This is a genomic window from Shewanella sp. BJSY2023SW001 (assembly GCF_047314685.1).
Lineage (GTDB): Bacteria > Pseudomonadota > Gammaproteobacteria > Enterobacterales > Shewanellaceae > Shewanella > Shewanella indica.
In genome coordinates, this window is record NZ_JBKORF010000066.1 from 484 (window position 1) to 58,154 (window position 57,671).

At 53.1% G+C, this 57,671-nt stretch carries 48 protein-coding genes and 2 tRNA genes (1 of these 50 running past the window's edge); 17 read left to right on the plus strand and 33 right to left on the minus strand.

All coding sequences use genetic code 11. The annotated features are described in order from the left end of the window. Window positions 1–112: 112 nt before the first annotated feature. The 8 genes from ACMHXH_RS14885 to dnaQ form a co-directional block, all read right to left on the minus strand. Window positions 113–379 carry a hypothetical protein gene (locus ACMHXH_RS14885; RefSeq protein WP_335924715.1) on the minus strand — a complete coding sequence of 89 codons (267 nt, stop codon included), beginning with the start codon at window positions 377–379 and terminating at the stop codon, window positions 113–115. A 104-nt stretch (window positions 380–483) separates the two neighbouring features. After that, window positions 484–1,524 (minus strand): helix-turn-helix transcriptional regulator, encoded by a 1,041-nt coding sequence (locus tag ACMHXH_RS14890; RefSeq protein ID WP_082014229.1) that lies wholly within the window; start codon window positions 1,522–1,524, stop codon window positions 484–486. Beyond that, window positions 1,511–2,515: a hypothetical protein gene (locus tag ACMHXH_RS14895; protein ID WP_039033207.1), complete on the minus strand. Its 1,005-nt coding sequence runs from the start codon at window positions 2,513–2,515 to the stop codon at window positions 1,511–1,513. The genes ACMHXH_RS14890 and ACMHXH_RS14895 overlap by 14 nt, the downstream gene beginning before the upstream one ends. 79 nt (window positions 2,516–2,594) lie before the next feature. Then, complete coding sequence (locus ACMHXH_RS14900) at window positions 2,595–3,509, minus strand: hypothetical protein (RefSeq protein ID WP_039033208.1); 915 nt, start codon at window positions 3,507–3,509, stop codon at window positions 2,595–2,597. Between the two features lie 317 nt (window positions 3,510–3,826). Further along, window positions 3,827–3,903: transfer RNA gene (locus tag ACMHXH_RS14905), tRNA-Asp, on the minus strand. A 51-nt stretch (window positions 3,904–3,954) separates the two neighbouring features. After that, window positions 3,955–4,031 (minus strand) — tRNA-Asp (locus ACMHXH_RS14910). Window positions 4,032–4,132: 101 nt separating this feature from the next. Further along, window positions 4,133–5,425: a TIGR03503 family protein gene (locus tag ACMHXH_RS14915; RefSeq protein WP_413738249.1), complete on the minus strand. Its 1,293-nt coding sequence runs from the start codon at window positions 5,423–5,425 to the stop codon at window positions 4,133–4,135. 35 nt (window positions 5,426–5,460) lie between these two features. Further along, complete coding sequence (gene dnaQ / locus ACMHXH_RS14920; protein ID WP_039033209.1) at window positions 5,461–6,207, minus strand: DNA polymerase III subunit epsilon; 747 nt, start codon at window positions 6,205–6,207, stop codon at window positions 5,461–5,463. 72 nt (window positions 6,208–6,279) lie between these two features. Between dnaQ and rnhA the strand changes: the two genes are divergently transcribed. Further along, entirely contained in the window at window positions 6,280–6,756 is a 477-nt protein-coding gene (rnhA, locus tag ACMHXH_RS14925; protein WP_039033210.1) for a ribonuclease HI, read from the plus strand. Here rnhA and ACMHXH_RS14930 read toward each other — a convergent pair. Both ACMHXH_RS14930 and ACMHXH_RS14935 read right to left on the minus strand, forming a co-directional pair. Continuing rightward, entirely contained in the window at window positions 6,753–7,667 is a 915-nt protein-coding gene (locus ACMHXH_RS14930; protein WP_039033211.1) for a LysR substrate-binding domain-containing protein, read from the minus strand. The two genes, rnhA and ACMHXH_RS14930, sit on opposite strands and share 4 nt — an antisense overlap. A gap of 5 nt (window positions 7,668–7,672) precedes the next feature. Next, on the minus strand, window positions 7,673–8,416 hold the full coding sequence (locus ACMHXH_RS14935; RefSeq protein WP_039033212.1) for a class I SAM-dependent methyltransferase: 744 nt from the start codon (window positions 8,414–8,416) through the stop codon (window positions 7,673–7,675). A 116-nt stretch (window positions 8,417–8,532) separates the two neighbouring features. Here ACMHXH_RS14935 and gloB point away from each other — a divergent pair, with 116 nt between their 5' ends. From gloB to ACMHXH_RS14950, 3 genes are all read left to right on the plus strand, one after another. Then, window positions 8,533–9,345, plus strand: coding sequence for a hydroxyacylglutathione hydrolase (gene gloB / locus ACMHXH_RS14940; protein WP_039033213.1), 813 nt, complete (start codon window positions 8,533–8,535; stop codon window positions 9,343–9,345). A 253-nt stretch (window positions 9,346–9,598) separates the two neighbouring features. Beyond that, the gene (locus ACMHXH_RS14945) at window positions 9,599–11,152 is read left to right on the plus strand and encodes a LysM peptidoglycan-binding domain-containing protein (RefSeq protein WP_234501033.1); all 1,554 of its coding nucleotides are present in this window, start codon (window positions 9,599–9,601) and stop codon (window positions 11,150–11,152) included. A gap of 164 nt (window positions 11,153–11,316) precedes the next feature. Next, entirely contained in the window at window positions 11,317–12,867 is a 1,551-nt protein-coding gene (locus tag ACMHXH_RS14950; RefSeq protein ID WP_144361355.1) for a methyl-accepting chemotaxis protein, read from the plus strand. A 191-nt stretch (window positions 12,868–13,058) separates the two neighbouring features. Here ACMHXH_RS14950 and rnd read toward each other — a convergent pair whose 3' ends face one another. The 7 genes from rnd to tsaB all read right to left on the minus strand — a co-directional run bounded on the left by rnd (window position 13,059) and on the right by tsaB (window position 19,774). Further along, on the minus strand, window positions 13,059–14,168 hold the full coding sequence (rnd, locus tag ACMHXH_RS14955) for a ribonuclease D (RefSeq protein ID WP_071476600.1): 1,110 nt from the start codon (window positions 14,166–14,168) through the stop codon (window positions 13,059–13,061). A 71-nt stretch (window positions 14,169–14,239) separates the two neighbouring features. Continuing rightward, on the minus strand, window positions 14,240–15,913 hold the full coding sequence (gene fadD, locus ACMHXH_RS14960; protein WP_039033214.1) for a long-chain-fatty-acid--CoA ligase FadD: 1,674 nt from the start codon (window positions 15,911–15,913) through the stop codon (window positions 14,240–14,242). Window positions 15,914–16,117: 204 nt separating this feature from the next. After that, entirely contained in the window at window positions 16,118–17,011 is an 894-nt protein-coding gene (locus tag ACMHXH_RS14965; protein ID WP_039033215.1) for an alpha/beta fold hydrolase, read from the minus strand. A gap of 21 nt (window positions 17,012–17,032) precedes the next feature. Next, window positions 17,033–17,878: a class I SAM-dependent methyltransferase gene (locus tag ACMHXH_RS14970; protein ID WP_052247949.1), complete on the minus strand. Its 846-nt coding sequence runs from the start codon at window positions 17,876–17,878 to the stop codon at window positions 17,033–17,035. Window positions 17,879–18,004: 126 nt separating this feature from the next. Then, entirely contained in the window at window positions 18,005–18,709 is a 705-nt protein-coding gene (locus tag ACMHXH_RS14975) for a M50 family metallopeptidase (protein WP_039033216.1), read from the minus strand. Beyond that, window positions 18,696–18,998, minus strand: coding sequence for a hypothetical protein (locus tag ACMHXH_RS14980; RefSeq protein ID WP_143078407.1), 303 nt, complete (start codon window positions 18,996–18,998; stop codon window positions 18,696–18,698). The genes ACMHXH_RS14975 and ACMHXH_RS14980 overlap by 14 nt, the downstream gene beginning before the upstream one ends. Before the next feature lie 59 nt (window positions 18,999–19,057). Then, complete coding sequence (gene tsaB / locus ACMHXH_RS14985) at window positions 19,058–19,774, minus strand: tRNA (adenosine(37)-N6)-threonylcarbamoyltransferase complex dimerization subunit type 1 TsaB (RefSeq protein ID WP_071476593.1); 717 nt, start codon at window positions 19,772–19,774, stop codon at window positions 19,058–19,060. 169 nt (window positions 19,775–19,943) lie between these two features. On the opposite strand from tsaB, the gene ACMHXH_RS14990 reads away from it, so the two are divergent. The 4 genes from ACMHXH_RS14990 to hemB all read left to right on the plus strand — a co-directional run bounded on the left by ACMHXH_RS14990 (window position 19,944) and on the right by hemB (window position 23,976). Beyond that, entirely contained in the window at window positions 19,944–21,239 is a 1,296-nt protein-coding gene (locus tag ACMHXH_RS14990; RefSeq protein ID WP_335912198.1) for a hypothetical protein, read from the plus strand. Window positions 21,240–21,399: 160 nt separating this feature from the next. Then, window positions 21,400–22,335, plus strand: a complete 936-nt coding sequence (locus ACMHXH_RS14995; RefSeq protein WP_071476592.1) for a zinc dependent phospholipase C family protein — start codon at window positions 21,400–21,402, stop codon at window positions 22,333–22,335. Window positions 22,336–22,379: 44 nt separating this feature from the next. Further along, complete coding sequence (locus ACMHXH_RS15000; protein WP_144361349.1) at window positions 22,380–22,814, plus strand: hypothetical protein; 435 nt, start codon at window positions 22,380–22,382, stop codon at window positions 22,812–22,814. 151 nt (window positions 22,815–22,965) lie between these two features. Next, window positions 22,966–23,976 carry a porphobilinogen synthase gene (gene hemB, locus ACMHXH_RS15005; protein WP_101056902.1) on the plus strand — a complete coding sequence of 337 codons (1,011 nt, stop codon included), beginning with the start codon at window positions 22,966–22,968 and terminating at the stop codon, window positions 23,974–23,976. 111 nt (window positions 23,977–24,087) lie between these two features. On the opposite strand, the gene ACMHXH_RS15010 is transcribed toward hemB, so the two are convergent. Beyond that, on the minus strand, window positions 24,088–26,028 hold the full coding sequence (locus ACMHXH_RS15010) for an ATP-dependent DNA helicase (RefSeq protein ID WP_039033222.1): 1,941 nt from the start codon (window positions 26,026–26,028) through the stop codon (window positions 24,088–24,090). Between the two features lie 572 nt (window positions 26,029–26,600). Between ACMHXH_RS15010 and hisG the strand changes: the two genes are divergently transcribed. The 8 genes from hisG to hisIE all read left to right on the plus strand — a co-directional run bounded on the left by hisG (window position 26,601) and on the right by hisIE (window position 34,048). Next, window positions 26,601–27,497 carry an ATP phosphoribosyltransferase gene (hisG, locus tag ACMHXH_RS15015; RefSeq protein WP_025011635.1) on the plus strand — a complete coding sequence of 299 codons (897 nt, stop codon included), beginning with the start codon at window positions 26,601–26,603 and terminating at the stop codon, window positions 27,495–27,497. A gap of 3 nt (window positions 27,498–27,500) precedes the next feature. Further along, window positions 27,501–28,889 (plus strand): histidinol dehydrogenase, encoded by a 1,389-nt coding sequence (gene hisD, locus ACMHXH_RS15020; RefSeq protein ID WP_144361347.1) that lies wholly within the window; start codon window positions 27,501–27,503, stop codon window positions 28,887–28,889. Between the two features lie 5 nt (window positions 28,890–28,894). After that, on the plus strand, window positions 28,895–29,998 hold the full coding sequence (gene hisC / locus ACMHXH_RS15025; protein ID WP_052247952.1) for a histidinol-phosphate transaminase: 1,104 nt from the start codon (window positions 28,895–28,897) through the stop codon (window positions 29,996–29,998). 43 nt (window positions 29,999–30,041) lie between these two features. Further along, entirely contained in the window at window positions 30,042–31,109 is a 1,068-nt protein-coding gene (gene hisB / locus ACMHXH_RS15030; protein ID WP_335912197.1) for a bifunctional histidinol-phosphatase/imidazoleglycerol-phosphate dehydratase HisB, read from the plus strand. Beyond that, window positions 31,109–31,771, plus strand: coding sequence for an imidazole glycerol phosphate synthase subunit HisH (hisH, locus tag ACMHXH_RS15035; RefSeq protein ID WP_101096414.1), 663 nt, complete (start codon window positions 31,109–31,111; stop codon window positions 31,769–31,771). The genes hisB and hisH overlap by 1 nt, the downstream gene beginning before the upstream one ends. Continuing rightward, window positions 31,768–32,505 (plus strand): 1-(5-phosphoribosyl)-5-[(5-phosphoribosylamino)methylideneamino]imidazole-4-carboxamide isomerase, encoded by a 738-nt coding sequence (gene hisA, locus ACMHXH_RS15040; protein WP_039033226.1) that lies wholly within the window; start codon window positions 31,768–31,770, stop codon window positions 32,503–32,505. The genes hisH and hisA overlap by 4 nt, the downstream gene beginning before the upstream one ends. After that, complete coding sequence (hisF, locus tag ACMHXH_RS15045; protein WP_144361345.1) at window positions 32,487–33,260, plus strand: imidazole glycerol phosphate synthase subunit HisF; 774 nt, start codon at window positions 32,487–32,489, stop codon at window positions 33,258–33,260. Before hisA ends, hisF begins: the two co-directional genes overlap by 19 nt. Window positions 33,261–33,397: 137 nt before the next feature. Further along, window positions 33,398–34,048 carry a bifunctional phosphoribosyl-AMP cyclohydrolase/phosphoribosyl-ATP diphosphatase HisIE gene (gene hisIE, locus ACMHXH_RS15050; RefSeq protein ID WP_144361344.1) on the plus strand — a complete coding sequence of 217 codons (651 nt, stop codon included), beginning with the start codon at window positions 33,398–33,400 and terminating at the stop codon, window positions 34,046–34,048. A gap of 199 nt (window positions 34,049–34,247) precedes the next feature. Here the strand turns inward: hisIE and ACMHXH_RS15055 are convergent, their stop codons facing one another. Both ACMHXH_RS15055 and ACMHXH_RS15060 read right to left on the minus strand, forming a co-directional pair. Beyond that, window positions 34,248–34,994 carry a DsbA family protein gene (locus ACMHXH_RS15055; RefSeq protein WP_144361343.1) on the minus strand — a complete coding sequence of 249 codons (747 nt, stop codon included), beginning with the start codon at window positions 34,992–34,994 and terminating at the stop codon, window positions 34,248–34,250. After that, complete coding sequence (locus ACMHXH_RS15060; protein WP_101096411.1) at window positions 34,988–35,851, minus strand: MBL fold metallo-hydrolase; 864 nt, start codon at window positions 35,849–35,851, stop codon at window positions 34,988–34,990. Before ACMHXH_RS15060 ends, ACMHXH_RS15055 begins: the two co-directional genes overlap by 7 nt. Window positions 35,852–35,960: 109 nt before the next feature. On the opposite strand from ACMHXH_RS15060, the gene ACMHXH_RS15065 reads away from it, so the two are divergent. Beyond that, a complete protein-coding gene (locus tag ACMHXH_RS15065) occupies window positions 35,961–36,839 on the plus strand; it encodes a LysR family transcriptional regulator (RefSeq protein WP_335912195.1) in 879 nt (292 codons plus the stop codon). 50 nt (window positions 36,840–36,889) lie between these two features. On the opposite strand, the gene ACMHXH_RS15070 is transcribed toward ACMHXH_RS15065, so the two are convergent. The 13 genes from ACMHXH_RS15070 to ACMHXH_RS15130 form a co-directional block, all read right to left on the minus strand. Further along, the gene (locus tag ACMHXH_RS15070; RefSeq protein WP_039033231.1) at window positions 36,890–37,423 is read right to left on the minus strand and encodes a cell division protein ZapC; all 534 of its coding nucleotides are present in this window, start codon (window positions 37,421–37,423) and stop codon (window positions 36,890–36,892) included. 186 nt (window positions 37,424–37,609) lie between these two features. Further along, on the minus strand, window positions 37,610–38,629 hold the full coding sequence (gene pyrD, locus ACMHXH_RS15075; RefSeq protein ID WP_039033232.1) for a quinone-dependent dihydroorotate dehydrogenase: 1,020 nt from the start codon (window positions 38,627–38,629) through the stop codon (window positions 37,610–37,612). Between the two features lie 61 nt (window positions 38,630–38,690). After that, window positions 38,691–43,538, minus strand: a complete 4,848-nt coding sequence (locus tag ACMHXH_RS15080; RefSeq protein WP_101096409.1) for an NAD-glutamate dehydrogenase — start codon at window positions 43,536–43,538, stop codon at window positions 38,691–38,693. A gap of 264 nt (window positions 43,539–43,802) precedes the next feature. Next, complete coding sequence (locus tag ACMHXH_RS15085) at window positions 43,803–46,112, minus strand: efflux RND transporter permease subunit (protein ID WP_413738234.1); 2,310 nt, start codon at window positions 46,110–46,112, stop codon at window positions 43,803–43,805. A gap of 12 nt (window positions 46,113–46,124) precedes the next feature. Next, window positions 46,125–47,165, minus strand: coding sequence for a WD40/YVTN/BNR-like repeat-containing protein (locus ACMHXH_RS15090; protein ID WP_144361341.1), 1,041 nt, complete (start codon window positions 47,163–47,165; stop codon window positions 46,125–46,127). 87 nt (window positions 47,166–47,252) lie between these two features. After that, the gene (locus ACMHXH_RS15095; RefSeq protein WP_039033236.1) at window positions 47,253–48,620 is read right to left on the minus strand and encodes a DUF1329 domain-containing protein; all 1,368 of its coding nucleotides are present in this window, start codon (window positions 48,618–48,620) and stop codon (window positions 47,253–47,255) included. 13 nt (window positions 48,621–48,633) lie between these two features. Then, the gene (locus ACMHXH_RS15100; RefSeq protein ID WP_071476581.1) at window positions 48,634–50,688 is read right to left on the minus strand and encodes a DUF1302 domain-containing protein; all 2,055 of its coding nucleotides are present in this window, start codon (window positions 50,686–50,688) and stop codon (window positions 48,634–48,636) included. Between the two features lie 315 nt (window positions 50,689–51,003). Further along, window positions 51,004–51,219: a DUF2835 domain-containing protein gene (locus ACMHXH_RS15105; protein WP_039033238.1), complete on the minus strand. Its 216-nt coding sequence runs from the start codon at window positions 51,217–51,219 to the stop codon at window positions 51,004–51,006. Between the two features lie 8 nt (window positions 51,220–51,227). Next, window positions 51,228–53,813 carry an aminopeptidase N gene (pepN, locus tag ACMHXH_RS15110; protein ID WP_335912193.1) on the minus strand — a complete coding sequence of 862 codons (2,586 nt, stop codon included), beginning with the start codon at window positions 53,811–53,813 and terminating at the stop codon, window positions 51,228–51,230. A gap of 125 nt (window positions 53,814–53,938) precedes the next feature. Continuing rightward, window positions 53,939–56,002 (minus strand): carboxy terminal-processing peptidase, encoded by a 2,064-nt coding sequence (gene prc / locus ACMHXH_RS15115; RefSeq protein ID WP_039033240.1) that lies wholly within the window; start codon window positions 56,000–56,002, stop codon window positions 53,939–53,941. Window positions 56,003–56,032: 30 nt separating this feature from the next. Further along, window positions 56,033–56,689: an RNA chaperone ProQ gene (proQ, locus tag ACMHXH_RS15120; RefSeq protein WP_039033241.1), complete on the minus strand. Its 657-nt coding sequence runs from the start codon at window positions 56,687–56,689 to the stop codon at window positions 56,033–56,035. Window positions 56,690–56,952: 263 nt separating this feature from the next. Continuing rightward, complete coding sequence (locus ACMHXH_RS15125; RefSeq protein WP_039033242.1) at window positions 56,953–57,411, minus strand: GAF domain-containing protein; 459 nt, start codon at window positions 57,409–57,411, stop codon at window positions 56,953–56,955. 13 nt (window positions 57,412–57,424) lie between these two features. Further along, window positions 57,425–57,671: the 3' portion of a YebG family protein gene (locus ACMHXH_RS15130; protein ID WP_039033243.1), read on the minus strand. Its footprint extends 41 nt past the window's final position; the window shows 247 of its 288 coding nt (coding positions 42–288); the start codon falls outside the window, past its right edge; it ends in the stop codon at window positions 57,425–57,427.

Sequence of the window (57,671 nt, forward strand, 5' to 3'; positions counted from 1 at the left end):
CATCCCTGCACAGGTCGGCAAAACTGGACCGAGGCCTATCGACGCCACCTGGCTGATATCAACTTTCCGCAAAGTGCTACTAAAATCACCTTTCAGCATTACATTCATATCGTTACCGAGCGCTATGAGCGCTTGCAACGGCTGGAATTGGAACTGCAAAGCCTAGCAGAAAGCTGGCGTTGGTACTCAGCAGGCTTGGCTTGCGACTGACCAGCAGCCCACCCACTCCCGCCTGATGTTGTTTGACCAGATGCGCGCCTATGTAACAACCCAGATCGCCCACCCCTATCACCAGGATCTGCGGCGCATTAATTGTGGTGGCGAGATTATCCGCGGATAAAAATACCGGCTCGGTATCCGTTAAAGTCGATTGAGGCATAAGGTGCTCCACACAATGAACAAGGACGAAAAGCGACTTCCGCCTGTTGTTGTGCAAAGCTTTGCGTCAACTTGTGTCGCAGAAAAACGGCCATCAAACATTTTTTACAGCGTTGTCATTTTGTAGGCCATCAGCGCCTTCTCAAGGGACGCAATCATACTTGCTCTCAGTGGCTCGGGGGATATCACTTCGATATTGGCCCCCTGCCCTTTAAGCCACCATTTAAGCTGCCAGCCATCAAATACCGTGGCGGAGAGGCGCCAGCGACCATCCTCAAGGGGCGTGAGAGTTTGATCGTCACTGAGCGGCGTTTCGTTGAGATAGAATTGCAACTGCGGTTGAATATTGGCTTCGAGGTGAATACGGCCACCATCAGAAAACTGCATGGCACCGGAATCGAGGTATTCACTCAACGAAAAATTCGCTGGCCGCGGGTAGCGCTCAAAACTGCGTTCAACCTGCTTAAATCTGTGTATGGCAAAGAGTTTTGGCGCACTGGGTTGAGCGCGGCGTTCACTGCCTAACGCCCTTTTTGTATCGCTGCGGTCCTGGTCTGCTTCACTAGCCACCAGATACAGTACCCGACCGCGCAGCACCAGCGCCAAAGGGACAAGCAGGTAGGTTTTGGCTTCCGCCTTTTGGGTTGCCTGATAACTGGCCTCAATGCAGTGGTCAGCAAGCAGTGCTTCCTGAATAACCGTAAGCAGCGAATCGTCAACTTCCGGCGATTGATATACGTTGTCCCCCGAGTAGCAGGCTATTTTATTGCTGTACGGGACTTTTGCCTTGGCAAGCAGCGCCTTCGCCTCGGCGGATTTATCCAAAAGCCCTTGCTTCATCTGCTTGGGCATCACGGCCAGCATGGGCTCAAACAGCATCAGAGTCAGGGCTTCCGCCTGTGTCATCGGCTTTGGAGGCTCACGGCGATGCCAAAGAAACTTACGGCCATCTTGTGTTGAGAGTGCCAAATTGCGCTGCGCCAACGCATTCAGATCCCGCTGCACTGTGCGCGTTTGCGCTTCAATACCCATGGCGCCAAGCTTGGCAATCAAGCCGGCAACATCCACACCGTTGCCCTTTTCGGGCAACAATTGCCACAAGCAAAGCATTCTGTTCGCCGTATCGCCGGCTTTATTCGATGACATGACTCACCTCATCCCTGTGCTGAAATGCCGCTGGAAACAAGCGCTGAAAGTACTCAAGATATTCTGATTTATCAAGATATTCATCCCAATGTAGGTCGGGATCGTGCATTGCATCAAACAGCGTCACAATCTGCTTAAGCTCATCGTCAGCGAGCTTGGCAACATCGCACAGATACAAGAGTTCTTCGCCGCTAAAGGCCAGCAGATGCCGTTTGATAAAGCCCGCACCATCCCGTGTGACCTGATGTTTGAGCAGCAAGCGCCTTAAGTACAACTCATACTCCTCGTTGGTTTTAGGCTGATACTGACTTTGCAGCGCAAGCCCTTGCAGCAAGCCGCTTTGCGGAAAAAAGTGCATCACCAGCCTTGCCGCCAGCATCAGCGGCAAAAAGTCTTTTGCAAATGCCTTATTCGGCATCTGCGAGCGTGATGGCTTTTTAGGAAGTGTTAAGCTGCTTTGATGTTGCTTGGTCAAAAACCACGGCGTTGCTAATAAGAGCCGCGGATCGCCTGAGTACCTTTTGCAACGCTTTTCGGTGCGTCGCCAATGCTTGTCGAGCAGCGCTTCGGCATGAAAGAGCAGTTCAGCCGGATTAAAATCTGCCCCTTTATCTTCGCAAAGCCAGCTCAGCAGACTTTGGCGCCCTTCAACAAAGCGTTTCCACCATGGATAAAAAGGCGAGTCTTTGCTGATACTCTCTTTACCTCTTCGAGTGCTGCAAAGCATCAGAATTTCTCGCGCCCCCTGGCAAGGCGGATTGTCCCAGCACTCAAATACCATCCGGCCAAGCGCAGTGACATCCCAAAAGTCACCCCAGGGATTGTAGTCTTCATCCCTAAGCCAGTCGGCGAGTTCAGCCAAATCGACGCACTCCTGCACCCACAGGCTTTCGTGATTGCGATAGGCAGTTTCAAGCCTGCCAACCCTGTGCTTAGCCAGCAGATAGTCGCGCAATGCCGTAGCATACTGTGATGAGGTTTTTGACCGCATTTTCTCTTCCTTCTGAAAGTTTGCCATAGCGAATTCGCCAAGCTGCTTATGGGGGCTGCTTATGGGGAATGAATTGTGATTACCGGCTCAAGGCACGTTGTGAAAGCATCTCAAATGCCTCCCTTAAGGCCTGCTCACCATAGTGCGGAGGATGCAAAACCATTTGCCCTTCTAACGCAGTGAGGTAAGCCTGACTGACCGCACTGATTTCGCTCACATTGGCTAAGGCAGTTTGCAGTAAATAAAGCAGATGCTCCGGCAACAAGGACGCCGCATTGTCGGCTAAAAAGGCCGCGCCCTTTACGCGATAGCAAAGCTGCAGCAGCCAACGCTGCAGTCGGTATTCCAGCGCGAGAAAATCCACCACATAGTGAGGCGAGGCAACGGCAAAACGTTGGAGAGTGCTGCTTTCTGGCGCCCAGGTAAGCAGCAGAGCGCAGGCAAACAGCCGGTGACGAAACTCATGCCAGCAAGAATCCAGGAATATATCTCGATTTTTGCCATACTCCTTATCGCCAAGTTCCCAACCACTGTTGACACCCAGGCAATTAAGCATGGTGACACAGAAATGGGCACGCAGAAGATGGCGCTCCAGCAGAGCGGTCGCCTCGGCAAGCAAGGCCGTATGATTAAGCCCTTGCTGACCGATGTAAGCCGCGATCCCGAGCGGGAATTGACTCGCCTCATCAAGCTGAAACGACAGTGTGGGATATTCGGGTAAATCTCCTGCAAGATCTTCTGAAAGATGGTGCCAAAGGGCCCGTTGTCTTTCACTCAGCGGTTTTTCAAAACAAGTGATAAAGAGCCTGGCCCACAGCACTCGATTATCCAGAGCGGAGTCAGGTTGCTTCTTGAATCGTTCGATAATGGCAACCCAATCATTGCTGAACTCAAACCAGTAATGCGGAAACTCTGGGTCTGCCTTCTCAACCGCATCGAACCCTTCGGTGACGAAGCGATAGACAAACCCCTGCTCCAAACATAAACCGCACATAGCCTGCTCCTTATTCATTTTACGGATTAAGTATACATGCCTATGCGTCAATATGTGTCGCAATAAACTAGCTTGATGACAAGGTACTCGAAATATCTTGTTCACATTTCAAAGGAAGGCAATGCGACCGGCGCAAAACTGGCAAAATCGCTGATGTTGAAAGAGGCAAGCGCTAAGGAAATGACACTCGGCCAAAACTGGGATTGGGTCACCGAATGGTCACGAATTGGTCACGGTCACAAACCGCGACATGAGGAAGTGGAAAGCGTAAAAATCAAAAATCCCAAGCTATTTAAAAGCTTAGGCTTGATGAATGTTGGCGGAGCGGACGGGACTCGAACCCGCGACCCCCGGCGTGACAGGCCGGTATTCTAACCAACTGAACTACCGCTCCAAAATTCTGCTTTATCGCCTGGGCAATAAAACTCAAATTCGTTAACTTGACTGGCGGAGCGGACGGGACTCGAACCCGCGACCCCCGGCGTGACAGGCCGGTATTCTAACCAACTGAACTACCGCTCCACTCAAGTTGCCGGGAATAATACGTAGAGCCTATGCCAGCGTCAACAACTTTTTCTTTAATCGGCTCTCAAGCAGCCAAAAAAACAGCAAACTACTCATAATCAAAGTGTTCTGTTTGATTTTTGTTCATCTTCATCCGGCAAGGTCAAATCGATCTCCGGTAAAGTATCAACCTCAGGCCTGGACTGCTGCTGTTCCAGCATTTGGGCCTCAGCCACAGCCAAGGCCTGTTTCAAACTCTGGCGCTTGCGCCAAAACAGAATGGCGCCGACCCCAAACAGCAGTAGCAAAACGTTACCGCCTATGATCAGGTAAAGGGCATTTTCTTTGGCTGCCGCCTCTTCTTTGGCTGCTATTACTGCAGCCCTGGCGGCCATCTCTTCGGCGCTCGGTGGCGGCTTGGGAGGCTCAACGAAATTGAAGAAACGTTCCGGCAGGCTCAATACCAGTTCCCTTCCCTGTTTATCTGTACTGAAGACAGTACCCTTGATGCGGTAACTGCCAAAATCACTCACTTGGGGCAACACAAGCTGTGTGCTACCTTCCTTGGGCTGACGCACAGTAAGCGGTAATTGCAACCCGGCTGGTCCCAAGAGTTCAATATCAAAATAGGTTTCCTCAAGGCGCAGAATATCAGGGTTGGCCCTCAGCATTAGGCCCCAGGGCTGAGTCAGAGGATCGTCCGGCTCCAGCACCTTGATATCCACAGGACTAGGCTCCAGCCTAAATGCCTGTTTAAACTCCCGTTCAAACACATCGTTTTGCACATTGACCTGTAGGGTGTAATCCCCCCAGGGCTGGTTGAGGTTAATGTTTGCAGTGAAAGTGCCATCATCAGGCCTTTCATCCAGCGCTTCACCATTATCCTGATAACTGCCGACAATCAGGGTACCGGCAGCAAAGTTTTCATCTCCAGGTTGATGGGAAGAGGCAAAACGCGCGGTCCATCTCAATAGATATTCAAGCCCAGGCAGCCGCATTCTCAGCGAATCACCGGTGAGATGGGCGGTCAATTTAAGCCGCTCACCTTGATAAAGAGGTTGAGGCAGCTCATCCACCTCAATACCCAACTCTGACACCCGGGTAATTTGCGAGCCGGGCACGACTTTACCAATGAGCTGCCAAGGGCCGGGCACAGGGTTTTCCACCGAAATCATGTCGCCTGTAACCCCATCGGTCCACTTGACATTCTCCGGGTGGCGCGAGGCATACCATTTACTGCCATCGGGCAAGACCACCACCACAGGGGCGGAGCCGTATTCCCGCTGCACCAGCAGTACGATTCTGTCGACCATATGATCGATCCGAAAACGATTCTTAAGCTCTGAAGCCTGTTCCTTGGGGACGATCTCGGCAGCTGTCGCCCCCCCGAAGCCAAGCAGCAGACACGCCATGAGGCCCAGCGCTGGTCTCAATCCCATTATTTGCTTCAATCCATAGGTTGTGGCTCGTCGCGCCAGAGGCACTTGCCTGATTTTGCAACTAAATCGAGCCTTTGCTCATGCATATTCAGTTCATCGGCCGATGCGGCGATCACTTTAAGTTTTGCGCGATTGGTATCGAGACGCATGATGCCACCGGCTTCCTGCCCTGCTTGATCGCTGGAAAGGTTGAACTTGGTCTGGCCACCAGTCATCGCCAGATATACATCGGCGAGGATCTCGGCATCGAGCAAAGCGCCGTGATATTCACGACGGGAGTTGTCTATATGGTAACGCTTACACAGGGCGTCCAGATTGTTCTTTTGCCCCGGGTGTAAAAACTTGGCAATGGCCAGGGAGTCGAGGATCTGACAAATATCCGCCGTCACCGGCCCCCTGGGATTGGTCATGGAAAACTCATGATCCATAAAGCTCACGTCAAACGAGGCGTTGTGCGCAACAATCTCAGCCCCTTGAATAAAGGCGATAAAGTCGGCGGCAATTTCATGGAATCTGGGTTCGTTGGCCACTCTCTCATTGGTAATACCATGAACCGCAATCGCTTCTTCATCAATGGGTTGGCCCGGGTTGATGTATTGGTGGAAAGTGCGACCTGTCAGGCGGCGGTTAATCACTTCCACGCAACCTATCTCAATGATCCTGTGGCCCTGATAGACGGGGCCTGCGCCCTGGTTCATACCTGTGGTTTCGGTATCAAGAATGATCTGCCGACTGGCATTCGATATGATATTCATCTATTTTTTGCAGCTTCCTGAGTGAATTTACGGGTATACTCGCCCGCATTTGCCGGATATGGTAACAACTTGATGAGCGAACTGAAACAGATCCAGATATACACCGATGGCTCTTGCCTGGGCAACCCCGGCCCCGGCGGCTATGGTGTCGTCATGCGCTATAAACAACATACCAAAGAACTCTCCGGTGGCTTTGCCCTGACAACCAACAACCGCATGGAGTTGCTGGCCCCCATTATCGCGCTGGAAAGCCTGAAAGAGCCTTGTAAAATCGTGCTGACCAGCGACAGCCAATATATGCGCCAGGGGATCACCCAATGGATCCACGGCTGGAAGAAAAAAGGCTGGGTCACTTCCAACAAGACGCCGGTGAAAAATGTCGATCTCTGGCAGCGGCTGGATAAGGCCACGCAACAACACCAGATAGACTGGCGCTGGGTCAAGGGCCACGCCGGACACCCGGAGAACGAGCGTTGCGATGCCCTGGCCCGCGAAGCCGCCGAAGCCAACCCTGCCACAATCGATAAGGGTTATCAGGACAGCCTCTAAATCCCTTTGTCCGCGACTGTCTTGAGTTTCAAAAATTTGCCGCAAAAGTCGATAAAGGCCTGCGCCAATGGCGTCAGGCTGTGGCTCTTGTGGCGAATAAGGTAAAACGGCCGCTCAAGCGCCAGCCCCTCCACCTCAACCAACGCCAGTTCTCTACGGGCCAGCTCTTTATCCAGTGTCAGCTCGGACAAAACTCCGAGCCCGGCGCCCTGCTTCACCGCCTGTTTGATGGCATCGGGAGTTGGAAAACAGAAACGGGCCTCTGGCTGCAGGTCAAGGCGGTTGGCAGCATCGACAAAGTACTCCCGGGTGCCTGAGCCCTCTTCTCTCAATACCCAGGAGAGCCCCTTGAGCTCGCTTGGCGAGACCTTGCTTCCCGCCAGCGGGTGCGCCGGATGGCAGAATACCTTGAGACAGTCCTGATGCCAGGGCAATACGGCGATACGACTATCGAGGCAGTAACCTTCAATGAAGCCCAACTCGGCGCGAAACTCGGCCACATCGCGAATAACCTTGCGGGTATTGTCTATCGCCAAGTCGACCTGAGTCTGAAGATGTTGCTGGCTGAATGCCACCGCCGCCTTGGCCAGCAGAAAATTACCTATGGTAGAGCTGGCGCTGACATTCAACATACCGGCCAATTCGTGATTATTCGGGGTAAACGCCTGCTCTATGCGCTCGATGCGCTGCAGTACATCGCTGGCCAGAGGCAGCAGTAGGCTGCCTTGAGAGTTAAGCTGCAAGCGGTTGCCTATACGCTCGAATAAGCGGGTATCGAGCTGCTTTTCAAGTTCCGACAACGCCATAGATGTGGCCGGCGCGGAGAGGTTAACCCGCTCGGCCGCTTTAACTACCTGACCACTGCGAGCCACGGCTTCAAAAATCATCAACTGTTTCAGGGTAATACGCATTAAAATTATTGCTCTTCTTTAGTGTCGCGCTCCAATTGTCTGCCGGAGAATCCCGGCGTCGGCGTGGGTTGCCAACCTGGGATCCGCTGGCGGCGTTTATCTCCCAAGGGGGTTAACGGCGAATCCAGCTTGCGGGCCACCAACAGATACAAAGAGCCGGTACCCGGCAGCCATTTTTGCTGCCAATGATGCCATATTTTCAACGGCGCGGATTCGCTGAGCAGCGAATGATATAAGAGCCGCTCGTCATGCACCACCTGATACCCCAGGAGCCCGAGCCAATCTTTAATCCTGGCCGGCATAAAGAAATGGCCGCTCCAGGGTAAGGCCTGTTGAAATCTGGGCAGCAACTTGCCAAAAAAAGCACAGCTGAAGGGGTTAATTCCTACTATAAAAAGATAGCCGCCACTGACCAGCACCCTGTCGGCTTCACGCAAAATCCGGTAAGGGTTTGCCTCAAACTCCAGCACCAGGTTCATCACTACTGCATCTATGCTGGCCGGCGCCAACGGTAGCGAGGCAAAATCGGCAACTATCGAAGCACCTTTATCAGGGAAGAGGGAGAACTGATGCCAGACCGGACAGTTTTTGATCTCGAGTTCGCGGCTTAAGGCACCCAGGCGCAACAGATGATAACCAAATACCCTGGGCCACCAATAGGCCAGTTTGCTTTCCAGTTCACGTTTGATAGTCTCACCGGCGGGCAAACTATCCCAGGAACTGGGTCTGGACTCAGACGAGAGAGGCATAGATACTCCGGTTTAGCCATTCTAGCCTCAGCTTAATAACGAATCCCCTATACAAGCAAGTATGAGGCTCAGTAAAATTGAAACTGATCCCGCCGACTTAAAGGAGCCTTGAGCTTATGTCCAACGTCCATATCACCCATCCCCAGCCTCAGATAACGCCCATAGCCGCCTTCGATGACAACTATATCTGGGCCATAGTGGCGCCCCAAGGTGATAGTTGTTGGGTGGTCGACCCGGGTGATGCCGTGCCGGTATTGGCTTTTTTGGCGCGAAATAACCTGACTTTAGCCGGAGTACTGATAACTCACCACCACAGCGACCATACCGGTGGCATTCCGGCATTGACGGAAACTTTTGACTCGCTCCCGGTTTACGGACCAGCCAATCCGGCCATCAAAGGCATTACCCAGCCACTAACAGAGGAAGGTGAATATCGGCTTGAGCCAGGGCAAGGTAGATTTGCTCTTGAATGCCGGGTATTTAAGGTTCCCGGGCACACGCTGGATCATATCGCTTATTTGATTGACGATGCGCTGTTTTGTGGCGATACCCTGTTCTGCGCCGGCTGCGGTCGCCTGTTTGAAGGCAGCGCCGAGCAGATGTACCATTCTTTGAGTCAGTTTGCTGCCCTCGATGACAGCACCAAGGTGTATTGCACCCATGAGTATACTTTGGCCAATCTGCGTTTTGCCAAAGCCGTTGAGCCGGACAACCAGGCACTGGCTGACTACCAACTTGCCGCCGAAGCGCTGCGCGAGCAGCAAGAGCCTACACTCCCCTCCACTATTGGTCGTGAAAAGGCCATCAACCCCTTTATGCGCTGCCAAAAGAACACACTGCAGAGCAGGCTCGAATCCCACAGCGGTCAGCCCTGCCATGATCCCGTGAGCCGCTTTGCAGTTCTCAGGCAATGGAAAGACAATTTCTGAAAACCGGGTTACAATAAGCCGCTTTTTTGTGTCGTTATTATGACAACGCTCAGCCAAGATATATTTATCTAATTGTTTTAAATAATAATACTTGGCTTTCAGTAACGGCGCTTCTTTTTCACCACGGAAACCAAACCAGGGTAAAAGTATCACCCAAGGTACAATCCCGGGCCAAGGGACCAGGCCTATCCCGGGTTTCCGTTTGATGTGCGTTTGCCTGTCTGTTCAGGCCATCATTCGAGGATTGCTGTTTTTGAAGCAAATCAGATTTTTTATATTGGCGGGGAGCCTCTCCCTGCTTGGCGGCTGTCAGCTGCTGTCTCAAGCGCCGGAGTCTACTGCCAAAACGCCGGTTAAGGCCACCCCGGCTCCGATCATTACTCAGGCTCCACAAGTCATCAGCGAGCCGGAAGTTGTTGTCACTGACGTGTGGCAGCGGATCCGCAACCAACTCAATATGTCGGTTCCCGATGAGAAGCTGGTGCGCCAATACCGTCAATGGTACATAGATAATCCAAGACACCTGGAGCAGATCTCTGAACGGGCTGCTCCCTTTATGTATTTGATCGTCGAGCAGATAGAAGAGCGCAAACTGCCGATGGAGCTGGCACTGCTGCCGATAGTGGAAAGTGCCTTCGATCCTTTCGCCTACTCCCATGGTGCCGCCTCAGGATTATGGCAGTTTACCTCGCCCATGGCGCTGCATTTTGGCCTGGAGATCAACTGGTGGTATGACGGACGCCGCGACGTTCCGGCAGCCACAACCGCAGCGCTGAATATGATGGAATACCTCTACGACAAGACCGGCGAGAACTGGCTCTATGCCATAGCTGCATATAACACAGGCGAAGGTCGGGTGTTGAATGCGGTCAAGCGCAACCGCCAAAAGGGACAGCCTACCGACTTCTGGTCGCTGTCGCTGCCCAAGGAAACCGAGCGTTATGTTCCGCAATTGCTGGCACTGGCAGATGTCGTCAAAAATGCCGATAAATATGGTATCCAACTGACACCGATCGCCAACGAACAGAAGTTGGAAGTGGTCGATGTCGGCAGCCAGATAGACTTGGCCCTGGCAGCGCGCCTTGCCGGTATGGAAGTCAATGAACTGCAACAGTTCAACCCAGGCTTCAATCGCTGGGCCACAGCGCCGGAAGGGCCACACAAGCTGGTACTGCCGCTGGACAAAGCCAAAGAGTTTGAAATCGCCCTGGCCAGTACAGCGCCAAGCGAGCGCCTCAACTGGCTCAGATACAAGATCCGCAAGGGTGACTCTCTTGGAGTAATAGCCAAGAAGCATCATACCAGTATCGATGTTATTCGTTCGGTCAACGGCATTAGTGGCAACAATATTGTCGCTGGCAAGCACCTGTTGATCCCGGTCGCCCTCAAGGACGCATCGGCCTACCCGCTCTCCAAGGAGCAACGCCTGGGTCAGAATAAGTCCGGCAAGAGCAAACGCAGCTACCTGGTCAAGTCCGGTGATTCCCTGTGGCAGATAGCCAAGGATAATGGCGTCAGTGTCAACGAGCTGGTGAAATGGAACGGGATCTCGACCAAAACGCCGCTGCGTCCCGGCAAACAACTGACCATCTGGACTAAAGCTTCCGGCAAATCCCAGAGTGCCAACGCCGTAATGCGCACCGTGAAGTATAAGGTTCGCTCCGGTGATTCGTTGGCAAGAATCGCCAGCAAGTTCAATGTCAGTGTGAATGATCTGCTGGAATGGAACCAGCTCAAAGCCAGTAAGTACCTGCAACCCGGACAGATGTTGACCCTATTCGTGGACGTGACCCGGGTCAAGACCTGATAAAAACTCCTACTCAAGCGGCACCCAAGGTGCCGCTTATGATCCTGTTCAAACTTTTGCAAGTTATTATATTACAATCATAATCCATTCGTGCCCTGTCACAAATTTGACACTTCTCTTTGTTGATAATCGTCCGCTGTATTAATCCAGCTTAAACAAACACGATGAACAGAGATTTGCCCATTACCGACATTGAAACACCTGTGACGGAAGATGCCCGCATTCTATCCACCACAGATCTCAAAGGGCGCATCACCCATATCAATCAAGAATTTATTGATCTTTGCGGCTTTTCTCGTGAGGAACTCTTGGGGCATGGTCACAACATAGTGCGCCATCCTCATATGCCCAAGGCGGCGTTTGCCGATCTCTGGCATCAAGTCAAAAATGGCAACAGCTGGATGGGCTTGGTTAAAAATCGCCGCAAAGACGGCGGTCACTACTGGGTCAACGCCTACGTCACCCCGATTCGCCGCAAGGGTAAAATAGTTGAGTATCAATCAGTACGTACCAAGGCGAGCCCTGAGCTTATCGCCAGAGCCGAAAACTGCTACCAGGCCATCAATCAAGGAAAATCGATACTGCCACGCTTTCGAATAGGGCTAACGGCAAAGCTAGCGCTCTGTTGGGGCGCATCACTGCTATCCCTGGTGACCCTGCCCTGGCTAAGCGGTCTCTGGCTACTTGTGCCGGTCAGCGCAGCGGCAACTTTGATGGGCTGGAGTCTTTTCAGGCTCAAACAAAGGTTAAATAATGTCAGTCAACTCAGCCGCGGAGTACAGAATAATCCACTGATGCAGGCTATTTACTGCAACAGCACAGATGAACTCGCCGAGCTGGAATTGAGTTTGAGAATGCAGCAGGCCGAGATATTCGCCATCACAGGACGGATAAAAGACAGCGGTGAGATCCTCGATAACAGTTTAAGTGCCCATCAGGCCGCCGTCGATGCCAACTACCGCGAACTGGCACAGCAAACCGGCGCCCTGAAACAGCAAGGTGATGCCATCAACGAGCTCAGAGGTGCCGTGACCGAGATTGCTGATACATCAGCCGAAACGGCCAACGAGGTGACTGAACTTGAACAAAGCAACCGCCACACTCTAGAAGCTCTGGTCGCCAGCCGCGCCGCCAACAGCGAAGTCACCGCTCTGCTTGCGAAGGTTGAAGCACAGTTGCTGGCATTGGACAAACGCTGCAGTAGTATAAACACTGTGCTGGAAGTGATTGAACAACTTTCTGATCAAACCAATCTGCTGGCGCTCAATGCGGCTATCGAAGCGGCCCGAGCCGGTGAAGCCGGGCGCGGATTTGCCGTAGTGGCCGATGAGGTACGTAACCTTGCAATGCGCTCCGCTGAATCCGCCGGTGAAATACATCAAATTATTGCCGAGCTCAGTCTGCAAAGTCGCCAGACAGTGACCGAGATGGAGCGCAGCCAGCAACTGACCAAAGAAAGTCTGCAACTGGAGCAAAAGTTGGCGCAACGGTTGGACGAAGCCACCAGTGCACTGGGCCGAATTGCCGCCCATAGCCAGCAAATAGCCGTTGCCACCGAGCAGCAAGCCTGTGTGGTAGAACAGTTACACCGCCATTCAGAACAGTTACAACAGGGCGTTGGCTGTTTAACCGATAACAGTGAAGCCGCAAGCCATCACGGAAAGGAACTCACCAGGCAAAGCGAACGTCAAAAAGAGCTCATCGCCCAGTTTTGACAACAAAGCAACGGCGTTATTTTTCCAGGTAGGCGCCATTTGCCAAAGCGTGTAAAAACACCTGTGTTTATCTATGGCATTCCCCTCATGGAAACCGCGCTAAAACATACAACGCGGCTCCCTGAAGGGAATGCCAAAAATTTACCAGTCAAGTGTATCTAAGTACCAAAGTAATATAAGTCAAACCTGGATCAGAGAGCCAATTTCGCCAATTTATCAGCTACAAGTTGGCCGCGCCATCCCAGCAACACCAAGGGAGTGGGTCCCTGTTTACCGTCCCATATCCACTCAAGATATTCATGAATATGGCGCTTGGAGCCAAGCAACTCCATAGGCACACTTTCGGATTCTGCAACCTCGCTCAAGCACTGCTTAATGCTCTTGAAAGCGCTCTTGTACCCTGGTTTGAGCGCCAGCACATCCAAGGGCTCAGGTAGATTACTCATATCCGCCTTGGCCATAACCTTGAGCACGTCTTTGGCGTAGAGACGCTTTTCATGATCCGTCAGCTCTTTCATGGCAAGCACGTCATTGATCCCTCTGGGCTGACGTTTGGCCAAACCGATAAGGGCATGATCTTTCATGACAAAACCCAGCGCCATATCCTTTGCCAACGCCTTACGCAAACGCCAGGCCGCCAGTACCTTGAGCACAGCCAATTGGGGTGTACTCAACTGAAAGGCGTTCTTGACCCTAAGATAGGCCGTGTCTTCATCCGGCGGATCCAGACGCCCTTCGGTCATGCGTTGACTCTCTTCCAATGCCCACTCAATCCTGCCCTGCTGCTGCAGTTTCTGCTGCAACTGGGGATAGAGTTGGTAAAGATAATAGACATCATTGGCGGCGTAGCTGAGCTGCGCCTCTGATAACGGCCTTTTTAGCCAGTCAGTACGGGACTCGCCCTTGTCAAGCTCCACTCCCAGACATTCATGTACCAGCTTGGCATAACCCAGGCCATGACCCAGGCCGGCAATGGCCGCCGCCAATTGGCTGTCAAACAAAGGCTTGGGCTGGCACAAGCCCTGGCGGGCAAACACTTCCAAGTCTTCACTGCAGGAGTGCAACAACTTGGTGATTTTCTCATCGGTCAACAAGGCCCAGAAGCCCGACAGATCCGAGATGGCCAAAGGGTCTATCAGCGCCAGAGTCTTGCCGTCATAGGCCTGAATAAGCCCTAAACAAGCATAATAAGTGCGGGTGCGTACAAATTCGGTATCCAGCACCAGCAGTTCAGCCTCACGGTATTGAGCTACCAACTGTGCCAGGGTGGCGTCATCTTTTACATACAGGTAATCTTGCAACTTCAACTCCCATCCTGCGCGAGTTTCCAGGTCTCGGAAACACAAGAGCCGGCTGGCGCCGGCTCTCTATATTATGCAGATTTGGCCTCATCTCTGAGTTCTCTGCGCAGGATCTTTCCTACATTGGTTTTCGGCAATTCGTCCCTGAATTCTATCAGCTTCGGCACCTTATATCCTGTTAAATGATGGCGACAGTGTTTGATAAGCTCTTTCTCGGTCAAAGATTTGTCTTTTGCAACCACAAAAATCTTCACCAGTTCACCACTGACCTCATGTGGCACACCCACGGCGGCTACTTCAACCACCTTGGGATGCAAGGCCACCACCTCTTCCACTTCATTGGGGAAAACGTTGAAGCCGGAAACCAGGATCATGTCCTTCTTGCGATCGACAATATAGAAAAAGCCTTTTTCATCCATATAGCCGATATCGCCTGTGGCCAGCCAACCATCCTTGTCGATCACCTTGGCCGTTTCTTCCGGACGTTGCCAGTAGCCAAGCATCACCTGAGGCCCTTTGGCAAAAAGTTCGCCCGTCTCCCCCTGAGGCAACACCTGACCATCATCGCTACGCACTTGAATTTGTGTCGAGGGCGCAGGCAAGCCGATAGAGCCGTTGTAACCGGCCAAATCATAAGGGCAGCAAGCAACCAGAGGTGAAGCTTCGGTCAGGCCATAGCCTTCGAGCAAGCGGGTCTTGGTGATGTTCTGCCATTTGTCGGCCACGGCGCGCTGCACCGCCATACCGCCACCAATCGAGAGTTTGAGGCGGGAGAAGTCCAAAGCAGCAAACTCTTCACTGTTGACCAGGGCGTTAAACAAGGTGTTCACCCCAGTGAGAGCAGTGAAAGGTGTTTTCTTGAGTTCGGCCACAAATCCCGGGATATCCCTGGGATTGGTGATCAGTAAGTTGTTGGCGCCTTTATGCAGGAACAGCAAACAGTTCACAGTTAAGGCGAAAATATGATAAAGCGGCAAGGCGGTTACCACAAACTCCTTGCCGTCGTTGAGCAAAGGGGCATAGGCACCGTTGGCCTGCAATACGTTGGCAACTATGTTGCCATGGCTGAGCATGGCCCCCTTGGAAACACCTGTAGTACCACCGGTATACTGCAAAAAGGCGATATCGTCACTCTTGACCACAGGCTTGACGTATTGCGCCTTTTTACCCGCCCGAAGCGCACGACGCATGGATATGGCGTGTGGCAATGAGTATTTGGGCACCAGGCGCTTAATATACTTCACCACAAAATTAACCAGGGTACCCTTTGGGGTACTCAAAAGATCGCCAAGCCCAGTGATAATCACGTTTTTGACCGGAGTTTGATCGACCACTTGCTCCAGCGTGCTGGCAAAATTGGACACTACCACTATCGCCTTGGCGCCAGAATCGACCAACTGATGCTTGAGTTCTCTCGGGGTATAGAGCGGATTGACATTGACCACAACCATACCTGCTCGCAACACACCAAACAGAGCGATGGGGTATTGCAGCAGGTTTGGCATCATGATCGCCACCCGATCGCCCTTCTGCAATTTGAGATCATTTTGCAAATAGGCGGCAAAGGCACGACTGCGCTCTTCCAGTTTTCGGTACGTCAGGGTTGCGCCCATATTAACGAAGGCGGGTTGATCGGCGTAGGTATTGACCGCTGATTCCAACATCTCCAGCAAGGAAGCATAGCGGCTGGTATCAATTTCGGCAGGCACGTCGGCAGGCAAACTGTTAATCCAGGGCTGGTCCACAAATCTCTCCTAAAATTCCGTCTTCAGCGGAAACGACTCTCTCTGTCGTTAAAGCCCGCAGCGTCTGCGGGCAAAGCACTGAGTATTTTTATAAAGTTCTTATTAAGGCCTTGGGCCTCGACTCTTGGTAGTTAACTTTCGCGCCGCAAAAATCATACGGGCGTTTAAAATTTTGATCATCATCACATAAAAGCTTTTATTTGCCTAGTCCCCCGGATTGGATTTTCTACCTTGGAGAAATCCGGCCAGAGTTTGCGCTACCTCATCGGCATTCTCCATATGCAGATGGTGATCCCCTTGGAGTTGCACTACTTGCAACTCGCTGTACCAGGCGCGGGCCTGGGGTAAACTCTGCACCAATCCGGGAAATCCCTGCTCACCCGTGATAAGCAAGCTGGGGATGGCTATTCCCTGCATCAGGGATGCTACCTGCTCAAAACAAAGTCGCATCGGCGAGTCGAGCCTTAGCCTTGGGTCGCTGCGCCATCTGGCGCCGTATGCATCAATTTGCATATTGCGCGTCACCAATAATCTGGACCAAGGCTCGGCCAGTCCGGTCAACTGCACTCTGGCTTTGATGGCCGGTTCAATACTGTCATAAACCACTTGGCTACGTTTGCTGCCGAGCATACGCTTATGGGCAGCAAAGCTCTTTCTCAGCCTGGGTTTAGCCTGCTCCACCGCCTCATAGAGAGGAGCAAAGGCTTCAATCAACAGTAACTTATCGACACGCTCAGGAAACGCTGCGGCATAAGCACTGGCGACAATCCCTCCCAGCGAGTGCCCCAACAAAGTGACTGGCGCATCACCGGCCAAGCTGCCCAGCAGCAGCTCAAGATCATACAGATAATCAATCCAGTGCAGCGGATAACGCCCTGGCCTGTGATCCGATAAACCATGTCCCGGCCAGTCGATGGCAAGAATACGATAATCATTCATCAGCTTCTCGGCCAAAGGGGCAAAGCTGTTACTGTTATCCAGCCATCCATGCAATGCCAGTAACAGCGGCTTATCCTCCGCTCCCCAGCATTGTGCCGCCAGCGTGAGGTGCGGCAGCGGGAGCTTCAGTGCTTTTACGGGGGCGGAAGGTTGCCACATAATGCCTCTGTTGTCAGTGTATCAGTTCGCTTTTTTGATAAATTTGAGTGTCATACGGTCACTTTCTCCTATCTTGAGATAAGTGTCCCTGTCCTGCTCACCCAATCGCAATGTCGGCGGTAAGGTCCAAACGCCTTTAGGGTAATCCTTACTGTCCTTGGCATTGGCATTGATCTCACTGCTGGCTTCCAAGGTGAAGCCGACCTTTTCTGCCAGTGCTATCATCTCATCCTGCATCATGTAACCGCTGTCAGGGCCATTACCGGCTTTGCCCCTGTGCTCAACCACTCCAAAGACGCCGCCATCTTTAAGCACATTAAAGGCAGCCTGAAACACGGTTTGCAGTTGCCCCTGACTGGCCCAGTTATGCAGGTTTCTGAACGTCAGTACCGTATCGGCGCTGGCATCTTCTCCCAGTTTTACCTGTGCTGGAGGATCCAAAACCACCTGTTTGATTTTGCCGAGCTCTTTGGGGTGAGCTTGCAGCCATTCAAGATAACGCTTGCCCGCTTTGGCCCGATAACGGCTGCCCGGGGTGTCCTCTTGCGGCTCTGTGTTAAAACCGGCGGCAATATACTGCCCCTTATCCGCCAACATGGGCGCCAGGATTTCTGTGTACCAACCGCCGCCTGGCCAGAGTTCAATCACGGTTTGCTCCGCCGTGATCCCGAAAAAAGCCAGCGTCTGCTCTGGATGACGATATTGGTCGCGCTCGACATTGGCTTCCCGACGAAAGTCACTGTTAACCGCCTCCAGCAACGCCTGTTCGCCGGCCTGCGCCGCACCGCTGCCAAGCAGCATGCCAGCCACCAGCAAAGCCTTGCCAAGCGGCGTTGCCAGCTTACGATTGAATTGCTTGTATTCCATTTCCCTTCTCCTTTGAATCTGGACTTATGCTGCGGCAACAGACCCGCCGACACGACTTTTTGGCACGCACTGGTGCCAAATAAAATTGGAGTTCAAGCTAACAGTGAGCGGCAGACTTGCCAAGGATCAGTTTGATTTTCCATCTATGCGGCGCCAGCAAAGCAGCAGCGCCAATAAGCCGGAAGCGAACCACAGCAATACCCAGACGAACGCAGGCACCCAGCTGTGCTCGGCCAACAATACCGCATCCCCCCTGTCGTCCAGCCCCAGCAACACGGCAGGGCTGGCGAGCGCATTGAGCATCACCATCAAGGCCACCAGACGCAGGCTACCGCTGAGCAGTCGGTTGCCGCCAAATTTCAACGGCAGCAGAAACAATACACTCAGACTAATGAGAATACTCAGGGTAAGTAAGTCCCGTCCCCACAGCAGTATGGTGAGCAGCACCAAGGCGCCGATAAAGGCAAAACTTACACGGATCCCCCGCGGCCAAGTGGCCAGGTGGTAAAGCAGGCAGCCCCAAAAGGCCGCGCCCAAATAACCACTGAAGCCGATAAGGAGCGGCCAACCGCCCTGACTGAAACAGAAACCGGCGCCATTCGGAAAGAGTTGGATATGGCTGACAATCCCGCCGCTCAACAGCGTTGCCAGCGCATGGGACAACTCATGAAAATAGCTTTCCAGCCATTTGAAAGGCACTGAGACATAGGGCAAATGAGTCAACATCAAGGCCAGCAAGAGTTCCAGCAGAAACTGGCCTCTTCCCGGTAATTGCGCAGAATGGCAAGGTTTTACAAACGCGTTATCGGCGGGGCTATCAGGCGTAGACATCTATGCCCACCATGGCTGAAATAGCGTCACGCTGCGCGGCGTGTTGAGTATGGAGATAGAGGGCGATTGCGTCTGAATGACCGGCAGTTTCCCGCTTCAGTTGCTCTCTTTGCTGGTATTTGTCATTAAGGGCTTGGCTGTCAAACTCGAGCAACTGTCTGGATGGGCTGACAAGGATTTCATTTTGAGTCTCAACGGTTTGCTGGGCACGCTCCGGAGGTCTATTGCCGGCTACCGCCTGCGACAGACTTTGAACTGCACCCGGATGTCCCGTCTGCTTGATCATCATGATACTGCTTTGCTCTCCGTTTGCCCCAAGCCCATGAGGCAGTTAACCCGCCTGAAGCCCTATTCCCTTCCCGGCAGTTTTTTCCAGGCAACTGTATCTCGCAAGTACACAGGCGCCAGCTCATCGACCGAGGTGGCCTGTCCTTGTTGCCAGCCAAGGCTTGCCAAAGCAAGCATAGCACTGGCTTGAGGATATTTCACCGCATCAAGCAAGGTCAAGTTCTCGGCATGTTGTAACAGTGCCGGGTAGGCGTCAAACCCTGTGCCACAGCAATACACCTTATCCGCATTGGCAAAGGGCGAGGTCATTGTCTCAGGGGCGCTCACTTGCTCTATGCCCACCAGTTTGGCCAGGCCGGATTCCTGTTCAAACGCCGCCCAATAGATTTCGCCCATGCGGGCATCTATGGCACAAATCACCTGCTGCGCACCATGTTCGGTTATCGCTTGCTGCGCCATGGCGGCCAAGGTAGAGATACCGATTACAGGTACATCCAGCCCCAGCGCCAGCCCTTGAGTCATAGAGGTGCAGATGCGGATACCGGTGAAACTGCCTGGCCCTCGGCCATAGGCGATAAGGCCGATATCCTGCATCTTGAGCCCGGATTGGCTCAGCAAGTTCTCTATCATAGGCAGCAATCTTTGGCTATGTTCACGGGGAGCATCGACAGATTCGGCAATACTGCCACCTTGCCATGCCAGCGCCGCTGAGCAGAGTTCGGTACAGGTATCCAAAGCCAGAATAACAGGAGAGTTGGCAAGTGTAGTCGATGTCATGGTTTAAACCTTGATAAGCGAAGGTATAGCCTTCGGCGAGTTAATAGCGGCGGGATCATACCATCAAATACGCCGAAACCAAGCCCGGATCTGCCCTTGTGATCCTTATCATGGACAATGAGAACAGTTCTCAACTAATATAGAGTCCCCTTTTCGGTTAGCGTCTGTTATGTCCAGCCTCTCTCAGTCTTCCAATGAAACCGCAGTTTCGCGGTTGAAACGTGCCTTTGTCGCCGGTATTTGGGCCACGCTCATCAGCATAGCAATCGGGTTTTCCTTTAAAGTCTGGCTCGCAAGCTGGGTTCCCAAGGCGGATCTGGCTATCTACCACACGGTTATCGATATCATCTCGTTGTCACTGATCCTAATGACAGGCTTTCGCTCGTCTATGGTGGTGTCTTACAGCCAGACCCGCAACGACAGGGATATCATCAATATTTTCCGCTATGTGCTGATCCTTGTAGTGCTGCTGACCTGGGGCATCATACTGCCCTATATCAAGCACAAACTCGCCATAGATGTGGAGTACCTGCAACTGGTGGGCATTATAGTCAGCATGGGGCTCAAGGTGTACTTTACCAACCTGGTTGCCATGTATCGTCTCTATGAAATCAGCAACAAGGTAACCTGGATGGAGCCGCTGTCTTTGGTGCTGGCCTTTGCCATCTGTTACTACGGGCTGAGTATGGCGCCGCTGGGGGCACTCTTTTACGCCACGACGCTATCGTCTCTGATTATCGCGGCCTTTATGTATCTGAGAAGGCGGCGTCAAATCGCCACCGCGCCGCTCGCCAAGGTCAATCTGGAGCCGGCGCTGAAAAGTTTTATGAAGCGCAGTGTCACCGCCTCGCTCGAGGCAGGCTCCAGCATTCTGATGATCTATATTACCGTACTGCTGACCATACGTTATTTCAGCGTCGAAGAGCTGGGGGATTTCCAAGTGGTGGTCAGGCCGGTATTTACCTATATGACCTTGCTGTTTGTATTCCCCATCTACCGCTTCGTATTGCCGGAATTGGCGGTATGTGTTCGCGCCCGGGACAATGAACAGATCCGCGCCATCAAACACTGGCTCTACAAGCTGGCGCTGATTGTCAGCATCAGTTTCTTTGTTGTCATGCTGCTGGGCGGCGAGAGCCTGTTCAGAATGCTGTTTCCGCCCCAGTATCACGGCGCCGTCCCGGTACTGTTGCACTATGCCATTTTCTTCATCTTTCTGATGCTCAACGGTTATCAACTGGCCTATATCAAGGCCGAAGGCTACTTCAATGCCAGTTTGCTGATCCGCCTCGCCGGCATCATTACTCTAATAGGCGTTTTCTTCCTGCTCAGACAACTGACGGCCAATGTGGTGGCAGTGATCCTCGCTCTCGGCTGCGGTTACTTGATGATGTACCTGATAGGTGCTCTGGTGGAGCGCCATATCCGCCGCAGTAAAGCACAGGCTTCAGCGGCCGTTTCCTAAGGAAGGTTTCCGTGTATCAACCAAGGAAAGCGGCCAGTCTGATTTACTCGTGAGTAAATTGTGCTTGATAGTAGCTTCGGGCTATGGCCGTTGTCACCTTAAGCGGCTAAGGTTAACCCCAAGGAACAGCACGCAATAGCAAAGGATTGGAGGCCAGGGAATGCCAGGCGCCTATGCACACCTCACAATGGTCAACAGCCTCAGACAGCCACTTGAACTCGAGGCTGTTCCCCATATGCCCAAGGCCGCTATTCGCGCTTTACTGAAACACTTCAAGTACTGCGAGCTTGGGGCGGTCAGCCCGGATTATCCCTATCTTGCTCTCAATGATCGCCAACAGGCCAAAAGCTGGGCCGACAAGATGCATTACCATCATAGCGGCGAAATGCTCAAAGCCAGCGTGCGTCACCTGGCCTGCAGTGAAGGGGAAGAACGCGACAAGGGCCTGGCCTGGTTGCTGGGCTATTGTGCCCATGTGATCACAGATGTCACTGTCCATCCGGTTATTGAGATGAAGGTAGGCCCCTACGAAGACAACGCCGATGCCCACAGGCATTGTGAAATGCATCAGGATGCATATATTTATCCCAAGCTCAATCTCGGGGCAATAGGTCTGTCCGAACACCTGGACTCCGGCATTGCCGCCTGCTGCGATGCCACAGGCCAGAAGCTGGATCCTGTCATAGAGAAATTGTGGGACAACTGCTTCAGAGATGTTTATATCGAGGAATGGGCCAGTAACCCGCCGGCCATCAATGACTGGCATAAAGGCTTTATCACTGTGGTGGACAAAATTGCCGAGGAAGGCAACAGACTGCTGCCGTTTGCCCGCCACCTGGGCGTCAAGTTCGCCGTCCTCTACCCGGAGCAGGAGCAGATCGAAAAAGCGTATTTAATCCTAGCTACCCCAGAGGGCGAGATGCATTATGACGAGATTTTTCTGCGCGCCAGAGAAAAGGTCAAACACTTTTGGCAACTTATCGCCACTGGTGTGCTTGAGCAAGACAGCGCCTATCTGGAAAGTATCAAAAACTGGAATTTGGACACGGGGCGGAATGCCGCCGGTGAGCTGGCGTTTTGGCAGGAACAGACCTAACAGGAACTAGCACCGACCTACTATTTATAGATAAGGATTCAAGGATGAAATCAATTTTCCATCAAGGCCCAATCGTCTGCCTGCTGCTGGCGCTGCTACCGACACTTGGTGGCTGCGGACTCGGTGACAGGCATGATCAGGAATACCAACAACTGGCACCGGCACTGACCAAGGTAACCAGCGCCGCCGAAGCCACCATACGTTATGAAAATCATCCGGCCAATCTCGACGGCCAAACTTTATTGGCGTTGGCCACAGCCCATGACGCCTCCCTGCTCGAGCCATTCAGTCAATACCAACTGCACCTGTTTCGTATCGAAGATCATGCCCTCTTGTTGCTGTGCAGCGCAGATGGTGAACAGGCATTGATGGAAGACAGTGGCTGCACCGCCAAGCTCGACAAGCAGCAATGGCAACAAGGCACAAGTCCCTGTGAGACCAGTATTGCACCTGCCAACATCTGCCTGGGTGAACTGTGACCCCCGTCATAGTATCGCGTTTCCTGCAAAGGGTATCCTAGGCGCACTTGGGCGCTTGCGCCCCTTTAACCTCAATAGCTTAGTGCTGGTTACCGAGTCTTGAGACAGTATTTGGCAACCACGCATCCGCCATAGCAGTAAAGGAACTCTCATGTCAGACAGTCATTGCCGTCACGGCAGCTTCACCAAACCTCTTCGTCGTCTTCGCCGTCTTCGCAGCTCAGAAGCCATGCGGGATCTGGTTCGCGAGCAGCAAGTTTCCCTGACAGATCTGGTGCACCCACTGTTCATCGAAGAAGGCATTACAGAGCCTGTGGCCATCAGCACCCTTCCCGGGATCAGCAGATTGCCCGAAAGCATGCTCGCAGCAGAGATCCGTGAACTGAAGGCCCTCGGGGTTCGCTATGTGATGCCCTTTGGTATTTCACACCATAAAGATGCCATCGGCAGCGATACCTGGAACGATGACGGCCTGTTGGCTCGGATGATCCGCACCATCAAGCAGGAAGCACCCGAGATGCTGGTGATCCCGGATATCTGTTTCTGCGAGTACACAGATCACGGCCACTGCGGAGTGGTCGAACACAATGAAGTCTGTAATGACGCGACTGTAGAAAACCTGGTCAAGCAGTCTGTCTGCGCTGCCCGCGCCGGTGCCGACATGCTGGCTCCTTCGGCCATGATGGACGGCCAAATTCGGGCCATACGTGAGGGCCTGGATGCGGCCGGTTTTGAAAATGTCGCCATTTTGGCCCACTCGGCCAAGTTTGCCTCCTCTTTCTATGGCCCATTCCGGGCGGCGGTAGATTGTGAACTCAGCGGCAATCGTAAAGGTTATCAACTGGATAGCGCCAATGGCCGGCAAGCGCTGTTGGAGGCCCTGCTCGATGAAGAGGAAGGCGCCGATATTCTGATGGTTAAGCCAGGTACGCCTTATCTTGATGTGTTGTCACAATTGAGAGAGCGTACCGAGTTACCTTTGGCGGCTTATCATGTGGGCGGTGAATATGCCGGGATCAAGTTCGCGGCTCTGGCCGGCGCTTTGGACGAAAGGGCCGTGGTTACCGAAAGCTTTGTCGGCTTCAAACGCGCCGGTGCCAGCTTGATTGTCAGCTACTACACCAAACAATTTGCTTCCTGGCTGGCCGCAGATCGCGGCTAATCGCTAGTACAGAGAGCAAAAGGCGCCAGAAAGTAGGCGCCTTTTGCTATCAATTTATTTGCCCCCAAAATTGGATAAATACTATCAACAACAGTATCTAACTGTTTTTAATCAATTTATACCTTCAAGAAAAGACAAGGCAGATTGCAAATTTCGGGTTCTGTACATGGGCGGCAAAGAGTTGAGAAATGCCTGACCATAGCTGCGATTGACGATGCGATTATCACAGAGAATTAGCACACCGCGGTCGCTCTCGTCACGAATGAGCCGTCCAACACCCTGCTTGAGTGCTATCACCGCCTGGGGCAAGGCCAACTCCACAAAGGGGTCACCCTGTCGCTTGTTGATCTCTGCGGCTCTGGCGCGATAGAGATTATCGTCCGGAGACACAAAGGGCAGTTTGTCGATTATCACGCAAGAGAGTAACTTGCCGCGCACATCCACACCTTCCCAAAAACTGCCGGTGCCCAGCAGCACGGCATTACCCAGCTGACGAAACTTTTTCAGCAAGGTCTGCTTACCGGCGCTGCCTTGCACCAGGAGTGGATAACGACTGCGACCATGAAGCGCCTGCGCCACCCGTTGGAGCATCCTGTGACTGGTAAACAAAATAAAGGTTCGGCCCTTGGCCGCATTAATCGCCTGCTCACACACCTCAAGCAGGCGCCGAAACTGATAATCCCCTTCAGAGCGCACATCCCCAAGCTCCCTGGGGACACACAAAATTGCCTGGCGCCGATAGTCAAAGGGGCTGTCCAGAATAAGCTCCCTGGCCCCCTTAAGTCCCAATGTCCGGCAAAAATGGCTCAGGCTGCGATTCACCTGTAGCGTTGCCGAGGTAAATAGCCAACGGGTTTGCACCTCAAACAGCGCCTGACACGCCTTGGCAACATCAATAGGCGCCATTCTCAGCGTCGGCAGACGACTGCCCTGCTCTATGCTGTAAGCCGCACTTTGATCTTCACAGTTGAAAAACTGCTGCAGCTGCCCGCAGTAATCGAGCCATTTTTCCAGGCAATCATCCAGTTCATCACTGCGGCCGATATTGGCCAGCATCACCCGCTCCAGCGCCCGAAACTCTTCGAGCAGCTGCCAGCATTGCCTTGCAAGTTCTTTATCGGCCAACAAGGGACGCCAGTCGCTTTGCCCGGAAGCCTGGGTCATCTGCGCCCAATCCGCCAGGCGGGAGCCGCAGCGCCTGGCGAGATCGCTCAGTTGTGAAGTATCCCTGAGTTCCTGTTGATATACCGCTTCCACCCGCTCCAGCACTCGCTGCATGGCCGCGAGCGACAGCTGGCGCCCAAAGTAGGTTACGGCGATATCGGCAAGCAGATGAGCCTCATCGAAAATCACCGCATCGGCATCGGGCAATAACTCGGCAAAGCCGGTATCCTTGAGGATCCTGTCGGCAAAAAACAGATGATGGTTAACCACGATAATCCTGGCTTCCAGGCTTTTCTGTCTGGCCTTGCGGGTAAAGCAGCTGTCATAGAAGGCGCAGCGCTTGCCGGTGCAGCGCTCTTTCGAAGAAGCCACCAGCGCCAGTGCCGGCGACTGCTCGGAAACCGTGGCCAGCGTGCCAAGATCGCCATCTGTGCTGGCCGCGGCCCATTGATTTATCCTGAGCAGATCATCAAGCACTTCCGGGCTGCGGCTCTGGGCACCATCCAACTGCTGCTCCAGCAATAACTGACACAGATAATTGTTGCGCCCTTTGAGCAGCGCCACCCGAACTTGCAGATCCAGCATCTGCAGCAAGGCCGGCAGATCTTTATAAAACAGCTGTTCTTGCAGGTTCTTTGAGCCGGTGGAGACAATCACCTGCTTACCGGAGAGCAGCGCCGGGATCAGATAACCGAAGGTTTTGCCAACCCCGGTGCCGGCTTCGAGCACCAAAGGCACTGCAGCACCGCTTGGGCCATGGAGTAACTGGGCCACTTCGCGGGCCATCTCCAGTTGCGGTTCTCTGGGCTTGAAGCCCCTGATATTGGAGGCCAAAGGGCCGCCCGGGGCGAAGGCCAGTGCCGTTTCGCTGACGAGTCGATTACGCATTGTGCTCCATTTTGCCCTGGGGTATGGCGTGCATTATCACTATTTGAGTGACGGATACAAGGGACAAACCTTATCGCCAAGCCGCTCTAGCCAACAGAATTGGCATTGATATAGTTAACATAACCACTTAAACCAAACTCTTCAGGCTAAGGATTCGCAAACTTATGCTCAAGCGGGACCGTAAGCCGACGCAGAGCACACATGGGACTTGTTCGCCCCTTCCCTTGATGAATCCTTTTCAAGCAGCAGATATTTTTTGATTTTGGGTGTTGCAAATTCCTGCCAAAGGGATTAGTTTAAAAACACACCAGCCGAATCGGCTCAGAATTGAATGTTTATGCGCTGCCAAATTACAGCGTGAAATCACAGGATTTATTACATGACACAGCTTCGCAACGCTATCCATCATCACCACCACGAGCGGTAGCCTTCGGAGCTGACTGCCGAAGGTTCATTCCTTCTGGCGGTTGATTCATAAGATCTGAAAACCCCTGGAAGGAATTCCGGGGGTTTTTCGTTTCCGGATTTGAGTTTTTTAACCAAGATTGAATTGACCAACAGGAATGACCACTATGACTTCAAATCGACTGCGCATCGCCATCCAGAAATCGGGCCGGCTTTCGAAAGAATCACAACAACTGCTGAAAAACTGCGGCGTAAAATTCACCGTCAACGAACAGCGTCTGATAGCCCACGCCGACAATATGCCACTGGATCTGCTGCGGGTGCGTGATGACGACATTCCCGGCCTGGTCATGGATGGCGTGGTCGATTTGGGGATCATTGGCGAGAATGTGCTGGAAGAGGAGCAGATAGAACGGCAGACACTGGGCAAACCTTCGGCCTGTAACAAACTCAGACAACTGGACTTCGGCGCCTGCCGTTTATCGCTGGCGGTACCCAGTGAGTTCCCTTATCAGGACGCCGCCTCACTGGAAGGCTTGCGAATTGCCACCTCCTACCCCAACCTGCTTCGCCGTTTTATGCAAAATAAAGGCATAAGTTATCGCGACTGTATGCTCAAGGGCTCAGTAGAAGTCGCTCCCCGCGCCGGACTCGCCGACGGGATCTGCGATCTGGTTTCCACCGGCGCTACTCTGGAAGCCAATGGCTTGTACGAGACCGAAGTGATCTTTCGCTCTATGGCCTGTGTCATCCAATCACAGCAAACCCAAACCCCGGCCAAACAGGCCTTGATCGACAAGCTGATGAGCCGGGTCAACGGCGTCATCCGCGCCCGTGAAAGCAAATATATCCTGCTGCACGCTCCCACTGAAACCCTGGAGCAGATTGTTGCTCTGCTGCCCGGCGCGGAGAACCCCACAGTGTTGCCGCTCAACGATGACAGCAACCGGGTCGCCATCCACGCGGTCAGCACCGAAGATCTGTTCTGGGACACAATGGAAGAGCTGACCAAGCTCGGTGCCAGCTCGATTCTGGTAATGCCAATTGAAAAGATGATGGGGTGAAGCATGCAGTATCTGGTATGGGACAAACTGAGCGAAAGCGAGCAGGCCGCCGCGCTCCAGCGCTCCTCCCTGGTGAGCAGCAAAGCGCTTGAGCAGAGCGTCAGCGAGATCATTGAGGCCGTCGCCGCCAAGGGTGACCAAGCCCTCAGGGAGTACAGCGAGCGTTTTGATGATATCCCCCTTGAGAATATCGCCCTCAGTCAGGCGCAGATAAAGGCCGCTGCCCAGGACGTTAGCCCTGAGCTCAAAGACGCCATCAAGACCGCCATGGCCAACATAGATGTGTTCCACAGCGCGCAGCAACCTCAGGCTTTGGATATCAATACCCAGGCCGGAGTGCGCTGTGAACTCAGAAGTGAGGCCATAGACAGCGTCGGCCTCTATATACCGGGTGGCAGCGCGCCGCTGATCTCCACTGTGTTGATGCTGGCGCTGCCGGCCCGAATCGCAGGTTGTCGCCGCCGAGTCTTGATAAGCCCGGCTCCGATAGACAGCGCCATCATCTACGCCGCCAGCGAATGCGGCATCGAAGAGATTTACCAATCCGGTGGCGCCCAGGCCATTGCCGCGCTGGCATTGGGCACGGAAACCATAGCGCCGGTGGACAAGATATTTGGCCCCGGCAACCGTTATGTCACCGAAGCCAAGCGCCAGTTGTCCCAGGATCCCAGGGCGCGAGTCAGTATCGACATGCCGGCGGGGCCATCCGAAGTGCTGGTCATCGCCGATGAGACTGCGAGTCCAGCCTTTGTGGCGGCCGATCTCCTGTCACAGGCCGAGCACGGTCCCGACTCTCAGGTGATACTGCTCTCTAGCTGTGAATCGCTGGCAAAAGCCGTCATCCAAGAGCTGGACAAACAGCTTACGGCCCTGCCCCGCGCCGACATTGCCCGCCAAGCATTGGCCGAAAGCCGTATTTTACTGCTGGATTCACTGGATAAGGCTGCAGCCGTTTCCAATCGCTATGGCCCCGAGCACCTTATCATCCAGACCCGTAGCCCAAGAGCGCTGCTGGCACAAATCCGCGCCGCCGGCTCTGTGTTTCTCGGCCCCTACACCCCGGAATCTGTGGGTGATTACGCCAGTGGCACCAACCATGTGCTGCCCACTTACGGCTACAGCCGCTCGGTATCCAGCCTGTCACTGGCGGATTTCTGCCGCCGCTTTACCGTGCAGGAGCTGAGCGCCGAAGGTCTGTGCGCCTTGGGCCCCTCGGTAATGACCCTGGCCCAGGCAGAGCAGCTTGATGCTCACAGCAATGCCGTTGCCCTGCGTCTGGCCTCTCTTGGGGTATCCGGGGCAGAAGGTTCAACAGAGAGTGTTTCATCCCCAAGTGCTTTGTCCGAGAGTACTTCACCATTGCGCGCGCCGTCCGCGAGTGTAGAGGAATAACAACCATGCCTGCAGCCATCAATAGCCCCACAGCGGCTCTCAAGAAGGTTACAGCTGCCGTTACCCGGCAAAGCCGCGAGCTGGCCGCCGCTCTGGCTCGCCCCGAGCTTTTGGCACTCGAACCCTATCAAAGCGCCAGGCGCCTTGGCGGCCAAGGGGAAGTCTGGATCAACGCCAACGAATCCCCCTTCAACCACACCGATATCGACCGGGTCAACCGCTATCCAGAGTGCCAGCCGCCAGAGGTGATAGCCGCCTATGCCGCCTATGCCGGAGTCTCGGATTTGCAGCTCATCTGCAGCCGCGGCGCCGATGAAGCGATAGAGTTGCTGATCCGCACCTTTTGCACCCCGGGGGCAGACAGTATCGCTCTGTTTGGCCCCACCTACGGCATGTACGCCATCAGCGCCGCGACCTTCAATGTCGAGGTCAAGGCGCTGTCGTTGGATGATAACTTTCAGTTGCCCAAAGCGTTAACCCAGGCTCAAGGCGCCAAACTGCTGTTTATCTGCAACCCCAACAACCCCACTGGCACCTGGGTAAGCCGGGATGAAATCCTGCGGGTGCTCGAGGCCATGCCAGACACGCTGGTGGTAGTGGATGAAGCCTATATTGAATTCAGCCCCGAGCTGAGCGCCGCCGCTTTGCTCAAGGAGTATCCCAACCTGGTCGTACTGCGCACTCTCTCCAAGGCGTTTGCCCTGGCCGGAGCCCGCTGCGGCTTTATGCTGGCCAATGAAGGCATTATCGAGATGGTAAAACAGGTGCTGGCCCCCTACCCGGTACCTGTCCCTGTGGCACGCTTGGCGGCTTTGGCGTTAAGCCCTGAGGGCATAGCCAGAATGCAGGCCGATGTGGCGCAGCTCAAGACCCAGGGACAAAGAGTGGCTGCGGCGCTAGAAAGACTCGGAGCCCGGGTACTGCCAAGTGGCGGCAACTATTTGCTGGCGTATTTCGCCGATGCCCCCAAGGTGCGTGAGCAGTTGCAGCGCTTTGGCATAGTCGCCCGCAGCTACCGGGATCCGCGTCTTGTTGACGCCATACGTTTCAGTTTCAGCGATGACTCAGATACCGAGCGGCTGCTCGCCGCCCTGAGCCAGGTGCAATAACGATAATAATCAGCCCGGCAGCGGCCGGCACAAGGAAACATCAATGAGCCAGAAAATACTCTTTATCGATCGCGACGGCACCCTTATTGAAGAGCCGCAAACCGACAAACAGGTGGACAGACTGGATAAGCTGGTGTTTGAACCCGGCGTTATTCCGGCACTGCTCAAACTGCAAAGCGCCGGTTACCGCTTGGTGATGGTCTCCAATCAGGATGGCCTGGGCACCCCCTCCTTCCCGAAAGAAGACTTCGATGCCCCCCACAATCTGATGATGCAGATTTTTTCAAGCCAGGGGGTCAACTTCAGCGAGGTGTTGATTTGCCCTCACTTCAACGATGAAAACTGCAGTTGCCGCAAACCCAAACTCGGGTTGGTAAAAGCGTTTCTGACCCAGGGCCTGGTGGATTTCACCCGCTCGGCAGTTATTGGTGATCGGCAAACCGATATTGCCCTGGCCGAGGCCATGGGCTTGACCGGCTATCGCTATGACAGGGAAAAGCTCAACTGGGACGATATCTGTGATGCCCTCTTGAGCCGGGGTCGCCAGGCAACTGTGGTGCGCACCACCAAAGAGACCGACATTCGGGTCGAGGTGGATCTCGACCGCGCCGGCAACAGCGACATCAATACCGGCATAGGCTTTTTCGATCACATGCTGGATCAGATTGCCACCCACGGCAATTTCAAACTGGCAGTCAAGGTTGACGGCGATCTGGAGATAGACGATCACCACAGTGTGGAAGATACTGCACTGGCGCTGGGCGATGCTTTGCGTCAGGCGCTGGGCGATAAACGCGGTATTGCCCGTTTCGGCTTTTCCCTGCCCATGGATGAAGCCCGCGGCGATTGCCTGCTGGATCTCTCCAGCCGTCCCTTCCTCAAGTTCAACGCCGAATTTGAGCGGGAAAAGGTCGGGGAGCTGGCCACAGAGATGATACCGCACTTCTTTCGCTCCTTTGCCGACGGCCTGCGCTGCACCCTGCACCTTGGCTGCGAGGGCGACAACGACCACCACAAGGTAGAAGCGCTGTTCAAGGTGCTGGGGCGCACTCTGCGCCAGGCCATCAAGGTTGAAGGTGATGCCTTGCCTTCCAGTAAGGGAGTGTTGTAATGACCCAAGCCGTTGCCAAGACAGTAATAATAGATACCGGCTGCGCCAACTTGAGCTCGGTGAAATATGCCTTCGAGCGTCTCGGCGCCGACGTTTGTATCAGTGATGATGCCGAGGTTATCCGCAGCGCCGAAAGAGTGGTGCTTCCCGGAGTGGGCACAGCCAGAGCCGCCATGGCGGCGCTCACTGAAAAACAGCTAATTCCTGTTATCAAGGCGCTGAAACAGCCGGTGCTGGGAGTGTGTCTCGGTATGCAGCTCATGTGTGACAGCTCGCAGGAAAGTGGCGAGGATGCCGATGAATGTCAGTGTCTTGGGCTGATCCCGGGCACTATACGTTCACTCGACTGTAAGGGGTTGCCCAGTCCGCATATGGGCTGGGATCAACTGAGCCCCGTACTTGATGCAAACGGCCAAGCGCACCCGCTGTTTACCGGTATCGATGAAGGCAGCTACTGCTATTTTGTTCATTCCTTTTGCGCCGCGCCTTCGGCGGCCACCATAGCCGAATGCTGTTACGGCGAGCGTTTCAGCGCCGCCATTGCCAAAGACAACTTTATGGGAGTGCAGTTTCACCCGGAAAAGAGCGCCGCTATCGGCAGCCTTATCCTGGCTAACTTTCTCACTTTGACCCAGGATGATTTTAACGGAGCCGCAGCATGATTATACCGGCAATCGATCTCATAGAAGGTCAGGTAGTGCGCCTGTTTCAGGGCGATTACCAACAGGAAACCCGCTTCAATCTGCAACCTGAGGCTCAACTGCTCGCTTATCAGGCCCAGGGCGCTTCACTCTTGCATCTGGTGGACTTGACCGGCGCCAAAGACCCTGAGCGCTGCCAGAGCAGCCTGATAGCTTCGCTCGCAGCCGCCCTGGATACACCACTGCAAGTGGGCGGCGGCGTACGCAGTCAGCGTCAGCTCGATGAACTATTCAAGGCCGGGGTTTCCCGGGTAGTGATAGGTTCATTGGCGGTGCGTGAGCCCAAACTGGTTGGCGCCTGGCTCGAGCAATACGGCCCGGAGGCCATCTGTCTGGCGCTGGATGTCAATATCAATGCCACGGGCGAGAAAATAGTGGCGGTTCACGGCTGGCAGAGTGGCGGTGGTAAAACCCTGGAATCTCTGGTGGCCCAGTTTGCCCCTTTGGGCCTTAAACATGCCCTGGTCACCGACATCAGCCGTGATGGCACCATGACGGGGGCCAATACGGCCCTGTACCGCGAGTTGGCGCAGACCTTTCCCGATATCGCCTGGCAGGCTTCCGGCGGTATCGCCAGCCTGGATGATGTCGCCGCAGTCAGGGATTCCGGCGCCAGCGGCCTGATTATCGGCAAGGCCTTGCTAACCGGCGAATTCAGCGTAGAGGAGGCGATCGCATGCTGGCAAAACGTATAGTCCCTTGTCTCGATGTACGGGACGGTAAGGTGGTCAAAGGCGTGCAGTTTCGTAACCATGAAACCATAGGCGATATCGTGCCGCTGGCGGCCAGATATGCTGCCGAAGGCGCCGATGAACTGGTGTTCTATGATATCACCGCCAGCGCCCACTCGCGGGTGGTGGATAAGTCCTGGGTCAGCCGGGTGGCGCAGCAGATAGACATCCCCTTCTGCGTGGCCGGCGGCATCAAGACCCTGGCCCAGGCACGCGAGCTGCTGGCATTCGGTGCCGACAAGATCTCCATCAATTCACCGGCACTGTCGGATCCCAGCCTTATTCGCAGGCTGCAGGATGAATTCGGCCGCCAGTGCATAGTGGTGGGTATCGACTCTTTCTTCGATGCCAATGGCAACAGCTATAAGGTGAAACAGTTTACCGGCGATGAAGCGGCGACCCGCGACACCCAATGGCACACCTTGGATTGGGTCGAAGAGGTGCAGCGCCAGGGCTGCGGCGAAATCGTCCTCAATGTGATGAACCAGGATGGGGTGCGCCAGGGTTATGATATCGAGCAGCTCGCCAAAGTGAGAGCCGTCTGCGATGTGCCGCTTATCGCCTCCGGCGGTGCCGGCACCATGGCGCACTTTCTCGAGGTCTTCGCCAAGGCCAAGGTCGATGCCGCACTGGCCGCCAGCGTATTTCACAAGGGGATCATAGAGATCCAGGCGCTGAAAGCCTTTCTCAAGCAAAGCGGCGTCGCCATTCGCAGCTAAGGAAGGCTTCTTGCAAAGGACTAGGGCCATTGGCTGCGAACCACACCTTGCATCCAGGCCCGTAAGCCGGCGCAGAGCACACATGGGACTTGTTCGCACCTTCCTTAATGCCCCACAACCCAATACAGGTATTTGATATGACAACCGAGACAAACAATGCCGACTGGCTCAAACAGTTGGACTGGGATAAACAACAGGGATTACTGCCGGCCGTAGTGCAGGACTTTCACAGCGGCAAGGTGTTGATGCTGGGTTATATGAACCGCGAAGCCCTGGATGTCACCCTGAGCAAAGGCCTGGTGACCTTTTACAGCCGCAGCAAACAGCGGCTGTGGACCAAAGGCGAAAGCTCGGGCAATCTGCTGCAATTGGTCAGCATAGGAGTGGACTGTGACAACGACAGCCTGCTGCTGCAGGCCAACCCCTTAGGCCCCACCTGCCACAAGGGGACTGACAGCTGCTGGGATAATCCGGCCTGCGGCGAAGTGCACCCCTTTATCAATCGCCTGCAAAGCCTTATCGCCTCCCGTAAGGAAGAAGACCCCAACGAGAGCTATACCGCTTCGCTGTTTCAGCGCGGTACCAAGCGCATTGCCCAGAAGGTGGGCGAAGAGGGTTTGGAAACCGCGCTGGCGGCGGCCACTCATGATCGCGAAGAGTTGGTGAATGAAGCCTCGGATCTCCTCTATCACCTCTTGGTACTGCTGGAGGATCAGCAGCTGTCCCTCGATGATATCCATGCCAACCTGGCCAAACGCCACGCCCAGGCCAAAGCGGCACAGGAGTAGAACAAAGCCAACATAAGGAAGTGGTAAAGCAGCAACCAATAAAGGCAAAAGCGAAGGGAATGAATGCAACTAACAGGTGTTCATCCCCTTCTGCTGTCAGCTTTTATCGCAATCTTACAGTGCTCATTTTACTCAAGCCAAGACTAAGATTGCAGCCCCTTTGAACGCCCTTAAGCCCTCTCTAATCCATGCGGAAAGCTTAATCGCAGTCGCCTCCCCGGATACAAGCCGCCGGGGCACTTGGCACGGCTTTCGGATTATCTCTCTTGGCGTCAATCCCAGAGAGCTGTTTGGCAAAACTTGAGTCAAACCAACCCAGCATTGCCTCTGTCTGGCCGTAGAAGCGGTTCAAAGGTACAGGGTGCCACTCACCGATTTCGCTTTCCAGAACCAGTGACGGAAAGCCTGCCAATCCGAGCTTTGCCATCATGGCCCGGCTCTGAGTGATATGGCTCGCCAGCGGCGAAATCTGCCCGGCTGAGTTTGCTTTCATAACCGCCGTCAGATCGCTAGCCAATTTCTCGTGCCCCAGTGCCTGGAGACTTCTCAGCGCCATCAGCAGTTGCAGTAACACTTCAGGCTCGGCAAGCCTTAAACCTTGAACATAATGGCCACCCTGCAATATCTCCAGCAGCGCCAATCCCTGCCCTGCCACCTTTTCGGCGAGCAGGATAGCGGCAATGGCCGGTCCCGAGTCCAACACAGCGTCAGGGCATTGCAGCAAACCCTGAGTGTAACCGTCACCAAAGGGCTGCCCGGTCAGCTTGGCAATTTTGCTGTCGTGGCTGAGGATATGTTGCCTGAGCCCGGGCGTTATTCTTGTTGCCGCCATCAGGCCGCCGGCGTGCAAAACTATCGGGAGTCTGGCACTCAGGGCATGAATGAGGGGCGCCGCACCATGGCACCAGCCGCACAAGGGGTCAAAAAAGTAGTGCAGCCTCACCATTTCATCTCACCCTTACTGACCTTGGCAGCTATCTCCAATGCCATAGCAAGCCCGGCATTCGGGTACAGACGCTGCATGGTGTCAATAAGCTCAGCGCTGGTTTGGGTGACGGCTTCGGCTTGTTCGAAATCCTGCAGGTACTTGAGTGTCGCGGCAATATTGTCCTGCTCGAGAAAAGATTCAGACAACATGTGCCCGGGGATCACCTTGGCAGGGTTAAGCGCCGCCATTTCCGCCAGCTGTGCCTTCCAGGCCGCTCGCTCACTCTGGCTCTGACTATCAGCCATCCACAGGTGCAAGCCTCCGGAGACGGCCACATTGCCGAGAATGGTTTTGCTGGAAGGTACCCAGAGGTATGGCCTGTCAGCCAGCATTCCCTGGTCACCTTTTATCTCAATCGCCTTGCCTTCAAGCATTAATTGACTGCCTTTAAATATCTCTGGCAGCTGCGCCTTGAGGGGGGCATTGCTACCCATTCTGGGGATCCAAAAGCTCAGCTTGTCTTCCAGCTTGGCCGAAATTTGTGCATGCACTGCCGGGGTCGTCAGATATTTTGCTTTAGGGAAAAACTGCTTGAGTGTGGCAACCCCGAAGTAATAGTCAGGATCCGCCTGGCTGACGAATACAGTGGTCAACTGCTTGCCACTGTCCAGAACCTCGGCGGCCAGTCGCAGGGCATCGGCGCGGGTGAAGCCTGTGTCGACCAAAATAGCTTCCTTGTCACCGCTTATCAGGGTGGCGTTGACATGAAAGCTGTTACCGTCGGCGTTATAGACTTTGAAGTCGAGGGCGTCCGATTCGGCGTGTAAAGAAAATGGCAACACTAAACTGGCAGCCAATACGAGTGATTTAAGCATGGTTTTACTCCGGTGAATTTCAACGTTGGCCAGTTTATGATTTCAATTAATGCAGATATACGGCTAAAGTTGCGCAATATTGTTGCATAATCCGGACAAGTAATCGCAGATGGACAGATTAACCGCCGCCGAAGTTTTTGTGGATCTGGCCGCCAGTGGCAGCTTTACCGCTACCGCCGAGCGGCTTGAGATGTCGCGCGCCATGGTAACCCGCCATATCAAGGCGCTTGAGGATTGGTTGGGCGCCAGATTACTCAATCGCACCACCCGCAGTGTAACCCTTACAGATGCCGGGAATCAGTGCCTGACATATTGTCGCCAGTTACTCTCGACCCGTGAGGCATTGGAAATCAGCCTAAGCGAGAGACGCAGACAATTGACCGGCAAACTGAGAATAAGCAGTAGCATGTCGTTCGCACACGCACGGCTGGCAGCGAGCCTCGCGCAATTCATCAGGCTTAATCCCGGAGTGGAAATCGAGTTGGATGTGAGCGATCGCACTGTGGAGCTGGTGGCGGAAAGGGTCGATCTGGTGATCCGTATAGCGTCAAGCCCGGATCCCCTGTTGATTGGCAAGCCGCTTATCAAGGTGAATTCGCAGCTGGTGGCTTCTCCTGAATACCTCAAACAGTATCCAGCACCGCAGCATCCCAGAGATCTTCGCCGCCACCAGTGCCTTGGATACCGCCATTTCAATCGTAATCTTTGGCATCTTTCCAAGGGAGAACAGAACGAATCTGTGGCGGTCAACTGCCAACTGGTGGCCAATGAAGCGACAGTATTACTCAGGGCGGCTCAGGCAGGCAGCGGTATCGCCCAACTGCCCGATTATCTGCTGGATGAGGCACTCAAAAATGGCAGCTTACAACGCTTGCTGCCGGATTGGACACCGAGAGTCATGACGGCCTACGCTCTCTATAGCTCCAGAGAGCATATGCCGGTGGCGCTGAGGGCCTTGATTAACCACTTGAGTCAGGCATTCAGCTGAAAAACCCAAAACGGGGCCATAAGCCCCGTTGATACTCGCTGACAAAGTTGTCATGCAGCAACTATCTGTTGCTGTGCCCTTAGCGGATGCAGACGATCGTGCATCACCTTGATGGTTTCAAAGCGGGTCAGGGTTTTGACATCGCTGAGTCGACATTCGTTGGCCAACATCATCACCAAAGAAGCCTGCAACCCGGTCTCAACCACCATCACCAGCACGCGTTCTCCACGACATTTGAGGTCAAATACCTTTCCCGGCTCACTGTAAACACAGACAGCACTGGTGTCAAAAAACCATGACTTGGGCATCTGCGGTTTTTGCATAAAGTGAGCGGCGGTGGCGTTCAACGCCAACTGAACCACTTGTGCATCCGTCAATGATAGTGACTTGGTTAGACGATCAAGCAGGTCAATATAGAACTTGGCGTGCTCGACGCTAAATTCTGCTTCTTTCATTGCATCCGGTATCAAAGTTTTGGCTTTATAAGGAGTCAGAAATTCCATTTCCGAACCTAACGATACGCTAAGGACACCGTACGAATCGTTATATCTCCATTGCCAATCTCTGTTTGGCATTAATAACATAACGCAATCCAATAAGACCTGTGATTTATTACCAACCGAATAATAGATGATATTTTACCCAATATCAAAAAAAGTTTTAAATATTAGACTGAGATAACAATATCTTAGGCAGATCTTTCAGATCAAAAAACGATCGATTCAAATAAAAAAGGATCGCCAAGGCGATCCCTTTGAGTGTTTTTTAACTTATTTAGATCTATAAGCGTCGACAATATCTTTAATTAATTTTGGCCCTTGATAGATAAAACCGGAATAGATCTGCACCATGCTTGCTCCTGCATCCAATTTATCCAGAGCATCCTCGGCGCTATTAATACCACCTACCCCCAGGATCGGGATCTCGCCTTTCAAGCATTGCGCGAGATACTTGATCACCTTGGTCGACAACTGGTTCAGCGGCTTACCGCTAAGGCCACCTGTTTCATTGGAGTTAGCCAAGCCACTGACCCCATCACGGGTCAAAGTGGTATTAGTGGCTATGGCGCCATCAAACTTATGTTTCAATAATGACTCGGCTATCTTTTCGATCTCTTCTTCAGTCAGATCCGGCGCTATTTTTAATGCAATAGGGACATACTTGCCATGCTTTTCTGCCAGTTCTGTTTGTTTGTTTTTTAAGCTAGATAACAAGTCGTCCAGTAATTCGCCATATTGCATGGTACGCAGGCCGGGAGTATTGGGTGAGGAAATATTAACCGCGATGTAATCAGCATAGGCATAAACCTTATCCATACAGATCAGATAATCATCTTTCCCTTGCTCTACCGGTGTATCTTTATTTTTACCTATATTGACACCGACCATGGCATTGGATTTTTTAGCCTTGAGATTGGCCACCAGATTATCCACGCCGAGATTATTAAAGCCCATACGATTAATAATCGCCTTGGCCGGTTTAATCCGGAAAAGCCGAGGTTTATCGTTACCGGGTTGCGGCCTTGGAGTCACGGTTCCCACTTCAACATGACCGAATCCCATGGCATGAAAGGCATCGATACATTCACCGTCTTTATCCATACCGGCGGCCAAACCGACGGGATTAGGGAATGTCAGCCCCATGAATTCGACCGGGGCCGGGGCAAGATGCTGCGCATAAAAGCAGTTCAGCGGTGAGTTACCCGTGGTTCTGAGACTACTGATGGCAAAGTTGTGGGCGCGCTCAGGATCCATCTGAAACATGACTTTTTGTGCGAGTTTGTAAAACATGGTTTCTCCTAGACCTAAAAAAAGCCCCGGCGTTTGCCAGGGCTCTTATTGTTATAATAGCTTACTTCTGCCCTTCGCAGTGCAGGATCAGCAGATTCAGTTCACGTAGCGCTACTGAGAACTTCGCAAATTCATGGGTTTGCGAGGTCTTGAAGTCAGCCAGCATGTGGAACCAGCGCTCCAGCAAGCCCTGATTGAGTTCGACCCATTGTTCGATAATAGCATCGGACTCACAGCTGTCGGTACAGCTGCGCAGTACCGCTGATGTCAGCGCTCTTTGCTGCCAATCCAGCTCCTCACGGAAGGCTGCTCTGGCCAGTGCCTGCCAGTGGTTGGCCACCGGCTGACCACCGATCTGCTCCAGGAACCAATGCAGATCGATTCTTGCGCCCAACTTGAAGTAAGTTTCTGCCACCAGTGAAACCGGCTTGGACTCCAGCTGAGCTATCTGAGCAATATCCAGCGCCGAGAACAGCGTACTCATGTTGGCAACCAGATTGGCGACCTCATGAGGCACGGCTTCTTTTTCCAGTGCGGCGATATCCTCTTCAATACCCGCCAACTCGTCAGCTACCAGGTAAGAGCGGATATTGGCTTTCAGCTCGTCGAACACCGGCTTATAGAAGGCAACAACCTGCTCTATGCTCATGGCGCGGCTACGGTTACGCAGGAACCAGCGACAGGCACGGCGCATGTTACGGCGCAACTGGTGCAGCATCTCGCCCTGAACAACCGCGGGTACTATGCCGTTCAAATCAGTAATGGCTTTGGTTAAATCTGCCAAACCAAACACTTCGCGGGCCATAGTGTAACAAATGGCGGCATCAGCAACTGAGGCGCCTGTCTCATCCTGCATACGCTGGACGAAATTGAGCCCCATATCGTTAACCAGTTCGTTCGCCAACGAAGTAGCAATGATCTCACCGCGCAGCGGATGTTGAGTCATCTTGTCGGCATACTTCTGCTGCAACTTACCAGGGAAATAAGCAACCAGCAGTTGGCTCAACCAGGCGTCATCTGTGATAACAGGTGTCAGCAGTTGTTCCTTGAGCACCATTTTGGCGTAGGCCACCAATACCGACAGCTCAGGACGGGTCAAACCTCGGCCGTTGGCCAAACGCTCGGACAGCTCCTCTTCTGTAGGCAGGAATTCCAGAGCGCGATCCAACTTACCCTCTTTTTCCAGGTAGTTGATAAAGCGGATCTGCTCTTTGAGCTGTTCGGCGCCGCGCACCTGAGTCACAGAGATGGTGCGAGTCTGATCTTTACAGTCCTGCAGTACTATCTGCGCGACTTCGTCAGTCATCTCTTCCAGCAGGCGGTTACGCTGCTTGAGGGTCATCTCACCTTCGGCCACCAGAGCGTTGAGCAGAATTTTGATGTTAACTTCGTTATCCGAACAGTCCACACCACCCACGTTATCGACAAAGTCGGTGTTGATACGGCCACCATTGGCAGCGTATTCGATACGGCCAAGCTGAGTACAACCCAGGTTACCGCCTTCACCTATGATCTTGGCCTTAAGCTCGCCACCGTTGACCCGCAAACCGTCGTTGGCGCGGTCGCCGACTTCGGCATGGGTTTCACTGCTCGCTTTGACATAAGTACCGATACCGCCGTTCCAGATCAGGTCAACCGGCATTTTCAGCAGGCATTTGATCAGCTCAGTCGGCGTCATAGCATCCTTGTCGGTCGCCAGCATCTTCTTGATTTCAGGCGTCAAACTGATGGATTTTGCGCTACGGGCAAACACACCACCGCCTTTGGAGATAAGCTCCTTGTTATAGTCTTCCCAGCTGGAGCGAGGAAGATTAAACAGACGCTTACGCTCGACAAAGCTGGTCGCTGAGTCAGGCGTTGGGTCGATAAAGATATGCATGTGGTTGAAAGCAGCCACCAGCTGGGTATGCTCAGACAAGAGCATGCCGTTACCGAATACGTCACCGGCCATGTCGCCTATCCCCACACAGGTGAAATCTGTGGTTTGGCAATCGATACCCACTTCGCGGAAGTGACGTTTTACTGACTCCCAAGCGCCGCGGGCGGTGATGCCCATCTTCTTGTGGTCATAACCGTTGGAACCACCGGAAGCGAAAGCATCACCCAGCCAGAAGCCATATTCGGTGGCAATGGCGTTGGCGGTATCAGAGAAGGTCGCAGTGCCCTTATCAGCGGCGACCACCAGGTAAGGGTCGTCTTCATCGTGACGCACAACATCCGCAGGGGGAACCAGGTCGCCGTTGACGATATTGTCTGTGATATCCAGCAAACCACGGATAAAGATCCGGTAGCATTCCTGACCTTCGGTGAAGAAAGCTTCACGTCCGCCTTCGGTCGGCAGCTGTTTACAAACAAAGCCACCCTTGGCACCTACGGGCACAATCACAGTGTTCTTAACCTGCTGTGCCTTCACCAGACCCAGTACTTCGGTACGGAAATCTTCGCGGCGATCAGACCAGCGCAATCCACCACGGGCCACTTTACCACCGCGCAGATGCACACCTTCAACCCTTGGGCTGTAGACGAAGATTTCAAACTTCGGCAGTGGCTTGGGCATTTCAGGGATCTGGTTGGGGGCAAACTTGAAGGAGATATAATCCTTCGGCTGGCCGGCGGCATCTTGCTGATAGAAGTTGGTTCTCAGCGTGGCGTTGATAAGATCCAGATAGCGGCGAATGATACGGTCATCATCCAGGCTGGATACGTCATCGAGACGCAGATTGATCTGCTCGATAAACTTATCCAGCGTGCGGGTCTTCAGCTTGGGATTGAACTTACGAATAAACATCTTCACCAGCGAATCGGCTATCTGCGGATAGCGGCTGAAGGTTTCTTCGATGTAAGCCTGGCTGAAGGTCGCATCTATTTGACGCATATACTTGGCATAGGCGCGCAGCACTGACACTTCACGGCCGGAAAGCCCGGTAGCCAGTACCATGCGGTTGAAGCCGTCGTCTTCCAGCTTTTTCTGCCAAACCTGAGCCAGCGCGGTCTGAAATCTATCCTGGCTGTCTGCCAGGTTTTCAGTGGCGCCGCCCTGTACTGTCATCAGGAAGTCGAGGATCCAGAAGGTCGCGCCATCTGTGCTCTTCACTTCATAAGGGCGCTCATTGATCACCCTGAGACCGAAGTTTTCCAGCATAGGCAGCACATCCGACAGATGGATAGGCTCATCCTTGTGGAACAGCTTCAAACGTACCTTGTTGCTGCCAGGCGCCGCTTCCTGTGGCTGATAGAACAACATGCCCAGCTTATGGTCATCATCTAACGCTTCCAGTTGTTGCAGATCCACCACGGCCGACGTCGGCAACACATCGTCTTTGTAACTCTGTGGGAATGCTGTCAGATAACGCTTGAACAGGCGAGTACCCTGCTCTTCACCCAGTGAATTGTTGAGCGCGCTCTGAAGTTTATCTTCCCATGAGCGAGCGGCTTCAATCAGATTGTTTTCTATGGCAGCCACATCAAGTTCCAAATTATTGTTGTTGTCGACTTTAACTATGTAGTGGGTACGGGCCAAGCTCGACTCGGAGAAGTAAGTGGTAAACTCCACCTCTTCATTGCTGTTAAAGGTTTGGGCAAAGATCCTTTGGGTATCTTCACGCAAACGGGTGTTGTATCTGTCTTTAGAGACATACACCAAACAGGACAGGAAGCGGCCGAAACCGTCTTTACGGACAAACAGCTTGAGTTTATCTCTGTCCTGCATCTCCAACACGCCGTGAGCCATGTGCGACAACTCGTCGACGCTTGCCTGAATAATCTCGTCCCTTGGCAGGTTTTCCAGAATATTCATCAACGCTTTATAGTCGTGGGAGCGCGGTGCCAGACCTGACTTGTCCATCACCCGCTGGACTTTCTCGGCCAACAGCGGGATCTCTTTCGGACTACGGTTGTACAGATTGGAAGCATACAGGCCGATGAATCTGTCTTCACCGACGACATTACCGGCCTCATCGAAACGTTTGACGCCGATATAGTCGACATAAGCGGGTCTGTGAACCCGGCTCTTGGCACTGCTCTTGGTCAGGATCAGCAGGCTGTTGTCCAGCGCTTCACGGCGAGCCGATTCAGAAAAAGAAGACAGCATCAAACCATGCTCTGGCTGCGCTTTGCCGGGTTTGTTCATCAGGCCCAGGCTACTGGCCATATCCGGCACCAGCTCAACGTCACCTTCTACTTTACGCAGGTCGTAGCGACGATAGCCCATCAGAGTAAAATGATGGTTGTTCAAATAACTAAGGAAGCGAGTCGCTTCTTCGAGTTCGGCTTTCTCACCGGGGAACGGGCGCTTTGGCAACTCTTCAACCACTTCAGCCAGCTTATCGGACATGGCGCGCCAGTCATTGACGGCGGCGGCGACATCACCGAGCACGGACTCTATCTCTTTTTCGAGTTGTTTTATGTCCTGGTCGCTGCTTTGGCGGTCAATTTCAATCAGGAATACTGCCACCTTGTCGCTGTCTTCCTTGCTGTCGTTAACAAAGCTGACCCGCTTGATGTCTTTGCCCTGGCGCTCAATGGCCAGAGGCGTATGCAACATCATATGAGCTGTGATCCCCAAACGGTTGAGGGCCATCCCCACAGAATCCACCAGGAAGGGCATATCGGGCTGCACAACTTCGATGATGGAGTGGGTTGATTGCCAGCCGTGCTTGGCTTGGCTTGGGTTGAATACCCTTAAGTGAGTTTCCCCACACGGCGTGCTGTTCAGAGCATTCCAAAGACTCAGGACGGCACCGTAGAGATCGCTATCGTTACGGGCCTGGAGATCGTCCTTGGACATGTGAGCGTAGAGGCAGGTGGCGAACTGTTCCACCTGATTTGCTTGTGTTTTAGGGACTTTGGAGTGGATTAAACTAACTACCTTTTCAAGCAGTACTGAAGGCATTGCATCTTTCAAGGCCATTTTGCTGTTTCCTTAAGCGTCTATGGCAGCGCTTTTTTCATTATATGGATGCTTCGTCGAATGACCCGGGCCTGAATTTTTGTGACCGAGGTCATGCCGCGCAGTTTATTACTAAACAAACCATAATTCGAGCAAAATTTTAGTGGTACATCCTGTACAAATCCAGCAATGACGGGATATTGAAGGGAGTGGTGAAGAAGTAATCGGATAAACAGACTAACTATTCAGCAGGGGCAGGAGAAACTTCTTCCCCTGCCCCTATCACTAGCTGTGTTTGCGCCAGAAAAGTGCCACCAGTGCTGGCAGGATAATTATGGCCCCCAGCATGTTGACCACAAACATGAAGGTAAGCAAAATTCCCATATCCATCTGGAACTTAAGAGCAGAGAAGAACCAAGTACTCACCCCAATGGCCAAGGTCAGACCGGTGAAGATGACCGCACTGCCTCGCTCCATCAAGGCTTCGAAATAGGCCTGCTGCACTGCCATGCCATCGCGCAGTTTCACCGCCATGGTCGACAGGATATAGATGCCATAGTCCACCCCGATACCCACCCCGAGGGCAATAACCGGCAAAGTACTTACCGTCAGGCCGATATCCAGCCAGGTCATCAGTGCCTGCGCCAATGTCGATACCACATACAGAGGCAGGATCACCGCAACCGTGGCTTTCAGCGAACGGAAGCTTATCAGACAGAGGATAAACACCGCGCCATAGACATACAGCATCATAGGCAATTGCGCTTCGGCGACCGCCTCGTTGGTCGCTGCCATCACCCCCACCGGGCCGGAGGCGAGTTTAAAGCTCAACTTGTCGTCGTCCATTTCAGCGGCCAGCAGCTTCACCTTGCTCACCACTTGCTCTATGGTTTCCGCCTTGTGATCTTTAAGGAACAGATACACGGGCATCACAGAGCAATCGCCATTCAGCAAACCTGTGCTGGTAGGAATTTGTGACACCAGTTGCGCCAGGCTCGCCGGGCTTCTTGGTAATACCTGCCACTTGGGGCTGCCCTCATTGAAACCGGCATTCACCTGGCGTGCCACCGAGGCGATACTGGCGGTAAACTCAACCCCCGGTGTGTTGCGCGCCAACCATTCAAACCTGTCAATCTTCTCCAACGCCGAGTGATAGGTACAGGCCTCTGGATAGGCTTCCACTATCACGCTCATCACGTCTGTGGTGATAGAAAAATGATCGGTAATAAAGAAGGTGTCCTGGTTATAACGGGAGTCCTGATGCAGCGCCGGTGCTCCGCCCTGAAGATCGCCGATTTGCATCTTGCCCGCTTGCTGCAATCCGCCCAGATAAAGCAGCGCGGTGGCCGCCACTACCACCACAGCATATTTGGGCGTAGCAAAACAGGTGAGCTTTTGCCAAAAGGCCGCTGTCTTGGCCTCGGTGACCGCATTCGCTTTCGCGGCCTTTATCTGGAAGAAGGAGATCACCAAAGGCAAGAGTATCAGGTTGGTCAGGATGATCACTGCTACCCCAAGCGATGCGGAAATCGCCAACTCACGTATAATGCCGATATCGATTGCCAACAAGGTCATAAAACCTATGGTATCCGACAGCAAGGCGACCCCGCCCGGTACCAAGAGGCTACGAAACGCCGAAGCCGCGGACACCTTGGTACTCAGACCATCGGCGACCCGCTTGCGGATGGCGTTGATCATCTGTACCCCGTGGCTGACACCTATGGCAAATACCAAAAACGGCACCAGAATCGACATGGGATCCAAGCCAAAGCCCACCACGGTCAAGAGCCCAAGCTGCCAAACCACGGCTATCAAGCTGCACACCAAAGGCAGCAGGGTCAACACCATGGAGCGGGAGAAGAGATATACCATCAGGGCCGTGACCAAAATGGCTATCAGGAAAAACAGCAGCACTCCTTTGGCCCCGTCTGCCACATCACCGGCCATCTTGGCAAAGCCTATGATGTGAATCTTTATGCCATCTTTTTCAAACTGGCCTCTGAGTTGCTCTTCCAGTTGCGCGGCAAACGCCAAAGTATCCAATGGCTCGCCGGTTTGCGGATCAAAATCCATCAGTTGCGCTGTCACCATGGCGGCGCTGTAATCCTCTGCCACCAGACGGCCGACTATGCCGGCTTTTTCGATATTGCCTCTAACCCGTTCAAGCCCAGCTTCTGTGGTGCTGAAATCCGCCGGGATCACCGGCCCTCCGGCAAAGCCGTCTTCCACCACTTCGGTAAAACGTGTCGACGGCGAAAACAGGGATTTCACCTGAGAGCGCTCTACCCCGGGAATAAAGAACAGTTGATCATGCACATTCTTGAAGGTGTCGAAAAACGCCGGATTGAAAATATTACCGCTGCTGTCTTCTACCGCCACCATGATTGAGTTGGCGCCGCCAAACTGCTTCTGGTGTTTGAGGTAGGTCTGCATATAGGGATGATGCAGCGGAATGTTTTTGACAAATGCCGCATCCATTTTCAGCTGACTGGCCTGAAAGCCCAAAAATACCGTGGTCAGCGCAAACAGCAGTATCACTCCGATACGATTGCGAAAGAGAAAACTCTCAATCCCATTGACCAATCTGTCTAACATAATAATGGCCCTTTATTGTTGTTTTAGTTCGAAAAGCCCTTTGGTCCCGGCTATCCATAACCGGCCCTTGGGGTCAACAGCAACTGCCGTTAAGTTTTCCCCTCTGCGCTGGGTTACCAGCTCAGCGTGTAAGTTGTTATCCAGACGAATAACGGCGCCGCCATTGCCGACCAGCAACAGACCCCCTTTGACCGCCACCGCCGCATTGAGGGTCGATTCAAGCGGCATCTTTATCTCCTGCCACTGACCCATATCTTTCGGGGCGCTGAAGGCATGCCCTCGCAGACCAAACACATAGAGCTGGTTATCCCCTTCTATGGCATTGAACAAAGAGCCGTCATAAATAAAATCCTGTCGCTGCCACAAACGGCCGCCATCTTCGGAAATGGCTACCATCCCCAACTCGCCGACCATGAGTAAACGCTGATCATCAAGGGCGATGACCCGATTGAAATGGGGCAAAATTGAGTCGGATTCGGCCCGATAGGCCTCTTCATCCTGCTGTTTAAGATCCGCCAGATAATCGGCGTCATCTTGGCTCAAGAGCTCGGGATGAAACTCTTTCAGCCAGCTTTGGCCGCCATCTGTGGTGCGCAGAAATAAACCATAGGCGCCAACGGCTATGCCGTTTTGCGAGTCGGCAAACCAAACATCCAGCAAGGGCCGGGCAAGCTCAGGCGAACTGAACTGTTGCTGCCAGGAGAGCCCGCCATCTTGGGTGACAAGAATGGTGGCATCATGGCCCACTGCCCAGCCATGGTTGGCATCGAGAAAAAATACCTTGGTCAACTGCGCCTGACTCGGTGTCGCCACTTGTTGCCACTGATTGGCATCGGCGCTGAGCCTTAAGATATGACCGCGCTCACCGACCGCCACCATAGTGCTGCCGGCCTGAGCAATATCCAACATCAAAGAGTGAACCGCCAAAGGCTGCAGCTGACCGGTAAGAGCCCGGGTTGCAGATTGCGTTTCGGCGTGAAGGGGCGAAATCGCGCCCTGAAATGTGAGTATGCCAAGGCCCAGAGCCGCTGCTTGAAGCATGCGATACGACATTACAGACTTCCTTAGGGTTAAAAGGGGCGCACGCGCCCCTGGAATTTTCTACTGGGTGACCTAAGCCTCCCATTAGATAACGAAGGTTTAACGTATTCCCTCGCGGCGCAGCGCGGCCGGGGTGAAGTTGGCCTCGGATAACTTGGCATCGAAGTCATACATACGGCCTTCGTTATCCAAACCTATGGCGATATAACGACGAGACTGCAGATCGTAATACACCTCGAGAGTACTCCAATGAGTCGGCACCTCGTAATAGTTCAGACCATGGGCCATGGCAACCCGATACAGTTCGTCACGGTTGTCGTACAGATCGGCGATTGAGACCTGCCAGGAGTCCTCATCCAGATAGAAGACCCGAGTCTTGTAGATATGACGCATGCCCTCTTTCAAGCTGGCCTTGACCACCCAGACTCTGTGCTTTTCATAGCGAATATAATCGGGGTTTAGGTGACCGGGTTTGAGTAGCTCACTGTACTTGACCTTATCCGAATGCAGACGGTAGTCGTTGTAAGGAATGAAGATCTCTTTCTTGCCCAGCAACTCCCAGTTATAACGGGAAGGCGAGCCATTGAACATATCGAAATCATCCGTGGTACGCAGACCATCAGAAACCGTGCCGGGCGTGTCAAAGGCCACGTTGGGCGCCTTTCTCACCCGGCGCTGCCCGGTGTTGTAGGTCCAGGCCTGGCGGGGTTCCTTCTCCTGATCCATGGTTTCTTTCACCAACAGCGCAGTACCGGCCAAACGCGCGGGCTGCGTCACCACCTGTTTGAATTCAAACAGAATGTTGTTCTTTTTCAGCTCTTCCAAGTTTGCTTCAGGGCGAGAGTATTCGAAACGTATCTCTTCGGCCATTTCCACCAGAGTGTAATCACCACTGGCGGTAGGCGCCGCCTGATTACGTTCGGTTTCGATATCGACACCGCGGAATCTGAGAATATGGTTCCAGATGGCTTCCAGTCCATTGGCAGGAATGGGGAAAGGAATACCTATAGACGCGCCATCGACACCATTGCCCTCTGAGACCAGAGTCGCTCTCGGCGCATTGGCCTTGGTGGCATCATAAATAAACTGCGGCACAGAAGCGGTACGCCGGGTCTGATAGATGTTCATTTTGAAACTATCAGGATAGGTTTCAAACATCTTCTGTTGTCCCGGCGTCAGGAACTCCTTGTATTGATCCTTATTGGCTGCGGTAACCGTCACCAGCGGCTTGTCATCCGGAAAGGGATCGGGGTGATGCATGCCTTTTTTATAACTGGCAGGAGGTGTGGTAATGCCGCCGTCCCAAGCCGGAATACTACCATCGGCATTGGGGCCCTTTTCAGCCCCGAGTGGTGTCAGGCTGGTACCCAGTTTGGCCACATCGGCCTCGGAAACCTTGGCTTCTACAGCTGTGGTGGCCCCCAAAGCCAGGATTACAGCAGCAGACAATATAGCTATCGTTCTCATTTTATTGTCCTTATCAGATCGAAAACTTAACGTTGAAAGACACATAATCGCGATCGGCCATCGCATTGGTTGTGCCTACCCCACCAAAGAAACTGTTATAGGAAAGATCGGCGCCCCAGCGGCTCTGGTAGTCAAAGCTGAGTCCCAGTGCCACAGACTTGCGACCTTCGGTAAACAGAAACATAGGATCCGGGGTGATACCATCAACGTCATGGGAGAAAATCACTCGAGGTGACATATTGATGCCGGAGAACACGTTGTTGAAATCGGCCTTGGCGACAATCCGGTAACCCCAGGCGAAATCTGTCGGGAACGGATTGGTTTCAGGACCATTATGCAACGCTTCAATGATGCCTGGCATATTCGGATTGCCGCCGCTGCGCCCTGTACCTGGACCATTGAGTCTGAGTTCATCGAAACCCGGCATATCATGGATCCATACCCCGCCGACTTCGGCGAGCATCACCAGGTTATCGGTACCCAGCGTCGGGCCAAACAAGTGGGTAAAGGTCATCTGCGCCTGAGTAGTATCGAGACGGATATAACCTTCGGCGTATTCACCCGGACCGACATCCTTGACATGGGAAGTGTACTGAGACAATCCATCAAGATCCGGCCTCAGTCCTGCGTTGGCCAGCTGTTGTGGCATAGCGGCAAACAAGAGTTCCACATCATCAATCTGCAGTGGCTCATCCTGGCGGTGCGCAATTTCACCGGCCACAGAGGTATCGCCTATCAAGGTATTAAAACTAAAGCCGTAAAGTTTGATATCTTCCGGATAAACCACCTGGGCCTTGGAGAAGCTATCCAGGCTAAGCAGTAATTCGCGGTTGATATTGCCGGCGTTTTGCCCAAGCACCGCCATATCAGACAGCAGTGCGCCTGTGCTGAAGTCCGCCGTGGTACCACTGATGAGTGGACGGCGGCTATGGTAATTCATGTAATAAAAACCAAACTCGGTTTCACCCAGCTCCGGGGCGTAGTAACCCAGCTTGATGCCGTACTGACCGGAATCGCTGGGAGCAGCTTCATCTTCCACCAATGTCACCTTGGTGGGATAAGCCAGCGCCATCTGCACCAGCTGCTCGGTCGGAATGCTCTGCCCTGAGGCTATCATGTTGGACAGGCGGTTATATTCCTGGGTCAGGAAATCGAGATTGATATCCGGGTTGGCGTTGAAGCCGAGCTGGGCGTTTTGGTTGTAGCCACCGTAACCGACAAAGTCGTTGGTGCCGAAAATCGACCCGGGAGTCGGAACCCAGATAGGCTCCCAGTCATATTGATAGAAAGCTTCCAGCGACAGGTTTTCTGTCACCCCAAAAGAAGCCCACACCATACCTTGCGGCCTGAAGGCTTCTTTCAATTCGGCGCCCGGTGCGTTGAGTATGTTCAAATCAACCGGGTTAATTACCGCAATACCATGGGAAATAAGCGTACTTTCCCCCCATGAGACCACCTGATTACCCACACGGATAGTCAAGGGATTGGCGCCATCGTTAAAATCAAAGTTGGCATAGGCAAAAGCATCCAGCAGACGGATATCCTTACACTGCACTTCTTTGGCGCGCTTGTCGGCGCAAGGGTCGTAGCGGTTGCCGGTCAGAGGGTCATTAAAATCGTAAATTCTGTCGTTCAATTTACGATCGTAAAAATACATTCCACGGGCGAAAATACCGAAATTCTCATACTTGAGCGACAGCTCGTGCAATCCCTTGAAAATTTCCGAGGTAGTATCACCCTTAGAATACAGCAGGTTACTCAAGTCATTGTTACTGGAATAGGAACCGGGTTGCGCCCAGATCTCGGCGGCCGTGTACTTGGTATCGGTGAAAGCCGAATAGCCGCTCCAATCGAATCTTGGATGGTTGACTTTACCTATCTGACCATCCCAGTCTCGTCCTTCCACGCGCCAACTGGCGCCCAAGGTCCAGGTCGAATCAAAGGAGCCATCCACTTCGCCCCATTTGAACGATACCGCTTCGACACTGGGGATCATCCCTAAACTCAGTGCCGACGCCACCCCCAAAGCGAGCGCCGACTTGTTAAAACGGTTTATCACTGTTTTCATTTATCGCTTCTCCGTAACCTGCTGGATTAATTGTTATAGGAGTCTCAACCAACATCTTGTTAGCTCACAGGCAACACCATTGTTACAGCAATTAATGCTGATGAGCAAGGCAGAGACGGAGAAATTTATTGTGCAGATTTGGGGACTTAAGACGGATCCGTCATTCAGGAAAGGCGTGGAAATTTAAATTTTTATCGAGTGTGGAAAGGATATAGGAGGTTAACAAATATAACCCAATTGATTTCAATGGATTAACCTTTGTTACCTGGATACAAAACAGCCGACTGATTAAGTCGGCCGTTTTAAGTAATTACTCTAAATTTGTTTCAAGGAAATGAACTTTCCATCCCGGTCTAATCTGAGATGGAATTCACCATAAATACCATCGGCAGTCAGAAAAGGACGTAAGCGGCGGCCATTGATCCAGAGGATCTTGCCACCCTTTTCCCTGACCTCAACATTTTCAGCAATACCTTGATAGTAAGGTAAAAAGTCCTGATAACTCAGATTGAGGCGAAAGTAAAATTCCATCTTTGTACTCAGTCTTCCAGTGCGCGGCTGACCTTCTCATAAAGATCCCGTGACAACTCAGGCATGGCCAACAACCCCTGCAGACAAGCCTTCATTTTGGCCTGGCGCTCGTCATCAAACTTGGCAAACTGGATCAGCGGAGTGATGATCCGTGCTGCCACTTGCGGGTTGAGGCTATTGAGCTGTTTGAGCATGGCGGTAAGGAAAGCATATCCCTTGCCGTCCAAGCGGTGGAATTGACGCACATTGGCCGCGGCAAAACTCCCCACCAGAGAACGAACCCGGTTGGGATTATTCAGACTGAAGGCCGGATGTTGCAACAGGGTCTCGAGTCTGGCGATCACCTCATCATCTGTCGCCATCGCCTGCAGACTGAACCACTTGTCCATCACCAGAGGAGTCTTATTCCAGCGCTGCTCGAATGTCTGCATCAGGGCATCACGGCACTGACAATCGGCATCGTTAGCGGCAAGCAGTGCGCCCAGCGCATCTGTCATGCCAGAGGCCGAGGCAAACTGCTGTTCAATCAAGGACTCATATTCATCAGAGACTTTGGCCAGCAGCCAAAGCAGAGTGTTTTTCAAACTGCGGGCGGCGGCGTCATCCAGCGACAGTAATTGACGATAACGGGCCAACAGCTCATCTTCACAGCCACTGGCGATGGCTTCAATCACAAAGTCGCGTGCCAGCAACAGGGCATCCAATTCCACCTTATCGGCCTGTTCAATCAAGGAAGACACTGAAAGCAGCTTGAGGATTTCGGCCGCAAGGCCCTTATCCAAGGATTCGTCCAGCATCACGCCTCTGAAGCCGTCGACAACCCGAGGATCCAGATGCATCCCCTGCCCCTGTTCAAGTAAGGTCACATTGGCCCACACGGCGCGGCTGAAGAGACTCATAGCCGCTTCCCAACGGGCCACTTCACTGCCGGCATGGCGCAGTAAGCAGAGCAGCTGCATTGTGCTGTAGTCATACTTGAGCTTCACCGGCGCCGAAAAGTCCTGCAACAGCGAAGGAATTGGACGGGCACTGATACCCTTGAACTCCAATGTCTGCTCGGCCTGAGTAAAATCAAACACTTGGTTGACCAAGGAGCTGCCATCATTGCCCAGCAGTTCCAGACTGAACGGAATATGCAATGGTGCCTTGGCCGCTTCTCCGGCGCGCACTGGGGTGAACTGTTTGAGATGCAGGCGGTAAGTCTCTGTGCTTGCATCATACTCATCAGTCACTGTCACCTGAGGGGTACCCGCCTGGCTATACCAGAGGCGAAACTGAGTTAGATCTTTACCTGAGGCATCTTCCATAGCAGCGACAAAGTCATCACAGGTAACCGCCTGGCCATCGTGACGCTCGAAATAAAGCTTCATCCCCGCCTGGAAGGCCTGCTCACCCAGCAGGGTGTGCATCATGCGGATCACTTCGGCGCCCTTGTTGTAAACAGTGACTGTGTAGAAATTATTCATCTCTATCACGCTTTCGGGGCGAATAGGATGCGACATCGGCCCCGAGTCCTCGGCGAACTGCTGATTCTTGATGACCTTGATGGCATGAATACGGTTGACGGCCCGGGAGCCGAGATCTGAGCTGAATTCCTGATCGCGAAATACGGTCAGACCTTCTTTCAGGCTCAGCTGAAACCAGTCACGGCAAGTTACCCGGTTGCCGGTCCAGTTGTGAAAATATTCGTGACCAATAACGGACTCTATGCCGTGGAAGTCATCATCGGTCGCAGTGTCATTATCTGCCAACACATACTTGGTGTTGAAAACATTCAGGCCCTTGTTTTCCATGGCGCCCATGTTAAAGAAGTCTACTGCCACCACCATGTAGATATCGAGATCATACTCGAGGTCAAAGCGTGACTCGTCCCAGGCCATCGCCTTTTTCAATGAAGCCATGGCGTGTCCGGCCTTATGCAGGTTGCCCTTGTCGACAAACACCTGCAGTTTAACCTCTCTGCCGGAACGGGTGGTAAAACTGTCTTCCAACAGGTCAAAGTCACCGGCAACCAGCGCAAACAAGTACGCGGGTTTAGGGAAAGGGTCTTGCCAGACGGCGAAATGACGACCATCGTCCATCTCCCCTTTTTCCAGCAGATTGCCGTTGGAAAGCAGGAAAGGAAACGCCTTGTCGGCTTCGATACGTACCTGGTATTTGGCCAGCACATCGGGACGGTCGAGAAAATAGGTGATGCGTCTGAAACCTTCCGCCTCACACTGGGTGCAATAGGCCCCATCAGACATGTACAGACCTTCCAGTGCCGAGTTATCGGCCGGGCTGATACGAGTCACCAGAGTCAATTCAAATTCGTTGAGCTCAGTTTCAAGCAGCAGTTTACCCGGCTCGAGGCGATAGTCGGCCGGTTCACCGTTAACCAACAGCTGTTCCAATTCCAGCTCGTCACCGTCAAGCTGCAGAGGTTCATTGTGATTGCCGTTGCGCTTAACCTGGCTGACCGCAGTCACCCGGGTTTGCTTGGGTTCGAGCTGAAATGAGAGGGACAGTTCTGGGATCAAAAACGCCGGTGGACGATAATCAGCCAGGCGCTTGGCTTGCAGTTGGTCCGGGGAAAGGTTTTGTGCTTCAGACATAGGTCATCCTTAATTCGTTGGGCACTGGCAGTCGCTGAGTTCGTTGACTGATCTTGCCTCTGTGAGCGCTGGAAGCAAACAAAAAACGCGCAATCAGCGCGTTTTTATGTTTCCTGGATCCAGCATCAATTTGCGCTGTTTTTTGCCAATTTCTGATAGTCCACCATATCCAAAGTGATATAGACGGCTTCATCGAGGAAGGCATCCGGAGTCTCGATTTTTTTCTCATCTTCGGAGACATTTTCATCGTCATCCAGAGACTTCAAGGGCTCGAGACCATGGTCAACCCGACGTTCGTTGAGGCGGGCCAACTGTTTTTGATCGTCCTTATCCCGTTCGGCCAGACGCTCGCTTTCCACCAGAGAAACACTCTTCTCTTTATGGTGTTTCTTGAACTCGCCTATATCCTGCAGTATATAACCGAACTCAACGTCCTGCTGTATCCTACTCTGGTGGCGTTTCGCAAGATTGCTGACCATCTCTGCGCCAATTTCACCCAAAGGCTGGTACTTGGCGACAGGGACCTTATCCCATGGCAGAGCATTGTCTTCTTCCGCTTCACCGTATTCACCCGGCTCCAACGCACTGGGGAACGGGATATCCGGAGTCACCCCTTTCAACTGGGTGCTGCCACCATTGATACGGTAGAATTTGGCTATGGTGTACTGCACATGACCAACCGGCTTTTCATACAGGTCGTAGATACGGCCAAGGCTCTTGTGCTGCTGCACTGTGCCCTTACCGAATGTCGATTCACCAATAATCAAGGCGCGGCCATAATCCTGCAATGCAGCGGCAAAAATTTCCGAGGCCGAGGCCGAGTAACGGTCAACCATCACTGTGAGTGGGCCGTCGTAATAGCTCTTGCCGTCGTTGTCACGGTTTTCACTGATGCGACCATTGGCGTCACGAATTTGCACCACAGGTCCCTGGTCGATAAACAGCCCAGTGAGCAAGGTTGCTTCAGTCAAGGCGCCACCACCGTTACCGCGCAGGTCAACAATCACACCTTCAACCTTAGCTTCATTAAGGGTTTGTAACTCTTTGGCCACATCACGGGATAAGTCCATATAGAAGCCAGGGATCTGAATAACACCGATTTTACGCTGGGCGTAAGGACCGGTATCCGGCTCAACTATCTTGGAAGTCGCCGCCCTGTCTTCGAGACGGATTTTGTCCCGCACCACAGTCACATTGATGGGTTTAGCATTGGAGCCGCCTTTTTTGGGCAGCACCTGCAGGGTTACTTTGCTACCTTTGGGGCCCTTGATGAGCTCAACCACGTCATCCAGACGCCAGCCGATCACATCGACCATCTCCTTGCCTTCCTGACCCACACCGACAATTTTATCTTCCGGCGCCAACTTCTCACTCAGCGCTGCCGGGCCACCAGCCACCAGACTCTTGATAACCGTGTAGTCATCTTCCATCTGCAACACGGCACCTATCCCTTCCAGGCTCAGGTTCATCTCCATCTGGAAACGTTCGGCATTACGGGGAGACAGATAACTGGTGTGCGGCTCGACACTGCGGGCAAAGGCATTCATCAGCCCCTGGAACACGTCTTCGCTGTTGGTTTGCTTCAGGCGTTTGATGGCGTTGTTGTAGCGCTTACCCAGCATTTCAACAATCTCCGGCCACTCTTTACCGGTAAGCTTAAGGTTAAGGGCATCGTACTTGACCCGCTGACGCCACAGCTCATTGAGCTCTGCCTCGTCCTTGGGCCAGGCGGCATCTTTACGATCAAAGACATAAGCATCGCCTGCCTGATCAAAGTCCATCTCTTTATCGAGCAAACTCAAGGCATAGACAAAACGCTCATAACGGCGCTGCTGCACCAGATCGTACATCTTGTACGCAGGTTCCAGATCGCCGCTACGCACCATATCGTCAAACTGGTTGGCATAGACTTTAAAGCTGTCGATATCGCTCTGCAATAATACATTGCGGCGATAGTCAAGCTGTTCGAGGTAGCGCTTGAAGATCTGCTGAGAAAAAGCATCATCCAGATCGAATCTGTGATAATGGGAGCGACTGAACAGGCCGGTTATCCTTTTACTGGCAACCTTGTGTTGCGGCTCCTGTTGCAGATGGGGTAACTCGCTGACCGGGACTGCCGGTGAGATAGCCAGCGCCTGGGAACCCATAAAGACACTGGCGATCGATGCAGCAAGAATAAATTTTCGCATCAGCAAGTTACTCCTTTCTATTTGATGATTTTACAGCAGAATATGTTCCACACGGACCTTGACTGACAGCCCGGAATCCAGTTGAACGTGAACATCTTCTTTATTGATGTCGAGGATCACACCGGCTACCGGCGTCATACCCAATTTGACATTCACTCGCTGTGAAGGTTTCAGCTCTTCCAACACGGCTGGAACCAGTTCCACGGCTGGAGCAGCGGGCTTCGGCTTGCGGGCCACTTTCTTGTCACTACGAGGACGCTCGTTGCGGGGCTTATCCCCCTGAGGACGTGGCTTGCGCGCAGGCCTGTTTTTCTTGGCTTCGCCTTCTTTGGCAGGCTCAGCCGCACGGCGGGCCTTGGCCTTTTCCTGGCTCTCTTTCAGCGTGGCCTTGGCATGTTCAATATGCTCCGGATCCAGCTCGCCGCAAGGGTTACCATCGAGATCCACTCGCTGTGCGCCTTCCTTGATGCACTTAAGATAACGCCAACTGTTGGTGTAGCGTCTCAGGGCGACCCTAAGTTGGGTCTTACTGACTTTGGAATCATCAGCCAACCTTTCAGCCAAATCCTGAAACAGTCCTATCTTCAGTGGTTTGGTTTCTCCTTCAGCGATAAAGCACAAAGGAAATGTTTCATACAAATACGCCAGAATAGCGTTGGTGTCGGTCAACTTTTCTGTTGATTCCATCATTACTTCCACAGTTAACAGGGGACGTCAGTGGTCAGTTAGGTCTGCTGTACTCACGGCGTCGTTCATCTTCGTTAACCCCTTGGGGGATAACGTACAAATTAGCATGCATTCAGCCATAGCCAAAGGCATGACACAAAACTTAACATTTCAGCCTGATACGACCAAGCACCACAAACGGTCATTTGGCCCTCAGAGCAGCCGCCTATTATAAGCTGCGTGCGCCTTATTGCGACCATCAATTGTGGCAGATTGTACGGGAATTAACCAAATAAGCACTTTTCCAGACTCTGCACCAGGCTCTCCAGTCCGGTTTGATCCTCTTTATCGAAACGCGACAGGCTGGGGCTGTCGATATCCAGTACGGCAATCAGCTCACCCTTTTGGTAAACAGGGATCACAATTTCCGAGTTACTGGCGGCATCACAAGCGATATGTCCGGCAAACTGATGTACATCCTCAACCAACTGAGTCTCGGCCTTGGCAGCCGCGGTGCCACAGACACCTTTACCCATTGGAATTCGGGTGCATGCCAGTTTGCCTTGAAACGGCCCAAGCACCAATTGCTCGCCTTTGAGCAGATAAAAGCCCACCCAATTGATGTCCTCAAGGTGTTCATTCAACAAAGCAGAGAAGTTGGCCATGGCACAAATCATATCGTCTTCACCGGCAAACAGTGCCTGTACCTGACGGTTGAGCGTATCGTAAAACTGAGCTTTCATCTGGGGTTCCGGGTTATGCTTTTTCTGATTCCGTCTTTTTCTTGCTGCTCTTGGCGGGAGCCGGCGCTTTTACCGGGGCGCCCTTGAGCAGATTCGCCAATGTATCTTTATGAGAAGCTAAATAAAAAGCAAGTTTTTCCGTTGTATTATCATCCAATTCCAATTCACTACCTTGGATAAAGGGGATTAAGTTATCCGCGATGTCGAGCATCTTATCGTAGGCGTCAGCCTCCTTCTTAGATGTAAATGTCATCTTCTCA

Bases quoted from the DNA above. Each gene is read 5' to 3' on its own strand.
- ACMHXH_RS14885 (WP_335924715.1), bottom strand. From the start codon at position 379: ATGCCTCAATCGACTTTAACGGATACCGAGCCGGTATTTTTATCCGCG.
- ACMHXH_RS14890 (WP_082014229.1), bottom strand. From the start codon at position 1,524: ATGTCATCGAATAAAGCCGGCGATACGGCGAACAGAATGCTTTGCTTG.
- ACMHXH_RS14895 (WP_039033207.1), bottom strand. From the start codon at position 2,515: ATGCGGTCAAAAACCTCATCACAGTATGCTACGGCATTGCGCGACTAT.
- ACMHXH_RS14900 (WP_039033208.1), bottom strand. From the start codon at position 3,509: ATGTGCGGTTTATGTTTGGAGCAGGGGTTTGTCTATCGCTTCGTCACC.
- ACMHXH_RS14915 (WP_413738249.1), bottom strand. From the start codon at position 5,425: ATGGCGTGTCTGCTGCTTGGCTTCGGGGGGGCGACAGCTGCCGAGATC.
- dnaQ (WP_039033209.1), bottom strand. From the start codon at position 6,207: ATGAATATCATATCGAATGCCAGTCGGCAGATCATTCTTGATACCGAA.
- rnhA (WP_039033210.1), top strand. From the start codon at position 6,280: ATGAGCGAACTGAAACAGATCCAGATATACACCGATGGCTCTTGCCTG.
- ACMHXH_RS14930 (WP_039033211.1), bottom strand. From the start codon at position 7,667: ATGCGTATTACCCTGAAACAGTTGATGATTTTTGAAGCCGTGGCTCGC.
- ACMHXH_RS14935 (WP_039033212.1), bottom strand. From the start codon at position 8,416: ATGCCTCTCTCGTCTGAGTCCAGACCCAGTTCCTGGGATAGTTTGCCC.
- gloB (WP_039033213.1), top strand. From the start codon at position 8,533: ATGTCCAACGTCCATATCACCCATCCCCAGCCTCAGATAACGCCCATA.
- ACMHXH_RS14950 (WP_144361355.1), top strand. From the start codon at position 11,317: ATGAACAGAGATTTGCCCATTACCGACATTGAAACACCTGTGACGGAA.
- ACMHXH_RS14965 (WP_039033215.1), bottom strand. From the start codon at position 17,011: ATGTGGCAACCTTCCGCCCCCGTAAAAGCACTGAAGCTCCCGCTGCCG.
- ACMHXH_RS14970 (WP_052247949.1), bottom strand. From the start codon at position 17,878: ATGGAATACAAGCAATTCAATCGTAAGCTGGCAACGCCGCTTGGCAAG.
- ACMHXH_RS14975 (WP_039033216.1), bottom strand. From the start codon at position 18,709: ATGTCTACGCCTGATAGCCCCGCCGATAACGCGTTTGTAAAACCTTGC.
- ACMHXH_RS14980 (WP_143078407.1), bottom strand. From the start codon at position 18,998: ATGATGATCAAGCAGACGGGACATCCGGGTGCAGTTCAAAGTCTGTCG.
- tsaB (WP_071476593.1), bottom strand. From the start codon at position 19,774: ATGACATCGACTACACTTGCCAACTCTCCTGTTATTCTGGCTTTGGAT.
- ACMHXH_RS14990 (WP_335912198.1), top strand. From the start codon at position 19,944: ATGTCCAGCCTCTCTCAGTCTTCCAATGAAACCGCAGTTTCGCGGTTG.
- ACMHXH_RS14995 (WP_071476592.1), top strand. From the start codon at position 21,400: ATGCCAGGCGCCTATGCACACCTCACAATGGTCAACAGCCTCAGACAG.
- ACMHXH_RS15000 (WP_144361349.1), top strand. From the start codon at position 22,380: ATGAAATCAATTTTCCATCAAGGCCCAATCGTCTGCCTGCTGCTGGCG.
- hemB (WP_101056902.1), top strand. From the start codon at position 22,966: ATGTCAGACAGTCATTGCCGTCACGGCAGCTTCACCAAACCTCTTCGT.
- ACMHXH_RS15010 (WP_039033222.1), bottom strand. From the start codon at position 26,028: ATGCGTAATCGACTCGTCAGCGAAACGGCACTGGCCTTCGCCCCGGGC.
- hisG (WP_025011635.1), top strand. From the start codon at position 26,601: ATGACTTCAAATCGACTGCGCATCGCCATCCAGAAATCGGGCCGGCTT.
- hisD (WP_144361347.1), top strand. From the start codon at position 27,501: ATGCAGTATCTGGTATGGGACAAACTGAGCGAAAGCGAGCAGGCCGCC.
- hisC (WP_052247952.1), top strand. From the start codon at position 28,895: ATGCCTGCAGCCATCAATAGCCCCACAGCGGCTCTCAAGAAGGTTACA.
- hisB (WP_335912197.1), top strand. From the start codon at position 30,042: ATGAGCCAGAAAATACTCTTTATCGATCGCGACGGCACCCTTATTGAA.
- hisH (WP_101096414.1), top strand. From the start codon at position 31,109: ATGACCCAAGCCGTTGCCAAGACAGTAATAATAGATACCGGCTGCGCC.
- hisA (WP_039033226.1), top strand. From the start codon at position 31,768: ATGATTATACCGGCAATCGATCTCATAGAAGGTCAGGTAGTGCGCCTG.
- hisF (WP_144361345.1), top strand. From the start codon at position 32,487: ATGCTGGCAAAACGTATAGTCCCTTGTCTCGATGTACGGGACGGTAAG.
- hisIE (WP_144361344.1), top strand. From the start codon at position 33,398: ATGACAACCGAGACAAACAATGCCGACTGGCTCAAACAGTTGGACTGG.
- ACMHXH_RS15055 (WP_144361343.1), bottom strand. From the start codon at position 34,994: ATGGTGAGGCTGCACTACTTTTTTGACCCCTTGTGCGGCTGGTGCCAT.
- ACMHXH_RS15060 (WP_101096411.1), bottom strand. From the start codon at position 35,851: ATGCTTAAATCACTCGTATTGGCTGCCAGTTTAGTGTTGCCATTTTCT.
- ACMHXH_RS15065 (WP_335912195.1), top strand. From the start codon at position 35,961: ATGGACAGATTAACCGCCGCCGAAGTTTTTGTGGATCTGGCCGCCAGT.
- ACMHXH_RS15070 (WP_039033231.1), bottom strand. From the start codon at position 37,423: ATGTTATTAATGCCAAACAGAGATTGGCAATGGAGATATAACGATTCG.
- pyrD (WP_039033232.1), bottom strand. From the start codon at position 38,629: ATGTTTTACAAACTCGCACAAAAAGTCATGTTTCAGATGGATCCTGAG.
- ACMHXH_RS15080 (WP_101096409.1), bottom strand. From the start codon at position 43,538: ATGGCCTTGAAAGATGCAATGCCTTCAGTACTGCTTGAAAAGGTAGTT.
- ACMHXH_RS15085 (WP_413738234.1), bottom strand. From the start codon at position 46,112: ATGTTAGACAGATTGGTCAATGGGATTGAGAGTTTTCTCTTTCGCAAT.
- ACMHXH_RS15090 (WP_144361341.1), bottom strand. From the start codon at position 47,165: ATGTCGTATCGCATGCTTCAAGCAGCGGCTCTGGGCCTTGGCATACTC.
- ACMHXH_RS15095 (WP_039033236.1), bottom strand. From the start codon at position 48,620: ATGAGAACGATAGCTATATTGTCTGCTGCTGTAATCCTGGCTTTGGGG.
- ACMHXH_RS15100 (WP_071476581.1), bottom strand. From the start codon at position 50,688: ATGAAAACAGTGATAAACCGTTTTAACAAGTCGGCGCTCGCTTTGGGG.
- ACMHXH_RS15105 (WP_039033238.1), bottom strand. From the start codon at position 51,219: ATGGAATTTTACTTTCGCCTCAATCTGAGTTATCAGGACTTTTTACCT.
- pepN (WP_335912193.1), bottom strand. From the start codon at position 53,813: ATGTCTGAAGCACAAAACCTTTCCCCGGACCAACTGCAAGCCAAGCGC.
- prc (WP_039033240.1), bottom strand. From the start codon at position 56,002: ATGCGAAAATTTATTCTTGCTGCATCGATCGCCAGTGTCTTTATGGGT.
- proQ (WP_039033241.1), bottom strand. From the start codon at position 56,689: ATGGAATCAACAGAAAAGTTGACCGACACCAACGCTATTCTGGCGTAT.
- ACMHXH_RS15125 (WP_039033242.1), bottom strand. From the start codon at position 57,411: ATGAAAGCTCAGTTTTACGATACGCTCAACCGTCAGGTACAGGCACTG.